Genomic DNA, 55,471 nt, shown 5'->3' on the forward strand with positions numbered 1-55,471 from the left:
CAGCCGCCTTTGCGCCCGACGGCTCCCTCGTGGCACTGCTGGCGGACACGGGCAACTTCGCCAAGCCGGTGCTCGTCTTCGCGCCCGGAACCGGCGGCCAACCCAGCAGCGAGCAGGCCGGTTAGCCTTGGACGCGTATTTCTACATCATCCTGGGCGTCGGCCTCCTGTCCACCGTCATCTGCGTGGTCGCAGGAATCCTGAAGAAGGCACCCAATGACGTCACCATCCTCTCGGTGGCAGCCGTGGAGCTGGCCCTGCTCGTGTACCTTGTCGGCTCGATCGTCCGGGTCGTTGCCGGGGAGCAGATAGCGGGGGAGGCCTGGGAGTTCTGGGGGTACCTCATCACCGCCCTCATGCTGCCTGTCGCCGCGGTGTACTGGTCCATTCTGGAACGGACCCGCTGGAGCAACTTTGTCCTTGCCGCCGTCGGAGTGACCGCCCTGGTCATGGCCGCACGAATGAACCAGATCTGGTACTGAAGTGGAAGAAGAAGCACCCAACGTGACCACAACACCCGCCAAAACCGCACACCAGACCCGGGACACCCGCAACACCGGGCCGGGACGCCTCCTCATCGCCGTCTATGCGGTGTTCGCCATTTCGGCCACCGCACGTGCCGGCTACCAGATCCTCACCAAGTTCTCCGAGGCTCCGCTCGCTTATCTGTTGTCGGCCTTCGCTGCCCTGGTTTACGTTGTGGCCACGGTTTCGCTCGCCAAACCGGGGCGGACCTGGTTCCGGGTATCGGTCGCCGCCGTCCTCGTGGAACTGGTCGGAGTGGTCATCGTGGGCGCGCTGAGCATATTCGACGCCGTCCAGTTCCCGCACGAAACAGTGTGGTCCCTGTTCGGCCGCGGCTATGCCTTCATCCCGCTGATCCTTCCGATTCTGGGTCTCGTCTGGCTCTACCGGAGGCGGCCGGCCGCCTAGCTCTACCGCACCCGGCCGTACCGCAGGGCGGCAGATCACGCCGACCACCGGCGCCGGGGCCGTCCATTACCTGCAACGATTGCAGGTAATCTTAGAGAGTTCCGGCGCCGGGGAGGCGCCCGAACGGGTTCCTGTCAGGCAGTAAAAGGCGAGGTTGATGGTTCACATCTGGAACGATCCGACCGAAGTCCCCCACGACTTTGGTCCTTCCGTTGTCACTATCGGCAACTTCGACGGCGTCCACCGCGGCCACCAGCAGGTGCTGTCCCAGCTGATCCGGACGGCCAGGCTGAACAGGGCAAAGTCCGTGGCAGTGACGTTCGATCCACACCCGGCCCAGGTCCACCGGCCGGAGAGTGCTCCCGAGCTCATCATGGGCTTGCAGGACAAGCTGCAGGCGCTGGGCGAGCTGGGCCTGGACGCTGTGCTCGTCATGAAGTACTCGCTCGAGCTTGCCAGCCTCACGCCGGAGGAATTTGTCGGCTCTGTCCTCGTTGACGGACTCCACGCCAGCCACGTCGTCATCGGCCATGACACCCGCTTCGGCCGGGGAAACTCCGGGGACCTGAACACCATGCGCCAGCTCGGGGAGAAGTTCGGCTTTGAAGTTCTGGTCATCAGCGAATTTGGTTCCGAGGGCTTCCCCATCCACGACGACGACGGCACGGACCGCCGCTGTTCGTCCACCTGGGTGCGTGAGGCGCTGAGGGACGGTGACGTCGCCACGGCTGCAGCCGTGCTCGGACGCCCGCACCAGATGCGCGGGGAAGTTGTCCACGGGGCTGCCCGCGGCCGCGCGCTCGGGTTTCCCACCGCCAATCTCTCCTCCGACGCCAGCGGGCTCATCCCCGCGGACGGCATCTACGCCGGATGGCTCGTTGACCAGGAAGGGACGCGGTGGCCGGCCGCCATATCGGTCGGCTCCAACCCGACCTTCGACGGCGTCAGCCGTCAGGTGGAGGCCCACGTCATCGATCGCCCGGCAGAATCCGCAGACGACTTCAATCTGTACGGCCAGACAGTAGTCGTGGAGTTTGTCGCACGACTTCGGGGCATGGTGGCATACCGTGGGCCTGAAGCACTCGTGGAGCAGATGCGCCAGGACGTCGTGCAGACGCACAACCTCCTTCGCAAGCGTTGATCCGTCAGCCCACACAGTAATTGGCAAGGAAGGCAACGCTGTGACCGTGGAGAAGAACACCAGAAAACTGGACAAGGGGATCGTCCGCGATTTCAGTTCCAGAATGAGTTATGGGGCGTACCTTCAGTTGCCCACGCTGCTCAGCGCCCAGCGGCCCGTCAGCTCGCCGGAGCACCATGACGAGATGCTGTTCATCATCCAGCACCAGACCACGGAACTCTGGCTCAAGCTGGTGCTGCACGAACTCCGCAGCGCTGCCGAACACCTCCGGGCCGACGATCTGGGTACAGCCCTGAAGGGAATCGCCCGCGTCAAGCATATCCAGAAGACCCTCACCGAGCAGTGGTCGGTGCTGGCCACGCTGACGCCCACGGAATACTCGCAATTCCGCGGGTTCCTCGGCAACTCCTCGGGATTCCAGTCCAGCCAGTACCGGGCTGTGGAATTTGTGCTGGGCAACAAGAACCGGAAGATGCTGCCGGTCTTCGAATCGGATCCTGAAGCGCACGCGCTGCTGCAGAACGTCCTTGACGCCCCCAGCATCTACGACGAATTCCTTGCCTACCTGAACCGCCAGGGCTTTGACGTTCCCGCCTCCGTCCTTGACCGCGACGTCACCAAGGCCCACGAGTTCACGCCCGAGCTCGTCCCGTTGTTCAAATACATCTACGAGAATGCGGCCGAAAACTGGGGCGCCTATGAGGCGTGCGAGGAACTTGTGGACCTTGAGGACAACTTCCAGCTGTGGCGGTTCCGCCACCTGCGGACGGTGCAGCGGACCATCGGCATGAAGAGCGGTACCGGCGGCTCCAGCGGCGTCGCCTTTCTACAGAAAGCCCTCGAACTCACGTTCTTCCCCGAGCTGTTCGCCGTACGGACGGAGATCGGCCAGTGACGGCGGTTCGGGAGGCCCAGGACGCGCTTCTTCAACGCCGCGCCCTCCGGCTGGATGCCGAGGATCCTCTGGCGCAGTACCGGGATCATTTCATCGGCACGGACACCGAGCTGTCCTACCTTGACGGCAATTCCCTGGGCCGCCCGCTCAAGAGGACCGCCGATGACATCACCGCCTTTATCCATGCCGGCTGGGGCGGCCGCCTGATCCGCGGCTGGGACGAGGAATGGCTGGACATGCCGCAGGCCATCGGGGACCAGCTGGGACGCGCGGTCCTAGGCGCCGCAGCAGGGCAGACCATCATTGCCGATTCCACCACCGTGGTGCTCTACAAGCTGATCCGGGCAGCGCTTGCCGCGGTCAGGGATCCGGCGAGGACTGAAATTGTCCTGGACACCGACAACTTCCCCACGGACCGGTACCTCGTCGAGGGCATCGCCCGGGAGGAAGGGCTGACCCTGCGCTGGATCGACGCCGACCCTGCCGCCGGCGTGACCCTTGACCAGGTGAGGGAGGCCGCAGGGCCGGCCACCGCCGTCGTACTCCTTAGTCATGTGGCCTACCGCTCAGGGTTCCTCGCTGACCTGCCCGGCATCACGGCGGCAGTCCACGACGCCGGGGCGCTGATGGTGTGGGACCTGTGCCATTCAGCGGGGTCGATGGAGATAGGGCTGGACGCGGCGGGCGTTGATTTCGCCGCCGGCTGCACCTACAAATACCTCAACGGCGGTCCCGGTTCGCCCGCTTTTGCATACGTCAATGCCCGGCATCTTCCCGGACTCGCCCAGCCCATCTGGGGCTGGATGGGCCGGAAGGACGCGTTCGAGATGGGGCCCGGCTACGAGGCCACGTCCGGTATCCGCGGCTTCCTCAGCGGAACCCCGGCCATCTTCGGAATGATCGCCATGCGGGGCACGCTGGACCTGATCGAGGAAGCGGGGATGCCGGCCCTCCGCGAGAAGTCACTGCGGCTTACCGCCTACGCCCTGGAACTGCACGATGCCTGGCTCGCCCCCGGAGGCGTGAAACTGGCAACGCCGCGCGCGCCCGAACTGCGCGGAAGCCACATCACCGTTGACCACCCTTCCTTCCGCGAAGTGACGGCGGCGCTGTGGGAGAAGGACGTCATCCCCGATTTCCGCGCGCCGGCGGGCATCAGGATCGGTCTGTCCCCGCTCAGCACCAGCTTCACGGAGCTCCACCGCGGGATGGCAGCCATCCGCGAGCTGCTGCCGCGCGCCTGACGGAAGGACGCCAGCGGCGTTTCGACAAGATTGCAGCAAGGCCGGTAAACTAAGCGGTGGATCCGGCTGCAGTCCGTGGTTGCTGGATCCTGTTTCGCGCGTACCGGCCCCTGCTTAGACGGGATGGTCCGCGCCGGCACACCCGGCAGTGAGTTACTGATTCGGGCCTCACGGCACATCTCTAGGAGTTATTGTGGCACTTGACGCCGCTGTAAAGCAGTCCATCATCAAGGAATACGCAACGACCGAAGGCGACACCGGTTCACCCGAGGTCCAGGTTGCGGTTCTGACTCAGCGGATCAAGGATCTCACTGAGCACATGAAGGAGCACAAGCACGACTTCCACACCCAGCGCGGTCTGCTGGCCATGGTTGGTCGTCGCAAGCGCATGCTCACCTACCTCAAGAAGACTGACATCGCCCGCTACCGCGCGCTCATTGAGCGCCTCGGCCTGCGCCGCTAGTCTGACTTAGGGGGCGGCCCTTTCCTGCACGGAATGGGTCGCCTTCTTCAGTAGAAAAACTAAACAGGAGGATCAACCGCATCACGCATTCGCGGTCCTCGGTAGTGATCCCCGGGAAGCTTCGTTGACTGAAGCCCGGCCCGTGGGTCTCGATCGATGACCGGGTGCAGTGCAGGCCAGTAGACAGATGCTGGACTGGGTTGATGCGGCTGGACTTCCGTTAACTCAAGAAACGGAGGTGACTCTCTTGGAGGGTCCCGAAATCCAGTTCTCAGAAGCAGTCATTGACAATGGCCGCTTTGGCAAGCGTGTAATCCGCTTTGAAACCGGCCGTCTTGCCAAGCAGGCAGCCGGCGCAGCAATGGTGTACATCGACGAAGACACCGCGCTGCTGTCCGCCACCACCGCAGGCAAGCACCCGCGCGAAGGCTTTGACTTCTTCCCGTTGACGGTCGACGTCGAAGAGCGCATGTACGCCGCCGGCCGCATCCCGGGCTCGTTCTTCCGCCGTGAAGGCCGCCCGTCCACCGAGGCCATCCTGGCCTGCCGCCTGATGGACCGCCCGCTGCGTCCGGCCTTCGTGAAGGGTCTCCGCAACGAGGTCCAGATCGTGGTCACCGTCCTGGCGATCAACCCGGATGAGCTCTATGACGTCGTGGCCATCAACGCCTCCTCGATGTCCACCCAGCTGTCCGGCCTGCCGTTCTCCGGCCCCATCGGCGGCGTCCGCGTTGCCCTCGTGGCCGACGAGCAGGGTTCGCAGTGGGTTGCTTTCCCGAAGCACTCCCAGCTGGAAAACTCCGTGTTCAACATGGTGGTTGCAGGCCGCACGGTGTCCGGAGCCGACGGGGACGACGTCGCCATCATGATGGTCGAAGCCGAAGCCACGGACAACTCCTGGAACCTCATCAAGGAACAGGGCGCCACCGCCCCCACCGAAGAGGTTGTTTCCGAGGGCCTCGAGGCCGCAAAGCCGTTCATCAAGGCCCTCTGCGAAGCGCAGCAGGACCTGGCGGCCCGCGCTGCCAAGCCGACGGTCGAGTTCCCGGTCTTCCTTGACTACCAGGACGACGTGTACGTCGCTGTTGAGGCCGCTGCAGGCGAGAAGCTCGCCGCCGTCTTCCAGATCGCTGACAAGCAGGAGCGCGACAACGCCTCTGACGAGCTCAAGGACGAGGTCCTCGCCTCCCTGGCCGGGCAGTTCGAGGGCCGCGAGAAGGAACTGTCCGCAGCTTTCCGCTCGGTGACCAAGCACGTGGTGCGCCAGCGCATCCTGAAGGACCAGATCCGCATCGACGGCCGTGGCCTGACGGACATCCGCCAGCTGACCGCCGAGGTCGAGGTTCTGCCCCGCGTCCATGGTTCGGCCATCTTCGAGCGCGGCGAAACCCAGATCATGGGCGTCACCACGCTGAACATGCTGAAGATGGAACAGCAGATCGACTCGCTGTCGCCCGTAACGCGCAAGCGCTACATGCACAACTACAACTTCCCGCCGTACTCCACCGGTGAGACGGGCCGCGTCGGTTCGCCGAAGCGCCGCGAAATCGGCCATGGTGCCCTGGCTGAGCGCGCGCTCGTGCCGGTGCTGCCGTCCCGCGAGGAGTTCCCGTACGCCATCCGCCAGGTGTCCGAGGCCCTCGGCTCCAACGGCTCCACCTCCATGGGTTCGGTCTGCGCCTCCACGCTGTCCATGCTCAACGCCGGTGTTCCGCTGAAGGCAGCCGTTGCCGGCATCGCCATGGGCCTGGTCTCCGACCAGGTTGACGGTCAGACCCGCTACGCCGCCCTGACGGACATCCTTGGCGCCGAAGACGCCTTCGGTGACATGGACTTCAAGGTTGCCGGTACCGCCGAGTTCGTCACGGCCATCCAGCTGGACACCAAGCTCGACGGCATCCCCGCTTCTGTGCTGGCAGCAGCGCTGAAGCAGGCACGCGAGGCCCGCCTGCACATCCTCGAGGTCATCAACGCCGCGATCGACACCCCGGACGAGCTCTCCGAGTTCGCGCCGCGCGTCATCGCCGTCAAGATCCCCGTGGACAAGATCGGCGAGGTCATCGGCCCCAAGGGCAAGATGATCAACCAGATCCAGGAGGACACCGGCGCCGACATCTCCATCGAGGACGACGGTACGGTCTACATCGGCGCGACCAACGGTCCGTCCGCTGATGCAGCCCGCTCCGCGATCAACGCCATCGCCAACCCCCAGGTCCCGGAAATCGGCGAGCGCTACCTGGGTACGGTCGTCAAGACCACCACCTTCGGCGCGTTCATTTCCCTGACGCCGGGCAAGGACGGCCTGCTGCACATCTCCGAGCTGCGCAAGCTCGCCAGCGGCAAGCGCGTGGACAACGTCGAAGACGTCGTCTCCGTGGGCCAGAAGATCCAGGTCGAGATCACCAAGATCGATGACCGCGGAAAGCTGTCCCTGTCTCCCGTGGTGGCTGAAGAGGAAGGCGCCGGCGAGTCCGAGCGCGTTCACGCCGCTGCTGAAGGCGCTGAGGACGCTCAGTAGTTCCTGCTGATCAGACGACGGCGGGGCCGGTGGTTAATCCACCGGCCCCGCTGCCGTTAACCCTCGGAGAAAACACTCCGACGCCGGGGCCGCTGGTACGATTGCAGGCAGATTTGGCTCCGCTTCCTGAAAGGCCTTGATGACTGTCGTACCCCTGCCGTTGGCGCAGAACCACCCCGGCGACACCTTGATCCACGGCGCCGACGGCGGCTCTGTCGTGCGCCGCTCCGTCCTCCCCGGCGGGGTTCGCGTTCTGACCGAGGCGATGCCCGGCCAGCGCTCCGCCACCATCGGTTTCTGGGTCGGCGTGGGTTCACGCGACGAGGCACCAGGACAGCACGGCTCGACGCACTTCCTCGAGCACCTGCTGTTCAAGGGGACCAAGCGGCGCACAGCACTCGACATCGCCTCCGCCTTTGATGAAGTCGGCGGGGAATCCAACGCCGCCACCGCGAAGGAAAGCACCTGCTATTTTGCACGGGTGCTGGACACAGACCTGCCCATGGCCATCGATGTCATCGCCGACATGATTACCGGCGCCGTGCTGGACCCGGCCGAAATGGAGCAGGAGCGGGACGTCATTCTCGAGGAAATCGCCATGGACAGCGATGACCCCACGGACGTGGCCCATGAGCACTTCGTCGCCGCTGTGCTGGGAACGCACCCCCTCGGACGGCCCATCGGCGGAACCCCGGACGCCATCAGGGCTGTTGCCCGTGATTCGGTATGGGACCACTACCGCCGCTACTACCGTCCGGATGAGCTGGTCATCACGGCCGCCGGGGGCCTCGAGCACGACGTCGTCTGCCGCCTCGTGGTGGACGCCCTCCACTCCGCCGGCTGGGCACTTGAGCCCGAGGCGGCCCCCGTGGACCGCAGGTCCACGGAACGGGCAGAGATCACCGGAACCGCAGGCCTGCACGTGGTCAAGCGCCCGGTGGAACAGGCCAACATCATCATGGGCTGCCCCACCATCGTGGCAACGGATGACCGGCGCTACGTCATGAGTGTGCTTAACGCCGTGCTGGGCGGCGGTATGTCCTCGCGCCTGTTCCAGGAGATCCGCGAGAAGCGCGGGCTCGTGTACTCCACGTATTCCTTCGCGTCCTCCTATGCAGACGCCGGCTACTTCGGGATGTACGCCGGCTGCACACCCACCAAGGTCCGCCAGGTCCTCGAACTTCTGGGCGCGGAGCTGGACAAGCTCGCAGGCGGCGGAATCTCGGATGACGAACTCCGCAAGGCCGTAGGTCAGCTCTGCGGCGGGATCGTCCTGGCGCTGGAGGACACCGGCTCGCGCATGTCCCGGCTGGGCCGGGCCGAGCTCGTCTCGGGCGAGTACCAGGACATCGACGAGACGCTGCGGCTCATCAAAGCCGTGACAGCGGAGCAGGTCCAGGAGCTGGCCCGCGATCTTGCAGCGGCACCCAGGACCATGACGGTTGTGGGCCCCTTTGAGGAGACCGAAACCTTCGGGCTCTGATCCGGTGCGGCCTTCCCGGCCGGGGCGGATTCTCTGGACATGCCGGAGTGGCAGGGCGATGATGGAGCCAGATCACTCCGGAGGAATCCCACTGGATCAATGCCACTGGAGGAACCGCACTCGGAGGAATAATGGACCGGCTGCATCCGGGGACAGCGCACGAGGCACTTGAGGCATTCATCGGGCACTGGCTCGGCACCACGGACCTGGCCGCTTCACCCTGGGGCCCGGCCCGGACCGCCACCACGGAGGTGACCTTCACGCGGGCCGCGGGCGGCTTCGCCGTGGTGCAGACATACCGCCACACCGAGGCCGACGGTACCCACTTCGAGGGCCACGGCGTCTTCACGGTGGACCCTGACCACCACGACGTGCTGTGGTACTACGTCGACAGCCTGGGCCAGCCGCCGTCGGTGCCGGCCCGCGGTGCCTGGCATGATGCCACTCTGACGGTGGAGCGGCACAGCGACCGCGGAACCGCCCGCCACACGTTCCGGGTGGATAAGGACGTCCTCATCCACACCGCGGAGCTCAGGCTGGGGGATTCGCAGGACTTCAGCCCCTTCATGACGTCAGTCTGCCACCGTGCCTGAGCTCGCCACCAGGACGCCGCAGTACTGCCGTGCCTGCGTATTCCCCTGCCGTGCCTGGGGAGCCTAAGCCACCAGCTCAACGATCCGTGTTTCGGGAGAGCCGGCGAGGACCGGCACCATGTCGGGGGAGCCCCACACGTTCTGGCGCAGCTTAGCCAGGAATCCTTCGGCCTCGTCACGGCTCCCGAAGTCGAGTTCCACCACGACGTACTGGGGGTCGTCCACCGGGCGGCCGATTCGATGTGCCACAACCCCTGAGCCCTTACGGTCAGCGGGGTCGCGGTCAAAGGCCGCCTTCCACATGTCGAAATCCTTGATGCCGTGCTCAATCTGCAACGTGAACATATCCGCTCTCCTTTAGGCTTACCGCTTTCCGTCGCCGGGATCGTGCAACGGCCGCGGTAGTGCAATGGTAGGGTCCGGCCTGAAGCCGGGCCATACCCGTCCTGGATGACCTGTCCTGCCTCAGATGACCTGTGGAGGTCAGCCGCCGGCGAAGGGCGGCAGGACGTCCACGACGTCGCCGTCGGAGAGGACCACCGTGCGGTCGCGGACCGCAACTTCGTTCAGCAGGAAACTGCTGCGGGCGAGGATACGGGCCAGCGCCGGGGTCCCGGCGGGCGGCTCAGCGCGTTCGACGTCGAGGACGGCGGCCAGCAATGATTCCATGGTGGTGCCGGGGGGAAGGTCGTAGCGCTCTTCCTCCACGCCTGCCGCAGCGCGTGCGGCAGCGAAGTAACGGACATTCAAGGGTTCAGCCTCCGATGGCGCTCATGCTGCGGTCCGGCTGGACGAAGTCCGGAGCGTCGAGTCCCACGTGGTCCATGCCGTGGGCTTTGGGCTTGACCCACATGGCATCCTGCCAGCGTTCCGCAAGTTCCTGGTCACTGGCACCTGCGCGAAGGAACCCGAGCAGGTCGAACTCCTCCCGGGAGAAGAGGCAGCTCATGATCTTGCCTTCCGCCGTGATGCGGGTGCGCCGGCAGTCCGAGCAGAACGGCTCGGTGACTGAGGCAATAATTCCCACGGTTCCCAGCACGGGGCCTTCCGGTTCGGCCGACCCGGCCGCCCGCCGTCGTACTTCAAAGCGTTCGGCAGGCGCGCCATCACGGGCCCGCGGGTCCCGGCTCAGCACGTAGTCCGCGGACAGCAGTTCGCGGATTTCCGCCGCGGTGATCATGTTGCGCCGGGTCCAGCCATGGTCTGCATCCAGCGGCATCTGCTCGATGAACCGCAGCTCGTAGCCCCGGTCCAGGGCCCATGCCAGCAGTGACGGCGACTCGGCGTCATTGATGCCGCGCATCAGCACGGCGTTGAGCTTCACAGGGCCGAGTCCTGCTGCCCAGGCGGCATCCACACCCGCGAGGACTCGGTCCAGGAACGGACGCCTGGTCAGTTTGGCGAATGTTTCCTTGTGCAGGGAATCGAGCGAGACGTTGATGCGGGTCAGCCCGGCAGCTTTGAGCGCGGCGGCCTTTTTATCCAAGCCCACGCCGTTGGTGGTCATGGAGATCGGAAGGTCCGGATGCGCCTGCCGCAGCGCGGCAATAATGTCGATCAGGTCGGCCCGTACCAGTGGCTCGCCGCCGGTCAGGCGTAGTTCACGGACACCCAGCAGATCCACGCCCACCCGCACGATCCGAACAATTTCCTCTGCCGACATGACGGCCTGCTTGGCCAGCCATTCCAGGCCTTCGGCAGGCATGCAGTACGTGCAGCGCAGATTGCATTTGTCTGTGAGGGAAAGCCGCATATCCGTGGCGCGGCGCCCATAGCGGTCCAGGAGGCCGGCGGGAGCATCGGCCGGACGGGCAGCGGGAATGCCCTGTACTCCCGGAACCGGGCTGCCTCCTTGACGGGGCTGCGGCATGCCAAGCTGAACACTCATAAATTCAGGCTACGCCACGTTGGGCCAACCATCACGCCTGTGACATTGCGGGGGAGGGGCGAGCTGGCGAATCAGGTCCGTGCGCCCGGAAGAGGTACGCGGACAGCTGAATGAACTGGTGCGGAAACAGGTACGCGAACAGCTGCTGGAACCGGTGCGGAAACAGGTGCTGGAGCAGCTGCGACGGCGCGTCCGGGCGGGGCTGCGGGAAGAACGCCGGAAACTGGCGCCGACGGCGGCCAGCGAACCTATGCTGGAAGGGTGAATGAGTCCCAGCCGGCAGTGCCCGGGGCGGCCGCCGGGCAAGAGGGCTCTGCCGCCGCCCGACCTGCTCAGGCAGCGGCGGGGCACTCCCCTGACGAACAGCTCACCGGACAACAGCCCGAACAGCAGCCAGCCGAACAGCAGCCAGCCGAACAGCAAGCACTCCAACAGCAACCAGGCCTGCAGGGCCGCTGGTGGGCAGCGGCCGCCGGTGTTGTCGCAGCAGGCATGGGCCTGGCGGCCAGCGAACTCATCGCCGGTTTCGTCAGCCCTTCCCTCTCCACGATGACGGCGCTGGGCGGGGCAGTTATCGATGCCGTTCCGCCGGGAGTCAAGGACTGGGCGGTTGCGCTGTTCGGCACCGCAGACAAGCTCGCCCTGCTGGCCGGCATGGCGCTGGTGATCGCGGCCTTCGCCGCGGTGTCCGGAGTGCTGGAACTGCGCAGGCGGTTCGCCGGGGCAGCCGTTTTCGCGGTCTTCGGCCTCGTGGGCGTTGCGGCAGTCCTGACCCGCGCCCAAGTGACGGTCACCGCCGTCGCGCTGCCCGTGATCGCCGCGGGCATCGGAGGAATGCTGCTCCAAAGCCTGATCTGGCGGCTGGCCGCCTGGCAGGGCGCCGAAAGTCAGCAAGGCGCCCGCCCAAAGCAAGGCGCCGACCCACTGCGACAGGCCGCCGAGCGGCGCAGCTTCCTGCAGCTGCTCGGCGGCAGTGCCGCGGCGGTCTTTGTGGCGGGCGCCGTCGCCACCGCCTGGCGGGGAGGAGCCGCGGGGGTTAGCGAGCTCCGCACCGCACTGCGGCTGCCGCCGCCCCGGTCGCCGGCCGCCGCCATTCCGCCCGGGGCCGACACCGGGCTGGCCGGCGTGGATCCGCTCGTCACCCCGAATCCTGATTTTTACCGTATCGATACCGCCCTCTCCGTTCCCGTCCTCGATCCGCGTGAATGGAGGCTCAAAGTCACCGGCCTGGTGGAGCGTGCGGTCGAGCTGGACTTCGACGCACTGCTGGCCAAGCCCATGACGGAGCGGTACGTGACCATCGCCTGTGTGTCCAACGAGGTAGGCGGCGATCTTATCGGCAACGCACGCTGGCTCGGCTGGCCGGTCAGGGAACTGCTGGCGATGGCCGGCCCGCTGCCGGACGCTGACATGGTCCTGTCCAGGAGCTCCGACGGCTGGACCGCCAGCACGCCGCTGGAGGTCCTCACAGACACCAGGGACGCGCTGCTCGCCGTGGGCATGAACGGTGAGCCGCTGCCGCTGGAACACGGGTTCCCGGTGCGGATGATCGTCCCGGGCCTCTACGGCTACGTGTCCGCCACGAAATGGCTCACTGAACTCAAGGTCACCCGGTTCGCCGACGACGTGGCGTACTGGACGCCGCGCGGCTGGTCAGAGCGCGGCCCCATCAAGATCTCCTCGCGGATCGACGTCCCCCGCGATGGCCGGTCGGCCCGTCCTGGCATGATCGTGTTCGGCGGCGTGGCCTGGGCGCAGCACACCGGTATCGCAAAAGTGGAACTGCGTGTGGACCGCGGCGGATGGCAGCAGGCCCGCCTCGCCCCCGGCATCTCCGTGGACACCTGGTACCAGTGGCAGCTCGGCCTCGACCTTCAGCAGGGACAGCATGAGATCCAGGTGCGCGCCACCGATCTCAGAGGTACCGTGCAGACGGAGGATCGCCGGTCCGTCGCCCCGGACGGCGCCACAGGCTTCCACACCATTAGAGTTGACGTGAACCCATAGCCGCCGCTCCCGAAGGCAGGACCATGCACAGCCATACGCAGCCGCACGCCACTGCCACCGGCATCCCCTCTCCGGCCCCGGAAACCGCGCACACGGCCCACGGGCACCGGAGCGTGGCGGAGCACCGCCAGGCCGTCCGGGACCTCCTGAAGCCGCTGCTGTCGGCCGGGCGTACCGAGCGGCTTCCCCTCGGCGATGCCCTGGGACGCGGGCTGGCGGAAGACATCACTGCGCCACTGAGCCTGCCGCCCTTTGCGAACTCGCAGATGGACGGCTTTGCCATCCGCACCGAAGACGTGCCCGACGGCGGCGGGGAGCTGCGCGTCGTCGCTCCCGTTCCCGCTGGCGCCAGTCCCGCCCCCCTGCAACCGGGAACGGCGGCCCCGATCATGACAGGTGCCATGCTCCCCCAGGGGGCTGACGCCGTCGTACCCGTTGAGCGGGCGGTTCCCGCCAGTTTCCCGGTACCAGGCGAAGAGGCCGCCGTGCGGGTCCCTCCGGCCGCAGCTGGCACATACGTCCGGGCGGCCGGAAGCGATATCGAGGCGGGAGACCGCGCCCTGTCCGCAGGAACCTTCCTGGGCCCCGGCCAGCTGGGGCTGATCGCCGCGCTGGGCATGCCGGACGTCCTGGTTCACCGGGCACTCACCGTCCTCCTTGTCACCACGGGGGATGAAGTGGTGGAACCCGGCGGACAGCTTGAAGCCGGCAAGATCTACGATTCCAACGGCACGCTGCTGCAATCCTCGCTGCGGCAGGCCGGGCTCAGCGTCATCAGGGCCGGCATTTCAACGGATGAGCCGGTTGCTCTCCGCCGCCTGCTCAGTCGCCACCTCACCGAGGTGGATCTCATCGTGACCACCGGGGGAGTCAGCAAGGGCGCCTACGAAGTGGTGCGGCAGGCCATGGACGGCCAGGATGTGGCCTTTCAGCATGTGGCGATGCAGCCCGGCGGTCCGCAGGGCATCGGACGCTTCGACGGCGTCCCGCTCCTGGCGTTTCCGGGTAACCCGGTCAGCTGCCTCGTGTCGTTTGAGATGTTCCTGCGGCCCGTCCTCAGCGAATTGTTCGGCTCGCCCGCGGCGAGGACGCTGGTCCGCGCCCGGCTCGGCCAGCCTCTGACATCGCCGGCCGGCAAGCACCAGGTTCGGCGGGGAACCCTGCTGCCGGACGGCACTGTGCGCCTTGAAGGCGGCGAAAGCTCGCATCTGGTCAGGGCGCTCGCACACTCGAATGCCTTGGTCCATGTGCCGGAAGGAACGTCTGCGCTCGCCGAGGGCGCCGAAGTGGAAGTATGGATGTTGTGACTGCAGAAAATGACCAGGCCGGGTTGACGCACTTGCGCAGCGACGGCAGTGCCCAAATGGTGGATGTTTCAGGAAAACCGGAGACCACGCGGGAGGCGACGGCCACCGCGACGGTCCGCAGCACCGCGGAGGTCCTGGCCCTGCTGGGGACGGGCGGTCTGCCCAAAGGTGATGCCCTGGCCGTGGCGCGCGTTGCCGGCATCATGGCGGCAAAGAAGACCCCGGAGCTGATACCGCTGTGCCACCCGCTGCCGATTTCCAAGGTCACTGTCGACTTTGACCTTGGTCCCGAGGCCGTGGAAATTCTGGCCACGGTCAAGACCAGGGGCGTCACCGGCGTCGAGATGGAGGCGCTGACCGCCGCCTCCGTCGCTGCCCTCAGCGTCTACGACATGATCAAGGCCGTGGACAAGCATGCGGTCCTGACCGACATCAGGGTCCTCGCCAAAAGCGGCGGCAAGAGCGGGGACTGGACACTGTGAGCACCTTCGGAGGAACCCCGGAACCGCACGTCCACGGCGAGGTGCAGGGCCGAAAGGCCGGAGTGGTCATTGCCTCAACACGTGCCGCCGCCGGCTTCTATCAGGACGAGACCGGGCCGGTGATCACCGACTGGCTCACTGAGCACGGGTTTGAGACTTTCCCTGCCATGGTGGTTCCCGACGGCGAGCCCGTGGGCGCAGCTATCAGGGCGCTGCTCACCCAGCAGCCCGCCGTCGTCATCACCAGCGGCGGCACGGGGCTCAGCCCCGACGACCGGACGCCGGAGATGACCCTTCCGTTCCTGGACCGGGAAATTCCCGGCATCATGGAAGGGATCCGGCAGGCGGGCATCGGAAAAACTCCCCTTGCAATGCTCAGCCGCGGCCACGCCGGAGCGGCGGGCAGGACATTCATCGTTAATCTTCCCGGATCGCCCAAAGGTGTCATGGACGGCCTGTCCGTGCTGGACCCGGTGATCGGGCATCTCTGCGACCAGTTGGAGGGCGGACATGGGCACTGAACAGTCATTTAGCCAGCAGTCATTCGAAGTGGTGCATGCGGTGCTGAGCGAGGAGCCGATCTCCGTTGACCAGGCCATCGCGGCCGTGGAATCGGAGAGTGCAGGGGCAGTGGTCAGCTTCAGCGGAGTGGTACGGAACCATGACGGCGGCAAGGCCGTTGAGCGGCTGAGCTACACCGCCCACCCCACGGCGCACCAGGTCCTCGCCGACGTCGTGGCGAAGCTTGTGGCCGAACACTCCGGCGACGACGGCGGGGAGCCGGGCACGCCCGTGCGGATCTGGGCAGCGCACCGGACAGGGTCCCTGAAAATCGGCGACCCTGCCTTGGTCTGCGCCGTCGCGGCTGCGCACCGCGGGCAGGCATTCGCCGTGTGCTCCGAACTGGTGGACCGGATCAAAGAACAGGTTCCCATCTGGAAGGAACAGTTCTTCACCGACGGAACCGTCGAGTGGGTCGGGGCCGGAGCCTGAGGACCTTGACCCTTCCGTTACGTCAACCTTTAGAGTCGCCTTAGCGGAACGGAACGACCGGCCGCAGGCGGGCAAGGGAGGACGCGTGGACTGGTCCATCCAGGAAATAGCAAAGATCGCCGGCACAACGAGCCGCACGCTGCGCCACTACGACGACATCGGGCTGCTCAGGCCGAGCCGGACGGGTCACAACGGCTACCGGTACTACGATTCCGGTGCCCTCGTACAGTTGCAGCGCATCCTCCTTCTGCGTCAGCTGGGACTCGGCCTGCCGGTCATTTCTGAGGTGCTCCGGCACGAGACGGATGCCGTCAGGGCTCTCGGCGGACACCTTGAATGGCTGCAGCAGGAGCAGGAACGGCTGGCCAGGCAGGCCGCTTCCGTCCGTCAAACCCTTGAATCATTGAAAGGAGATGGAGAGCTCGTGGCTGAAAAAATGTTCGACGGCTTTGACTACACGCAGTACAAAGACGAGGTCGAGGAACGGTGGGGCAGGGACGCCTACGCGCAGGGGGATGCCTGGTGGCGGGGGCTGAGCAACGAGGAGAAGAAGGCTTGGAAACAGGCCTCAGAACAGCTCGGCAGCGACTGGGCCCGCGCAGCCGGGTCCGGTGCCGCAGCGGACAGCGTTGAGGCACAGGAGCTGGCCAGGCGCCACGTTGAATGGCTGTCGGCGATTCCCGGCACGCCGGCGTCGGCCCCGGGAGGCGACACGAAGGGGTATGTGACGGGCCTGGGCGAGATGTACGTGGCGGATGCGCGTTTCGCGGCCAATTACGGCGGGAAGGCCGGGGCCGGCTTTGTTCGCGAGGCCCTTCGCATCTATGCCCAAAAGCACCTCTAGGACCGGCAGCACCGAGGAGTGTGGCCGGGCCCGGCGCATCAGGAGTAAGTGCGTCCGGACCCGGCCGTCCTGCTGACGAGGTACGCGGCTACCTTGAACTTCAGGACACTCCAAGTCTCGCGGCAGCGACTTGGGGAAAGCCTGCACCGCACCCCGGCCCGTGGTCCGCCAATCGACCCTTCTTGGGGGTACCTCCCGCGCGTAGGGGGCAGGGGGCTCCGCGTGGGGGCTCCCAGGACCGGCTTTCTGTAGCAGAAGTCAGGCACGATGGCGGGGGCCGGGAAAGGAAGCCAGCCATCACGACTGGCAGCCCTTTCCGGCACGCCGGACGCCTTGTCCGGCCGGGTCGCAGGTCAGCAGGCGAAGGGGCTTCCCGGCCGCTGCTGGAGAAAGGAGTGGGCCAATGAAGCCGGGAGAACCCAACACTGAGGTCCAAGGCCTTGCCGCCTCGATTCAGCTGCAAGGGCGTGCCTCCAGAGCGGCGGCTCGGGAGAACGGCCAGAAAAGTAGCATCCCGGGGAACGGCTTCCCGGCGGAGCCGTCCCTGCGCGGACAGGTCCTGGACATCATTGCTGACGTCATCTCCGGGACAGCGACGCCGCCGGAGGTTCGGCGCCGACTGTTGTGGCAGCTGATGAACAACCCGGGACACCCGGAGCGGGCCCTGCTCTCACATATCCTGGATTTCGAGGGTCCCTGAGGCTGCTGGCGACGGTTACGGGGCCTCAAAGGCGTCGGGCCGGATTTCCGCATCCCGAAGATGATCCAAGAGTGCCCGTTCCGGATGTCCCGGGTTCTCAGCCAAGTGCTGAAGCAGGCGGACACGGACCTCGGGCCGTACGGGCTCCGTATCGGAGAGGACATCCAGGATGATATCCACGATCTGCTGGCGAAGTTCCGGGTTGCCCCGCTGGACGCAAGAAACCGCCTGAGGTTCGGCGACTTCCCATTGCTGTGGGGCTAATGGTTCGTGCTGCAGGTAGCTGATACCCATACGCATTTCGGCCTCCTTTTGCTCGTTGAAGTCTCGATCCTGTCATCTGGCTTCTTCCATCATGCGTGGCGAACGTGAGGCACGAATGAGACTCGTCTGAGAGTCTTCTCATATGCCATCCCGTCCGGCCCGCCAGCTGCTTTGCCGGGGCGCCTCCAGTGCAGTGCGTGAGGTAATGCATGGTGCCCTGTTCCGTCCGCCGGCCGGGCGAAAGGTAGGGTTGAATCCATGATCGAACAACTCGCTGTCGCCGTTCTGGGCGCTAATGGGCGCATGGGCGCCGAAGCCGTCAAGGCCGTGGAGTCCGCTCCCGATATGAAGCTCGTGGCCGCCTTGGGGCGGGGCGATTCCCTGGACACGCTGCTGACCTCCGGTGCCCGGTACGTCGTGGATTTGACCGTACCGGAGAGCACCGAGGCGAATGTCCGCTTCGCCGTCGAAAACGGCATGCACGCCATCGTTGGCACCACCGGTTGGGACGCAGGCCGCCTTGAGAACCTTGGTTCACTCCTGGCCGCCCACCAGGGCGTGGGCGTCCTGATTGCCCCGAACTTTGCCCTTGGATCGGTTCTGGCCTCGGCCTTTGCCGCCAAGGCTTCCAAGTACTTTGAGTCAGTGGAAATCATCGAGCTCCACCACCCTGACAAAGTTGATGCGCCCTCCGGCACGGCGGTCCGCACCGCCCAACTGATAGCAGCAGAGCGGGTAGCGGCCGGCCTGGAGCCCAGCCCGGACGCCACCACCAGCGAGCTCGCCGGGGCCCGGGGATGCGACGTTGACGGCGTCCGCGTGCACAGCGTCCGGCTGCGCGGCCTGGTGGCGCACCAGGAGGTCCTGCTTGGCGGACCGGGGGAGCAGCTGACCTTCCGGCATGATTCGTTCGACCGCGCCTCCTTCATGCCGGGCGTTCTCCTGGGCGTGCGGAACGTTGCGCATCACCCGGGCTTGACGGTTGGCCTGGACGGTTACCTGGATCTGGGGCTGTAGAAAATCGTGAAGAGTATCTTCGGCCAGTTGAAGAAGAACCGCACCAAAATCTGGGTGGGCGCGGTGACGCTTCTTCTGGTCTTCTACCTCGTCGTGTCATTCCAGCGTTCCGTGCTGCTGCTGACGGATGCCGAGCCGGTGGCCAAGGCCATCGGCGCAGGCTACCTGGTCCTGCCTGTCATCGGCGCTTGGGCCCTGATCCGCGAGTTGCTGTTTGGTGCCCGCACAGAACAGATGGCGCGGGTTCTCGAGGCCGAAGGCGGCCTGCCCGTTGATGCCCTGCCCCGCACCCCGGCGGGCAGGATCGTCCGTGCCGCCGCCGACCAGGAGTTTGAGAAGTACCGGGCGGAAACGGAAGCGGCTCCGGACGACTGGCGTTCCTGGTTCCGGCTCAGCTGTGCGTACGACGCTGCCGGCGACCGCAAGCGTGCCCGTTCTTCGATGCGCGACGCTGTGCGGCTCTTCCGGGCGTCGAAAGGCGCCCTGGCGCGTTAGGGCTCCCCAGCGGACGTCAGAGCTGCCTAGCGGACCCTGTCCGGCTCGTGCCGGCCCACCTGGTTCGCGGCGTGGCCCAGCCATTCGAGGGGGCCGCGCTTCTTCAGGAAGGCGAAGGCCATCCCGATCAGCACGGCGAGCGCGGCATGGGCAAAGTACATTCCGTCCTCGGTCCAGCCCGGCGGCAGCGGCTTGAGATGGAACGACGCCACCACGCACACGTGGAGCGTGTAGAGAGTCAGCGTCATCGCCCCGGCGCCGCGAAGCGGCAGCAGCAGATCCAGATCCAGCCAGTCCCCGAGCCGGCCCACCAAGAGGCAAAGCCCGACGACGGCCACCGCCACGCCGCTGGTATGCAGCAGGTCGAGCGTGGTCCCCGAATGCGGTGCGCTCGACGCCAGCCACCACCACGACCCTTCCTGCCGGACCCCGGAGAGATTGACCTGCAGGAGGCTGTCCAGCGGATAGCTGGGATCCGAGAGGGTCTCCTGCAAGGCGGCGCGGCCGCCCCATTCCTCCATGGCGGCCGTGCCCAGAATCTTGGCGACGGCAGCCACAACCGTACCGCCGGCCAGCAGCAGCATGGGGAGGAACGCCGTCGTCAGCGCCAGCCGGCCGATGATGAGCCCAACCAGCAGATACGACAGCCACTGGAAGACCGGGTAATAGCCCGTCAGGAACAGGTCGCCGAGCAGTTGGCCGGGCGTGGACAGGTCTTCCCATCCCGGGTTGTGATTCAGCTGCAGGGGCCGATCGGCAGCCATTAGCCACGGCCGCAGCAAGAAGGCCAGTACAGGGGAGCCGAGGATCCAGGCTGCGGCCCAGGCACAGAGGGCCTTTAGCCGCAGTCCGAGGAACGGCAGAACGCACAGGAAGAGCACGGCGTAGTGCACCAGAATCACGGCGACGTTGACTTCAAGGCCGCCCAGGGCCAGGCCGACGACGGCGATCACCAGGGCGCGTAGGGCTATGCCCCGCCGGGCACCTGAAAGGGCGGTGCCTTCCAGGGGGCGCTGCTTGCCGGTGGACAGTGCCAGCCCGATTCCCGCCAGGACGGCGAAGAGGGCCGCTGCGCGGCCGGAAAACGTCAGGCCTATCCAGGTGGGAGTCATGCTGGCGTCTGATTCAAACGTGGCCAGCAGATGTGTGGCCATCATGCCCAGAAGGGCGATGCCGCGGGCCGCATCGATGCCTGCGAGGCGGCTGCCGGTTGCAGGTCCTTTCGCTGTTCTGGACGATGCAGCCGTGCTCCGCGAGGTCATGATGTGATCGTCTCACATTCCGAAGTGAGGCTGCCGCGGGGCCTCGCACCACACGGTATCCGGCAGGGGGAGCGCGGGAGTCGGTGCTGGAAGCGTCTCGAAAGCGGTGCCGGAACCGATCTCCCTGCGCCTTGTATTCGAATATATGTTCGAATACTATTTCAGCATGATCAACTCATCCGGACACCAGCTGGAGCCAGAGGCCGGGCGCACGCAAGCATCCCGGCCGAGGCCGGATGTCGGGCAGCTCAGCCAGGAGCCGCGGCAGTCCAGCAAGGACGCCAGAGGCGGCTCGGAGGCATCCGGCAGGCCGGGTGTTGATGGCACCCGGCCGGTGGGCCATCCCTCCGCGGCGCGCAGTAATGACGGACCACTGAAGGCGATGAGTCCTGGCGTCGTGGACTATCTGTTCAGGCAGCTGGTCACAGGCCAGCCCGCCGAAGATGTCCAGTGGGGCTGCGAGGGAATCCCGCTGTCGGCGCAGCCGCCCGGCCCGGAGCTGGCGCGCCGGCTATCGGAGACTGAGCTTGACGCGCTGACACCCACGGAGCTGTTCCATTACGTCCGGGCTGCGCAGCGGCTGGCCTCATGGGCGGAGTCGCTGCGGGAAGCGGCTGTTGGCCGCTACTGCATGGGGACGGAGCCTGCAGCCGGGGAGCCGTCCTAGCCACGATCCTGACCTAGCGGGGATCCTCCCTCAGTCTGCTCCTGCCTAGGATGGAGGAGTGACCGGAGCCTTGACCGTATCTGCCATTCAATACCAGCCCAGGGAGGGCGGGGTGGCGTCCAATGTGCCGGAGCATGTCCGCCTTATCGAGGACGCCGATTCCCACGGCGCCAGGCTCGTCATCTTCCCCGAACTGTCATTGACCGGCTACGATCTGCCGTTGCTCCAGAACGCCGACGAGTGGATTGTCCCGGGCGATGCCCGTCTCAGCGCTGTCCGGGAGATTTGCCGCCGGACGGGAGTGACCGCCGTCGTGGGCGCAGCCCTGCGGGAAGCAAACGGCACGCCGCGGCTGGCATCTGTGGTTGTCCATCCGGACGGATCGGAGGAAGCGGGCTTGAAAACACACCTCCACGGCGAGGAAGCCGCGATGTTCACTGCCGGTCCTGGTCCGGCAGTCCTGGAGCTGGACGGCTGGAAAGTAGCCCTGGCCATCTGCTTCGACGCCGCCCATCCCGTCCACTCGGATATCGCGGCCGGATCCGGCGCGGACCTCTACGCCGTATCGGCGCTGTACACCCAGGGCGAAGGGACCCGGCTCGGCCTTCATCTGGGAGCCCGTGCCATGGACAACCGCATGTACACGCTCCTTGCCAACCTTGGCGGCCAAACACCCCTGGGGCCGTCCTGCGGCCTGAGTGGATTCTGGGGTCCGGACGGCCTGGTCATGCAGCACGCAGCGGGCACGGGAACGGAAGTGGTCACCGCAGTTCTGCGAAGAGGCGCCCTCCAGCGGTACCGACATCCGGCCATGTGACGGCCTGGCGCCATTATTGTGGCGGCGGCCGGAGTTTGACCAGCATCACGCGCCGGCCATTGTCCTAACGAGCGGGTGACAGGGTAACGTTTTTCCCATGGCTGACAATTCCGCGAACACTCCTGCTCTGGGTACCCTCCTGACCGCCATGGTCACCCCCTTCACCAAAGATGGCACAGTGGATTACGAACAGGCCGCGGAGCTGGCCAGCAAGCTGGTGGACGACGGCTGCGACGGACTCGTGGTCACCGGAACCACAGGGGAAACCTCCACCCTCACCGACGAGGAAAATCTCGGAATGTTCCGCGCCGTGAAGGACGCTGTCGGAGGACGGGCCGCCATCATCGCCGGTACCGGGACCAACGACACAGCGCACTCCGTGCATCTTTCCCAGCGGGCCGCCTCCATCGGCGTCGACGGCCTCCTGCTTGTCACCCCCTACTACAACAAGCCCAGCCAAGCCGGCGTCCGCGCACACTTCGAGACGGTTGCGTCCTCAACCGATGTGCCTGTCATGCTTTACGACATCCCCGGCCGCTCCTCCATCCCGATCGCGCCCGAAACCATGATCCGGCTCGCGCAGCACCCGAACATCGTCGCCGTCAAGGACGCCAAGGCCGATTTTATTGCCGCCACACGGGTCATGGCAGAGACCGACCTGCTCTTCTACTCCGGGGACGATGGACTGACCCTCCCCTGGATGGCCCTTGGCGCCGTGGGACTCGTGGGTGTCACAACACACGTCGCCACCCGCCGCTTCCGGGAACTCATCGACGCCATCAATGCCAACGATCTCGGAACGGCCCGCAAGATAAACTTCGAGCTTCAGCCCGTGGTGCGTGCAACGATGACCCGCGTCCAAGGGGCCGTTGCGGCCAAGCAAATTCTTAAATGGCAGGGAGTCCTGCCCAACTCGATTGTCCGTTTGCCCCTCGTGGAGCCGGACGAAGCCGAGATCGAAACCATCCGCGAGGATTTGGCGGAAGGAGGGCTGGTCTATTCCTGACGGACTAAGACCGGCACTCTTCCGCCTGGAAAGAAGTGCATTATGACCCAAGTTGCCCTACCCGGCCTTGTCACGCCGCCCCGCCTTGCCGAAGGCACCCTTCGGATCGTTCCCCTGGGCGGACTGGGCGAGATCGGCCGAAACATGGCAGTCTTCGAAATCGACGGCAAGCTGCTGATCGTTGACTGCGGTGTCCTTTTTCCGGAGGAGACCCAGCCCGGAGTCGACCTGATCCTGCCCGATTTTTCCTACATAGAGGACCGGCTGGAAGACATCGTTGCTGTGGTGCTGACCCACGGGCACGAAGACCACATCGGCGCTGTGCCGTACCTCCTGCGGCTCCGCAGCGACATTCCGCTAGTGGGTTCGCAGCTGACGCTCGCCCTGGTCGAGGCCAAGCTGCAGGAACACCGCGTCCGGCCCTACACCCTGACGGTGACCGAAGGGCAGGTGGAGCAGTTCGGCCCGTTCCAGTGCGAGTTCGTTGCCGTCAACCACTCGATCCCGGATGCGCTGGCTGTCTTCCTCCGCACCACCGGCGGAACTGTGCTGCACACCGGCGACTTCAAGATGGACCAGCTCCCGCTGGACGGGCGGATCACGGACCTCCGGCACTTTGCCAAGCTCGGCGAAGAAGGCGTGGACCTGTTCATGTCTGACTCCACCAACGCCGATGTCCCCGGCTTCACCACCGCGGAAAAGGAGATCGGCCCCACCCTGGACCGGGTCTTCGGACAGGCCACCAAGCGGATCATCGTGGCGTCCTTCTCCTCGCATGTCCACCGTGTGCAGCAGGTCCTTGACGCCGCGGCCAAACATGGCCGCAGCGTGGCGTTTGTAGGGCGTTCCATGGTCCGGAACATGGCCATCGCTGCAAAGCTCGGGTATCTGGACGTGCCGGACGGCATCGTCGTGGACCTGAAGAACATCGACAGCCTGCCGGACAACAAGGTGGTGCTGATGTCCACCGGCTCGCAGGGCGAGCCCATGGCCGCGCTGTCCCGCATGGCCAACGGTGACCACCGGGTGGTGGTGGGCCACGGTGACACCGTTATCCTCGCTTCGAGCCTCATTCCCGGCAACGAAAACGCGGTGTTCCGCATCATCAACGGGCTGCTGAAACTCGGCGCCGACGTCATCCACAAGGGCAACGCCAAGGTCCACGTGTCCGGCCACGCGGCGGCCGGTGAGCTGCTGTACTGCTACAACATTCTTGAGCCGCTGAACGCCATGCCTGTGCACGGCGAGACCCGGCACCTGATCGCGAACGGCAAGATTGCCGAGGAATCGGGCGTGCCCGAGGCCAGCATCCTCCTTGCGGACAATGGCACCGTGATCGACCTCAAGGACCACCGCGCCGACGTGGTGGGCCAGATCGAGGTCGGCTTCGTCTATGTGGACGGTTCCAGCGTGGGCGAAATCACCGACGCCGACCTCAAGGACCGCCGCGTCCTCGGCGATGAGGGCTTCATCTCCATCATCACCGTCATCAACCGGGCCACGGGCAAGGTCGTCTCGGGTCCCGAGATCCACGCACGGGGCGTCGCGGAGGATGATTCGGTCTTCGACGACATCATTCCCAAGATCAACGCCGCCCTCGAGGAGGCAGTGCTGAACAACGCGGACCACACCACGCACCAGCTTCAGCAGGCTGTCCGCCGGATCGTCGGAACCTGGGTCAACCGCAAACTGCGGCGCCGTCCGATGATTATTCCGGTGGTCCTGGAGGCCTAAAAGGCCCGCGTCCGGGCCCGGGGAGCCGGCGAACACAGCCCCCGAAGGCCCGAAAATCCGCGGAATCCGGCGTTGGTTGGAGTACCGTGGCACATATGGCCACACGTACTTCCCCCGCGCCAAAACGTACCCCCAGAGCAAAAGCAGGCACCTCCGCAGGCCGCGCCGGTTCGGCGGCGTCCAAATCCGGCCGGGCCGGCGCGTCCGGCGGAACCGCCCGCACGCGCCAGCTGGCCGCCGTCCAGCCGCAGCAGCCGTGGCTGTTGCGGATTGCAGGCGGCGCGTGGCAAGGCATCGGGCACCTCGTGGGCGGGGGAGTGCGGCGGATCGGTCATGACGTCAGTGATCTCGCACCGGAAGAGCGCCGGGACGGTGCGGCGTTGTTCAACCTCGCGCTGGCGGTCTTCATCGCCACCTTCGCGTGGTGGGGTTTCCGGGGCTGGTTCCCGGATGCCGTCTACGCGGTCGTCAACGGCACCTTTGGCTGGATGTCCCTGGTGCTCCCGCTCATGCTGTTTGTCTGCTCCTTCCGGCTGTTCCGGCAGCCGGACGACGGCCGCGGCAACAACCGGGTGGGCATAGGCTTCATGATCATGACCTTCGCCGGTTGCGGGCTCGCACACGTGATCGGCGGCCAGCCTACCGTCAGCGATGGCTTCGACGGCCTCCGCCGGGCAGGCGGCATGCTCGGCTTCCTGGCGGCCTCCCCGCTGGCCGCCATTCACGCTGCCGTGCCGCTGGCCCTGTACGGGCTGCTCGCGTTCGTGTCCGTGCTCATTGTCACGGCGACGCCCTTCGGTGCGATCCCGCGGCGCCTGCGGGAAGCCTATGAGCACCTGATGGGCATCGACCTCCAGGACCAGGACAACGACGGCGACCGCCACGACCGCAGCTACCTTTACGAAAACGGCGCCCCGGCAGCACCGAAGAAGAAGCGCAAGCGGCTCTTCGGCAAGGACGAGGACTCCGACCCCCGGCTGGAAGGCTACGTCGGCGACGAAGCCTTCGAGCACGCCGTCATCGACGATGACGCCGGCCCGTCCGGCACCGGCTCCCCAGCCGTGGCGCCCGGTGTCCGCCGTCCCACGCCGGCGGAGATCGCCGTCGAGAAGATCAAGGCCGCCCAGGGCCTGGGGTCCAAATCCAAGGACTCCGCCCAGGGCGCGCAGTCGGCATACGAGGACAATGCCACGGAGGCCATCCCGCTGGTGACGCCGGGCATGGTGGCGGCGGGTTCACTGAACGGTGCCCCGGCTGCGGCGCAGGTTCCCTCCCGGCCGGTGGCTCCCGCGCCGCTGCCCACACCGATCCCGCAGCGTACGGAGCAGCTTTCGCTGGCCGGGGACGTGACGTACACCCTGCCGTCGTCGGACATGCTGACTCCCGGGTCCATTCCGAAGGAGCGCACGGAAGCCAACGACGCCATCGTGGCTTCCCTGACCGAGACGCTGACCCAGTTCAATGTGGACGCCCAGGTCACCGGCTTCAGCCGCGGTCCCACCGTGACCCGCTACGAAATCGAACTGTCGCCAGGCACCAAGGTGGAGCGGGTCACCGCCCTGTCCAAGAACATCTCCTACGCAGTGGCCAGCTCGGACGTCCGCATCCTGAGCCCCATCCCCGGCAAGTCCGCCATCGGCATCGAAATCCCCAACACCGACCGCGAAACCGTCTCGCTGGGAGACGTCCTCCGCAGCCAGAACGCTCGCCGCACCGACCACCCCATGGTGATGGGGGTCGGCAAGGACGTGGAAGGCGGCTACGTCGTGGCGAACCTCGCCAAGATGCCCCACCTCCTCGTGGCCGGCGCCACCGGTGCCGGTAAATCCTCGTTTGTGAACTCGATGATCACGTCGATCCTCATGCGCTCCACGCCGGACGAGGTCCGTATGGTCATGGTCGACCCCAAGCGTGTGGAACTTACGGCCTACGAGGGAGTGCCGCACCTCATCACGCCCATCATCACCAACCCGAAGAAGGCTGCCGAGGCCCTGCAGTGGGTGGTCCGGGAAATGGACGCCCGCTACGACGACCTGGCGAACTACGGCTTCAAGCACATCGACGACTTCAACAAAGCCGTCCGGGCGGGCAAAGTCCATCCGCCGGTGGATTCGAAGCGCGTGATCCGGCCCTACCCGTATCTGCTGGTGATCGTGGACGAACTCGCCGACCTCATGATGGTGGCCCCGCGGGACGTCGAAGACTCCATCGTTCGGATTACGCAGCTGGCGCGCGCCGCCGGCATCCACCTGGTCCTGGCCACCCAGCGGCCTTCCGTGGACGTGGTCACCGGACTGATCAAGGCCAACGTTCCCTCGCGCATGGCCTTCGCGACCTCGTCCGTGACCGACTCGCGCGTGGTCCTGGACCAGCCCGGCGCCGAGAAGCTCATCGGCCAGGGTGACGCCCTCTTCCTGCCCATGGGCGCCTCCAAGGCCATGCGTGTGCAGGGCGCGTGGGTCACCGAGTCCGAGATCCATAAGGTCGTTGAGCACGTCAAGGGCCAGCTCAAGGCGGTATACCGGGACGATGTCGCCGCCGAAGCGCCGAAGAAGCAGATCGACGACGACATCGGCGACGACCTCGAGGTCCTCCTCCAGGCCACCGAGCTGGTGGTTACGACGCAGTTCGGCTCCACGTCGATGCTGCAGCGCAAACTCCGTGTCGGATTCGCCAAGGCCGGCCGCCTGATGGACCTCCTCGAGTCCAGGGGAGTGGTGGGTCCGTCGGAAGGGTCGAAGGCGCGCGACGTGCTGGTCAAGCCGGATGACCTCGCCACGGTGCTGGCCGCCATGAAGGGACAGGAAATGCCGGCGGCGCCTGATTCACAGACCGCAGCCCTGAGCGACAACGCCAATGCCAACGTCGCGCAGGGCGGCTATGCAGAAGACCTTGTTGCCGCCGATCTGGACAACCGCACCCAGAATGTTGAGTACTACGACGGCGCCGACGGCAGTTCCGGCGACGATGAGGACGGATCCGAAGACGCCTGGTCCCTCACCGGACGGTAGCCTAGGAGGGTGACTAGCACCGAAGCGACCGCGGCCGGCTCCAGCAGCTCCGGGATCTGGAATCTTCCCAACATCCTTACGATGCTCCGCATCGTGCTGGTGCCGTTCTTTGTGTGGTTCCTGGTCGCTGACGCCCCGGGACTGCAGAGCGAAGCCGGCCCGTGGCGGTGGGCCGCCGTGGCGGCCTTCGCCGTCGCGATCTACACAGACAAGCTCGACGGCGACATTGCCCGGAGTCGCGGACTGGTCACCGACTTCGGAAAAATCGCCGACCCCATTGCCGACAAACTGCTGATCGGCTCCGCCCTGGTCATGCTGTCCGTCCTGGACGAACTGCCTTGGTGGATCACCGTGGTCATCCTCGTCCGCGAATGGGGCATCACGGCGCTGCGGTTCTTCGTCATCCGCTACGGCGTGATCCCCGCCTCCCGCGGCGGAAAGCTCAAGACCGTGGTGCAGACCGCCGCGATCTTCCTCTATCTCCTCCCGCTGTCCGCCATCGCACCTTGGCTGGGCTGGGCGGCACTCGCCGTCATGCTGGTGGCAGTGCTCATCACAGTCTGGACCGGCGTCGAATACGTCATTGAAGCGATGAAAGTCCGCGCCCAGGGCCTGCGCCGCAGGGTCGGGGAGCAGCCGGGGAACGGACAGCAGACAACGGAGAATCACAAGCCCGAAGCACAGGAGGGATAGCATGTCCAACCTTCACCGAATCGCCGGAGAGGCTGTCGCGGCTGCCGTCGGTCGCGGCGTCACCGTGGCCACCGCCGAATCGCTGACTGCCGGCATGGTCACTGCGATGCTGGCGGACACACCCGGAGCGTCGGCCATGCTGCAGGGCGGAGTGGTTTCCTACAGCAATGCCGTCAAGCGGGATGTCCTCCGGGTTCCCCAGGAACTGCTCGACGCCGTCGGCTCCGTCGACGGGGGCGTGGCCGCAGCCATGGCAGAGGGTGCGCGGACCGCCTGCGGGGCGGACCTCGCGGTCTCCACCACCGGCGTGGCCGGCCCGAACGGGCACGACGGCAAGCCGGTGGGAACTGTCTTTATTGGCATCGCCACAGCGCAGGGCTCCACATCGTATCCCTACAGCTTTGCCGGCACCCGGGCAGAGATCAGGGCACTGGCCTGCGAGGCCGCGCTGGAGCGGCTTCAGGAGGCTCTGGCGTCCCTAAGCTACCGGGAGTAAGGTTGCCGGGAACAAAAAGCATTTCCGAATAGTTGTTACTTTGTGTCGCTTCCGCAATAGAGAGGCGCCTAGGATAAAAAGATCAACAGCGGTTCGCGTCACAGTGAACCGGACTCATGAGGGAGCAAGGCGATACAGATGGTAAAGCAGCCCGTATCCGTAAACGGCGTTGTCCGCTGGAAGGATGTGGGCCTCGCCGATCAGGCCAAGAGCGAACAGAAGGAGCGCAAGATGGTAGTACTTCGTCACGAAATTGGTGATGTCCTGCGCGATGTCCGCCAGCGCCAAGGCCGTACCCTCCGCGAAGTCTCGCACAGCGCCCGAGTTTCCCTGGGCTACCTGAGTGAAGTGGAACGCGGCCAGAAGGAAGCCTCTTCGGAGCTGCTGTCCTCGATCTGCTCGGCCCTTGATGTCCCGTTGTCCAGCATGCTCCGAGAGGTCAGCGACCGCGTGGCCGTGGCCGAAGGTGTTGCCGTGCCGGACACTGTTCCGCAGGAATTTTCCCAGCGCTACGGCCGTGACCTTGAGCGTGATCTCAGCAGTGAGCTGAACAACGAACTGGCCAAGGGCCTCCTGTCCGGTGCACGCTGACCGGACCCACCAAAACTAAGACGAAGGCCTTCGGCAGCAGTTCACAGCCGGAGGCCTTCGCCGTTGCTAACAGATGGGCTTCGCCTAAAAGGCGCCGTCTTTGGGAAAGCCGTCACGTTCATACGTGGCATTGAGCTTCGCCATGTAAGTGGCGAGCGCCTCAAGCTCCTCCACAGGCCATTCCCCCAACCGCTCGCGGAACACCTGCCGCCTGGCGTCCTGCACCTGGTGCATCTTCTCTTCGCCCTTGGGCGTGAGGCGGATCGTCTGGGCACGGCCGTCCAGCGGGTCGGCCTCCTTGAGCACGAGGCCGATATTCTCCAGGAACGCAATCTGCCGGCTCACGGACGGTTTGCCCACGCCGATGCAGGAAGCCAGGTCCGTCAGCCGGATGGGTCCCGTCTTGCGGATCATGGTGAGCAGGCCGTAGGCCGCGGGCTCCATATCCGGGTGTACCTGGCGTGAAAGCTGCTGGGAGACGGAGCGGGCGCGCCGCCAGAAGATGCTGATCTGATGCTCCACTGACTTCAGTGCGGCATCGACGCTGTCCTCGGAAGGTGCGGACCCTTCCGGAACGTCAACGGGGTTGCTCATGGCAACCATTCTAGAGTCCGCAGCCGTGAGAGACTCTATGTCGTGCGGATTAGTGATTTTTGGCGGCTTATGGACGACGAGTTCGGCGCAGGCTACTCCCGTGTGCTCAGCAGTACGCTGGTCCTCGCGGGCGTGGGCGGCCGGACTGCCGACGAGGCCCTGGCCGCCGGCGTCAGTCCCCGCGATGTCTGGCTCGCCGTCTGCGACGTCCAGGATGTTCCAGCGGAGCGGCGCCTCGGCCGGGACATCAAGCCCAGCCGCAAATGATCCTGCAGCCCGCCAGCATACTCCTGACACGCCGGCCTCCTGACACGCCGACTCGATTGTTCGAATATCTGTTCGGGTGGGACTATGCTTTTTTCAGCGGGTTATCCACATACGCACTCCCACCCCGAAGCAATGTCAGAGGGTGGCGTTAGCGTCAGTGATGACAGAGAAAACGGCCGCACAGGCCACCCCACAGCGAGAAAGCATTAGAGGTGTGAACCATGGCGGCAGCCCCGGATCGTGCAAAGGCGCTGGAAGCAGCGCTTGCCCAGATTGACAAGCAGTTCGGCAAAGGCTCGGTCATGCGGCTGGGCGATGAAGTCCGCGCCCCCATCGAAGTCATCCCCACGGGATCGATCGCCTTGGACGTTGCCCTGGGAATTGGCGGACTGCCTCGCGGCCGCGTTGTTGAAATCTACGGTCCGGAATCGTCCGGTAAGACCACCGTTGCCCTGCATGCCGTCGCGAACGCCCAGCGCCAGGGCGGCATCGCGGCGTTCATCGACGCCGAGCATGCCCTGGACCCTGAGTACGCCGCCAAGCTCGGCGTGGACACCGACGCCCTGCTGGTCTCCCAGCCGGATACCGGTGAGCAGGCGCTGGAAATCATGGACATGCTGATCGGCTCCGGCTCCCTTGACGTCATCGTCATCGACTCCGTCGCGGCACTCGTGCCGCGTGCCGAAATTGAGGGTGACATGGGGGACAGCCACGTCGGCCTCCAGGCCCGCCTGATGAGCCAGGCCCTGCGAAAGATCACCGGCCGGCTGAGCCAGACGAAGACCACCGCCATCTTCATCAACCAGCTCCGCGAGAAGATCGGCGTCTTCTTCGGGTCCCCCGAAACAACCACCGGTGGTAAGGCGCTGAAGTTCTACGCATCGGTCCGGATCGACGTGCGCCGGATCCAGACGCTGAAGGAGGGTGCCGATTCGGTCGGTAACCGGACCAAGGCAAAGATTGTCAAGAACAAGATGGCCCCGCCCTTCAAGATCGCTGAATTCGACATCATCTACGGCCAGGGCATCTCCCGCGAGGGCGGCATCATCGACATGGGCGTGGAGCACGGCATCATCAAGAAGTCGGGTTCGTGGTTCACCTATGACGGCGACCAGCTCGGCCAGGGCATGGAGAATTCCCGGCGGTTCCTGCGTGACAACCCTGAGCTGGCCGCGGAACTCGAGCGGCTCATCAAGGAAAAGCTGGGGGTCGGCGTGAAGCCGGCGGCCGCCGATGCTGAGGCGTCACCGAAGCTGAAGGCCGTTGACGGTATCTAGCAGCAGGCGCCGCGGCCGCGTGGCCAGGGGCAGCGGCGCTGGCGATGGCCAGGAGCGGGCGTCCGGACTGCCAGGCCCAGTACTGCAGGCCGGCCTGCAGACCGGGCCGGCGCCCGGGCAGCCGGAGGACAGGGAGCCCGATCCTGCATCGGTGGCACGCGCCATTGTGCTGCGCCAGCTGACCAGCGCCCCCAAGAGCAGGCTCCAGCTTGAGCGCAAGCTGGCCGAGCGCAATGTTCCCGGGGACGTCGCGGCCGCTGTCCTGGACCGCTTTGAAGAGGTCAAGCTCGTCGATGACGCAGAATTCGCTGACATGTGGGTGCGGAGCCGCTCGCAGTCGCGGAAGCTGGCCAAGGGCGCCTTGCGCCGTGAACTCGCGGACAAGGGCATTGATCCCGAGACGGCTGCGGCGGCGCTGGAGCAGCTCAGCGACGAAGACGAGGAAGCGGCGGCCAGGCGGCTGGTGGAGCGCAAGCTCCGTCCCGGCACCGATCTCTCGGACCGGACCGCGCGGGACAAGGCCGCCCGGCGCCTGGCGTCCATGCTCGCCCGCAAGGGCTACCAGCCGTCGCAGGCCTTCCGGATCGTCGGCGAGGTGCTTGACGCCGCATCCAGCAGTTAGGCGTAGCCCCCGTCCCTGCAGCCGGTACGCTTAATGGGTGAGTCTGACCTACCCTTCCCCCGCATCCGGCACCGACACCGCAGCAGAGGCCACCGCCGTCGCGCCCCGTACCTACCAGGTGCGCACTTTCGGCTGCCAGATGAACGTCCACGATTCCGAACGGATGGCCGGGATGCTCGAGGCGGCCGGCTACGTTCCTGCGGACGGCGCCCAGGCCGACGTCGTGGTGTTCAACACCTGCGCCGTTCGGGAAAACGCGGACAACAAGCTGTACGGCAATCTTGGGATGCTGGCGCCGATCAAGAAGGCCAACCCCGGGATGCAGATCGCAGTGGGCGGCTGCCTGGCGCAGAAGGACCGCGAGACGATCCTTAGGAAGGCGCCGTGGGTCGATGCCGTCTTCGGGACACACAACGTGGGCGCCCTGCCGGCCCTGCTGGACCGGGCCCGCCACAACAACGAGGCCCAGCTGGAAATTCTTGAGTCGCTTGACGTCTTCCCGTCCACCCTGCCCACCAAGCGCGACTCCGTGTATTCCGGCTGGGTGTCCATCTCCGTGGGCTGCAACAACACGTGCACCTTCTGCATCGTGCCGGCACTGCGCGGCAAGGAGAAGGACCGCAGGCCCGGGGATATCCTCGCCGAGATCCAGGCGCTCGTGGAGGACGGTGCCATTGAGGTGACCCTGCTGGGCCAGAACGTGAATTCCTACGGCGTGGAATTCGGCGACCGCCAGGCGTTCTCCAAGCTGCTCCGCGCCTGCGGGGAAATCCCGGGCCTGGAACGGGTCCGCTTCACGAGTCCCCACCCGGCCGCGTTCACCGATGACGTCATTGACGCCATGGCCGAAACGCCCAACGTCATGCCCCAGCTGCATATGCCCCTGCAGTCCGGCTCGGACAAGGTCCTCAAGGACATGAGGCGGTCCTACCGCTCCGCCAAGTTCCTCGGAATCCTGGACAAGGTCAGGGAGAAGATCCCGCACGCCGCGATCTCAACGGACATCATCGTCGGGTTCCCGGGGGAGACCGAGGAGGATTTCCAGGCAACCCTGGACGTCGTCGAAAAGTCGCGCTTCGCCACGGCCTTCACCTTCCAGTACTCCAAGCGGCCGGGCACCCCTGCCGCTGATCTTCCCGACCAGCTGCCCAAAGCCGTCGTGCAGGAAAGGTTCGAACGGCTCACGGCGCTTCAGGACCGCATCGCCGCGGAGGAGAATGCCAAGCAGCTCGGACGTCAGGTCGAGGTCATGGTGACTGCCCAGTCGGGGCGCAAGGCGGAAGAAACCCACCGTTTGTCCGGCCGGTCCCAGGACCAGAGGCTTGTCCACTTCTCCGTCCCTGTCGGCGCGCCGGCGCCCCGCCCGGGTGACCTGGTCACGGTCACCATCACGGAGGCCGCAGCCTTCCACCTGGTCGCAGACCCCGCAACGGCGGCGGACTACTCCTTGCGCCGTTCACGCGCCGGCGACGCGTGGGACAGGTCCCAGGCTGACTCCTGCGGCGCCCCTGCACCCTCGGCGTCAGGCGGCAAAGCGGGCGTCTCGCTCGGCATGCCGTCCCTTCCGGTACGCAGCCGCTAGCCCTGTGGCCGCCAGTTCCGGATCCGGATCTGCCGGGGGGCAGCCGCCGGTCATTGCGGTCGTCGGACCCACCGGCTCAGGGAAATCCGACCTCGCGGTCGATTTGGCGTTGGAACTTGACGGGGAGGTCGTCAACGCCGACGCCATGCAGTTCTACCGCGGCATGGACATCGGAACAGCAAAGATCACCGAGGCCGAGCGCAGGGGAGTCCCGCACCATCTGCTGGACATCCTGGACGTCAACGAGGAGGCGTCGGTGTCGGACTTCCAGCGGCGGGCAAGGGCCGCCATCGCGGACATCCACCGGCGAGGCAGGCGCGCGATCCTCGCCGGAGGCTCCGGGCTCTACGTGCGTGCCGCCCTGGACGTTCTGGAATTCCCGGGCACCGATCCGGAGATTCGTGCACGCCTTGAACGGGAAAACGATGCCGCCGGGACTGGCCCGCTCCTCGAACGCCTCCAGGACGTTGACCCGGTTTCTGCAGCCCGGCTGGGGGATGCCCGCCGGATCATCCGGGCGCTGGAGGTTTTCGAACTAACGGGACGCCCGTTCAGCTCGTTCATGCCCAGCCGGGAGTACTTCCAGCCCGCCGTGCAGATCGGCCTTGACGTTGACCGGGACGTGCTGAAGGAGCGCCTGGCTGACCGCGTCCACCGGATGGTTGACCACGGGCTGCTGGCTGAGGTTGAGAGGCTGGATGCGGCCGGGCTGCGTCGCGGGCGGACCGCGCCCCGTGCCCTGGGTTATGCCCAGTTCCTCAAAGTGCTCGACGGCGAAGCCGACGTTGCGCAGGCAGCCGAGGAAACCATTGTGGCCACCAGGCAGTTCGCCCGCCGCCAGCTCACCTGGTTCCGGGCCGACCCGCGGATCACCTGGCTGGGCTGGCGGGACCCTGACCTGGCGGCCAAGGCCGCGGCACTGTGCCGTTGAGAACCACTGTGCCGTTGAACCACGCTGCTGTTGAACCATTGTGCTGTGCCGCTGTGCCGCTGTGCCGCTGTGCCGCTGTGCCGCTGTGCCGCTGTGCCGCTGAACCCGGGACCCATCTCCGCGAAGCGCCGGGGCTGCAACAGCAGGCTGTTTTCCGGCCCCTGTAGCGTGCAGGTAACCTTGAACCATGGATGAAACCCTTGCAGAAGCCGCTGAGCGAACCATCTCACACCTGAGCGGTCTCCGCTTCTCCAAGGGCCACGGCACGGGCAACGACTTCGTCCTGATTGCTGATCCGCAGGGCATGCATTCCATTTCCTCCGAACAGGTGGCTGAATTGTGCGACCGCCACCGGGGCATCGGCGGAGACGGACTTATCCGCGCCGTCCCGTCCCGGCTGCTTGACGAAGGCCGCCAGCTCCTGGCCGAACACCCCGACGCCGAATGGTTCATGGACTACCGCAACGGTGACGGCTCCCTGTCCGAAATGTGCGGCAACGGCGTCCGGGTCTTCGTCCACTTCCTCATCGCCGAGGGCCTGGCGGACATCCCGCCGGGCGGCTCGCTGACCATCGGCACCCGCGGGGGCGTGAAGACCATTGTCCGCACTGCCGATGGCTACGCCGTGGACATGGGGCCCTGGGAGTTCATCTTCCCCGGCGAGGCTGCGGCCCGTGCCATGGATTCCCTCGTCAGCGCCGACGGCTTGGAAGTGCCGCGCCCGGCGCTATCCGTCAGCATGGGAAACCCGCACACCGTCGTCGCCCTGGCCGAACTGTCCGAACTCGAGGGCACGAGGCTCTTCACCGCGCCGCACGTCGATCCCACGCCCCCGAACGGCACCAATGTCGAGTTTGTCGTCCCGGCCGAGCCGCTGGTCCACGAGGGTGTGGGCACGGTGACCATGCGCGTGCACGAGCGCGGGGTCGGTGAAACGCAGTCGTGCGGTACCGGCGCATGCGCCGCCGCCGTGGCGATCCGTCACTGGGCCGGCCAGGGCGCTCCGGACGCCTGGCAGGTGAAGGTGCCCGGCGGCGTTGTCGGGGTTAAGTTCTTCACCGTGGCCGACGGGCACGAGCACGTGGAGCTCAGCGGCCCGGCAACGATCGTTGCTAGCGGGACGCTTTCCTGACCCGCAGGATCCGGAACGATTTCGACGTGCTCTCGCGGGTCACCGAGAAGGAATCGTCGAGCGCCTCCGCCAGCCAACGCTGAAGCGAATCGGAACCAAGGTTCTTCTGCACCACCAGCCATGCCGAGCCTCCCGGCGCGAGGCGCGGCAGCCAGAGCATCAGCAGCGAATGCAGTTCATCCTTGCCGATCCGGATCGGCGGGTTGGACCAGATGGTGTCGAACCGGAGCTCCGGGTCCACCTCCTCGGGCCTGCTCGCGGTGACATTGCCCAGGCCCAGCACGGCCGCGTTCTCGTTGGTGAGGGTGATGCAGCGTTCATTGACGTCCACGGCGTAGACGTGCGCATGCGGGGCCCGGAGCGCCATTGTCAGCGCTATGGCGCCCCAGCCGCAGCCGATGTCCAGCAGGTTTCCCTGCGGCGCCGGAGCCGGAACCTCCGCGAGGAGGACAGCCGTGCCCTTGTCGATCCCGTCCGGGCTGAAGATGCCCGAGGAGGTCTGCAATTTCCGCGTTTCACCCGCCAATTCCACCGTGAGCGGCTTGCGGGTAAACGGCCCTGCGGGCGAGGCGCTGAAATAGTGGGCAGACTCCATAACTGGCCAGATTAGTGGGCCGTCCGCCGGATGGGAAACCGGACGCCGCCCGTCTGCTAATCTGGGAGGCATGTTCTTGATCTTTGAGTAGCGGCCCTTGAACGGTCTGCCCTGAAGCCCGGCTTTTTCATGCTGCCGGCCCGGGGCACGCCACCGTTTCCGGAGCGATGCAGGCTTTTACCTTCCGCCCGGACGCCGCAGTGCACTCACTGCCGAATGCAGCCCTCACTCAGATCAATCCGGCCCACGGCCTGTCCGCCGCGGGCACCCAGGAGCGTCCATGCCCCATCATCGTCAGCCCAGCGCGAATTCCGCGCCCCCGGCAAGCAATCAGCACTATTCTGAAGATGCAGAATCTTTTAAGGAGACCATGACCAGTCAGCAAAATTCCGGATCCGAGCCAGCGGCCCAGGACATGAGTCCTGAGGAAATCCAAGCTGTCATCGACCGGATTCTCTCGAAGGACGTCCCGGCGCGGAATGCCCCGGCTGAGGACGGCTCGGGAGCCGGAAGCAGGGCCGTCTTCGGCAAGGCCCAGGCCATCTCACGGCTTGACGACGAACACAGCATGTTCGACGGCGACCAGCAGGACCTCGAGGAGCGCCGCGCCCTGCGCCGCACGGCAGGGCTGTCCACCGAACTGGAAGACGTCACCGAGGTCGAATACCGGCAGCTGCGTCTCGAGCGCGTGGTCCTGGCTGGACTGTGGACCGAGGGAACCCTGGCCGACGCCGAGAATTCCCTGCGCGAACTTGCGGCGCTGGCCGAAACCGCCGGCTCGGAGGTGCTTGACGGGCTGGTCCAGCGGCGGGCCAAGCCGGATCCCGGAACGTTCCTGGGCTCGGGCAAGGCGCTGGAACTCAAGGATGTGGTGATGTCCACCGGCGCCGACACCGTGGTGGTGGATGCGGAGCTTGCGCCGTCACAGCGCCGCGGGCTTGAGGACATCGTCAAGGTCAAGGTCATCGACCGCACGGCGCTCATCCTCGATATCTTTGCCCAGCACGCCAAGAGCCGGGAGGGCAAGGCGCAGGTGGAGCTGGCTCAGCTCGAATATTTGCTTCCTCGCCTCCGCGGCTGGGGTGAATCCATGTCCCGCCAGGCCGGTGGCCAGGTGGGCGGCGCAGGCGCCGGCATGGGTTCGCGTGGTCCCGGTGAAACCAAGATCGAATTGGACCGGCGCCGGATCCGTACGCGGATGGCCAAGCTGCGGCGTGAAATCGCGGCGATGAAGCCAGCGCGCGAGACCAAGCGGGCCAACCGCCGTCGTAATGCCGTTCCGTCTGTGGCTATTGCCGGATACACGAACGCGGGCAAGTCCTCATTGCTGAACCGGCTCACCGATGCTGGTGTCCTGGTGGAAAACGCTCTGTTCGCCACGCTGGACCCCACGGTCCGCAAGGCCGAGACCGCGGACGGCCTGGGCTACACGCTCGCCGACACCGTGGGGTTCGTCCGTTCGCTTCCCACCCAGCTGGTGGAGGCTTTCCGCTCCACCCTCGAGGAAGTCGCGGACGCGGACCTGATCCTGCACGTGGTGGACGTCTCGCACCCCGATCCGGAGGGGCAGATCGCCGCGGTGCGCTCTGTGTTCGCCGAAGTGGACGCCCGCAAGGTGCCCGAGATCATCGTGCTGAACAAGGCGGACGCCGCCGACCCGTTCGTCGTCGAGCGCCTCAAGCAGCGCGAACCGCGCCACGTCGTGGTGTCGGCACGTACGGGCCAGGGCATCCCCGAGCTGCTAAAGGCCATCAGCGAGGCGATCCCGCGGCCCAACGTCAAGCTGGAGCTGCTGGTTCCGTACCACCGCGGCGACCTGATCAGTAAACTCCACGACTCCGATGCAGAGATCCTCAGCCTGGATCATGAAGAGGGCGGCACCCGCGCTGTGGTCATGGTCCGGGAAGGCCTCGCGGCTGAACTGGAATCCTTCATCAACAATGACTGACCGGGCGGTGGACCACGCCGCGGCCACGGCCGGTGAGGAATTCGTGATCGAACTCCTCGACCGCGCCGTGGCCGGCATGGGCGGACAAAGCCGCAGCGGCCAGCACGAGATGGCGCGGCAGGTGGCCCGGGCGATCGAAACCGGCGACCATCTTCTGGTCCAGGCGGGCACCGGCACGGGCAAGTCCCTGGCCTACCTGATCCCGCTCATCGCGCACGCGCTCGAGAGCGACAAGCCCACCCTGGTATCCACTGCAACCCTTGCGCTGCAGACGCAGATTGTCGGCCGCGACCTTCCCCGGCTGCTGAAGACCATCACTCCAGCGCTGGAGCGGCCCGTCAAAGTGGCACTCGTCAAAGGCCGTTCCAATTACGTCTGCCGGCACAAGCTCGAAGGGGGCTTCCCCTCCGAGGAGCCCTCCGAGGGCCAGCTGTTTTCCCTGGGTGAGGACACCAGCGTTCCGCACTTTGCCGCAGCCATGGGCGGCCCCTCCTCACAGCTGGGCAAGGAAGTGGTCCGGCTCCGTGAATGGGCGGAAAAGACCGCCACGGGCGACCGTGACGAACTGCTCCCCGGCGTGACAGACCGTGCCTGGCGGCAGGTGTCTGTCACCTCCATGGAATGCCTGGGCGCCCAGAAGTGCCCGCTGGCGGCCGAGTGCTTCAGCGAACTTGCACGCCACGACGCCGCCGAGGCCGACGTAGTGGTGACCAACCACGCCATGCTGGCCGTCAGCGCCTTTGAGGGCCTTGCGGTACTGCCTGAATATGACGTGGTGGTGGTGGATGAGGCCCACGAGCTCCAGGACCGCGTCACCGGCGCCGTCTCCGGGCAGCTGTCCGTGGCCATGGTGCATGCCGCGTCGTCGGGAGCCCGTAAACATACGGGCATCACGGTGGACGCACTCAACAACGCTGCCGCCAACCTGGAGCTCGCCCTCGCCGGGGCTCCCAGCGGGCTGCTTCCCAACGGGCTCAACGATGAGCAGCTCGACTGTGTTGACCAGCTCCGCGAGGCCTGCCGGGCGGCGCTCTCCGATTCCAAAGGGGACAGCAATTCCACGCCCGACGGCGGGAGGCAGCTCGCGCGGTCCCGTCTCCTCGTGATCCTGGAACTGTGCGAACGGCTAATTGCGGCGCGGGAAAACCGCGAAGTGGTGTGGCTGTCGCGGAACAGCAGCTTCGACCCGCAGCAGGGCTATTCCGCCCCGGACGAGTCATCGCCCGCGCTGATCAATATCGCCCCGCTGAGTGTTGCCGGACGGCTGCGGGAAGGCCTGTTCGCCGGCCACACGGTGGTGCTGACCTCCGCCACGCTCGCCATTGGTTCAGCGTTCGAACCGGCTGCAGGCGGACTCGGCCTCGTGGGCGAGGGGGCACCCAGCTGGACGGGCGTGGACGTCGGGTCGCCCTTCGACTACCCGAAGCAGGGCATCCTCTACGTGGCCAGCCACCTGCCGAAGCCGGGCCGCGGAACATCGCCTGAAGCGCTGGACGAACTGGAAGGGCTGATCCGCGCCTCCGGCGGCGGAGCGCTCTGCCTCTTCTCATCCCGCCGCGCTGCCGAAGACGCTGCCGAGGCATTGCGGCCCAGGCTGGATGTCAGCGTGCTTTGCCAGGGCGATTCAACGATGACAGCACTTGTCAAACAGTTCGCTGACGAGCCGGACACCTGCCTGTTCGGCACCATGTCCCTCTGGCAGGGCGTGGATGTTCCCGGGGGCTCCTGCCGGCTGGTCGTCATCGACAGGATTCCGTTCCCCCGGCCGGATGATCCGCTCATGACCGCACGCTCCCGGGCCGTTGCCCAGGCCGGCGGCAACGGCTTCATGTCCGTTTCAGCCATGCATGCAGCCATCCGGCTGGCCCAGGGTGCCGGCCGCCTGATCCGGTCCACGGATGACAAGGGGGTGGTGGCCGTACTGGATTCGCGGCTCTCGACTGAACGCTATGGCGGATTCCTCCGTGCTGCACTCCCACCGTTCTGGCCTACGACGGACCGGAAGATTGCCGTGGCGGCGCTGGAACGGCTCGCCCGAGCACGCTCCTAGGCCAGGGTTCTGCAGCGGAGGGGGTCCTGCGCCGGGTTTCTGCCGCGCTCCGGGTTCCGGGAATAGTCCCGGAAACCCGAGCGTGGGGGCCTGGTCGTGGAGGCCTGGTCGTGGAGCCCTGCGTCGTGGAGCCTAGAGCGAACGCAGTACGGACACGACCTTGCCCATGACTACCGCGTGGTCTCCCAGGATGGGCTCGTACTGGGTGTTCTGCGGAAGCAGCCAGGTGTGGCCGTCCCGCTGCCGGAACGTCTTCACGGTTGCTTCGTCGTCGAGCAGCGCTGCCACAATGTCCCCGTTGACGGCGTCGCTTTGCCGCCTCACTACCACCCAGTCACCGTCGCAAATCGCGGCGTCCACCATGGAGTCACCGGCAATCCTCAGCATGAACAGTTCGCCGTGGCCAACAAGCTGGCGGGGCAAGGGCATGAGCTCCTCGACCACCTGGTCCGCAAGGATGGGGCCGCCGGCGGCAATCCGGCCCACGAGCGGCACCATGGCGGTGTCCGTTGCGCTGGGAAGTTCGCCGATGGCCGCACCGCCCACACGGGGGAGCTTGGCCTCCTTTTCCCCGGCGGCGGTCTTTGGCAGGCCCACGTCCAGGGTCAGCGGCATGAGGACTTCCATGGCCCGTGGCCGCTTCGGATCCCGCCGCAGGTAACCGAGCCTCTCGAGCTGCGAGAGCTGGTGGGTGACGCTCGACAGGCTGGCGAGGCCAACGGTGTCGCCGATCTCCCGCATGGAAGGCGGGTAACCGTTCTCGTTGACCGACCGCTGGATGGTTTCCAGGATCTTCTTCTGACGGACGGTCAGGCCCTTGGGTGTCCGCTGAGACCGCTGGCTGCGCTGGGTAGCCTTGCCGTCGGAGGCTTGTGCTGCCATGTTCGCCAACGCCTTTCGTTTCCACCCGGCTTCCGTGGCTGCAGTTGCCGGGAACTTCCGGCCTGAAAATGTCAGGCCCTGCTGATCAACTGCAGAAGTGGTTGTTCTTTGATTCCAAACGTAGGCCAGCCATGCGGCTTTTTCAAACATTTGTTCTAGCGAGTCTCGACTTTGTTCGTTGATAAGTGCTAAAACTGAGGAAATAAAGTTCGAACATGTGTTCTAGTTCAGCTGCGGAGCGTGCCCGGATCTTCGAATACCCGCCCATGCCGGCGGGCCGGACACAACGGGCAGCACAGAGTGGTCCAGGAGGGCTCAGTTCATGTCAGCTTCAACAGCAGTTCACCATTCACGTCCGCAGGGTGCGCAGCAGGGCAGGCCTCCGCGCCTGCGGCTCACCCGCCGCGGCCGGATCGTCCTGATCGGGTTGCCGCTGGTTCTTCTGGCCGCGCTGCTCCTGTCGCTCACCGGACTGCTGAATTCGCCGGCCAAGGCGGCCGATACAGCAAGCGGGTTATCCGTGACGAAGACAGTCTCCGTGACGGTACAGCCGGGGGAATCCCTGTGGGTCATTGCCGGGGCCGTTGACCCCACCCGGGATCCGCGCGATGTCATCGCGGATATCGTCCAGCTGAACGACCTGGAGATGGGCAAGGTTCTGCCCGGGCAGCAACTGTTTGTTCCGTCCAAGTAGGCCGCTTGCCGCTGGAACCGTCACAGTTTCCTGCTCGCCGCCGCGGGCACTTAAACTGTCCAAGTGAGTGACCAGCTTGAGCGACTGAACCGACTGCCCCTTCGGACCAACCTGCGGGGGCTGACCCCTTATGGGGCGCCGCAGCTGGACGTGCCGATCCTGCTCAACGTCAACGAGAACACCCATGGTGTGCCGGCGGACGTCAGGGCCGCCATTTCAGAGGCCGTGACAGAGGCAGCAGCAGGACTCAACCGCTACCCCGACCGCGAATTCACCGAGCTCAGGGAAGCCCTGGCGGAGTACCTGGGACATGACCTCGCCGCCGCCAACATCTGGGCGGCCAACGGCTCCAACGAAGTCCTCCAGCAGATTCTCCAGGCCTTTGGCGGCCCAGGCCGCACGGCTCTGGGCTTCCCGCCCACGTACTCCATGTACCCGCTGCTGGCCAGCGGCACGGACACCGAATACATCGTGGGACAGCGCGCCGACGACTATGGCCTTAGCGCGGAGTCCGCCGCCCGCCAGGTCCGGGACCTGCAGCCGAACGTCGTCTTCCTCTGCTCACCCAACAACCCCACCGGCACAGGCCTGGGCCTGGATGTCGTCGAAGCGGTCTACGAGGCCGGCGAGGCCAGCCAGACCATCGTGATCGTGGATGAGGCGTACCACGAGTTCGCGCACGACGGCACCCCGAGCGCCCTCACCCTGCTGCCGGGACGCGAGCGCCTCATCGTCTCCCGGACCATGAGCAAGGCGTTTGCGCTGGCAGGCGCCCGTCTCGGCTACATGGCCGCGGCCCCCGAAGTCACGGACGCCCTGCGCCTTGTCCGCCTGCCGTACCACCTGTCCGCCATCACCCAGGCCACCGCCCTGGCAGCCCTCCGGCACCGCGAGGCGCTCATGGCCGACGTCGAGGACATCAAGCGGCAGCGGGACCGGATCGTCACAGAACTCACGAGGATGGGTCTGCGCCCTGCGGCCTCGGATTCCAACTATGTGTTCTTCGGGGGTCTCGAAAGCCCGCACGAGGTCTGGCAGGGGCTGCTGGACTCCGGCGTCCTGGTCCGGGACGTCGGCATCCCCGGACACTTGCGGGTCACTGCCGGCACTGAGACGGAAACCACAGCCTTCCTCGAGGCGCTGGAAAGCATCCTGGCCAGGCAGGCTGCTCTTCCGGCCTAAACTTGAGGGTAGAACCCTGCAACGTCTGCGCCCTCCTTCGTCAAAAAGGACACTTATCACTATGAACGACACCGGAATCACGGCTGCCGACCGAACCGCACGCCTCGAGCGTGCCACCAGCGAATCTTCCGTTCTGGTGGAGATCAACCTCGATGGCACCGGGGTGTCGGACATCAGCACCTCGGTCCCGTTCTACGACCACATGCTGACCGCGTTGTGCAAGCACTCACTCATCGACGTGACCGTGAAGGCAACCGGCGACATCCACATCGATGTGCACCACACCGTTGAGGACGTGGCCATCACGTTCGGCGAGGTGCTCCGGACCGCCCTCGGCAACAAGGCCGGCATCCGCCGCTTCGGCGAGGCAACAGTGCCCCTGGACGAAGCACTCGCGCACGCTGTCGTCGATGTCTCAGGTCGGCCCTACCTGGTCCATGGCGGAGAGCCGGCGGGCCAGGAGTATCACCTGATTGGCGGCCACTTCACCGGTTCGCTCACACGGCACGTCTTCGAGGCCATCACGCTGCACGCCGGTATCTGCCTACACATGAATGTGATCGCCGGGCGCGACCCGCATCACATTGTCGAAGCCCAGTTCAAGGCCTTCGCCCGGGCGCTGCGGGCCGCTGTGGAGCCCGATCCCCGCGTTGAGGGCATTCCGTCCACCAAGGGGGCATTGTGACCGGCAAAGTGTTGCGGGAGGGCGCCATCATTGACCCCTCGGCCACCGTGAAGCTCCCTTCCCCGGAAGGGAAACCCACCGTGACGGTCCTGGACTACGGGTCGGGCAACGTGCGGTCGGCGGTCCGCGCCCTGGAACGGGCAGGTGCTGAAGTCATCCTGAGCTCCAAGCCTGAGGACGTCCTGAATGCGGACGGCCTGCTGGTTCCGGGAGTCGGGGCCTTTGAAACCGTGATGCGCGAACTGAAAGCCGTGGACGCCATCAGGATGATCGGACGCCGCGTGGCCGGCGGCCGGCCCGTCCTGGGCATCTGCGTAGGCCTCCAGGTGCTCTTTGAGGCTGGGGTGGAACACGGAACCGAAGCCGAGGGAATGGGGGAGTGGCCAGGCAAGGTTGAGCTCCTTCCGGCGGACGTCGTTCCCCACATGGGATGGAACACCGTAAAGGTTCCGGAAGGCTCCAAGCTCTTTGAGGGCGTGGAGAATGAACGCTTTTACTTCGTGCACTCCTACGGTGTGCAGACCTGGGACTTCGACGTCGTACAGCCGCGTATGGCCGCGCCCCTCGTCACCTGGTCCGAGCACGGCGGCCCCTTCATCGCCGCCGTGGAAAACGGTCCGCTGTGCGCCACACAGTTCCACCCGGAAAAGTCCGGGGATGCCGGCGCGCGGCTTCTCCGGAACTGGGTGAATGGGCTGCGCGCCCACAGCCGGAAGGCAGCACCGGCAGCCAAAGTGCCCGCTGACTCAACGCTCGCGGCTGACACAACGCCCACGGCTGGGACCTAGATGTGGTCCGTAGTCCTGATGGGGCTTGCCGGCCTGCTGGTCGGCGGGGCCGTGTCCTTCAGGCAGCAGAAGAAGCCGCTCTGGATCCAGATCGGGTTTTACGTGCTGGCCGGAATGGCGCTGCTGGCCGCTTACCTGCTGACGTTGCCGGCAGCCTGATTCAGGCCCGGCGCCAATTGAGTGCCGGCATTGAACGCCGCCCTTGAACGCGAACACTGAATGCCCCGGTGCTGAACAAACAGCGCCAACTGAAACAGCGCCACCAGGAACCTGCGCTACACGAGAACTGAGGACCCGAGATGATCAGCCAAACCGATCTGCCGGCACTGGAACTGCTTCCCGCCGTCGACGTCGTTAACGGCCAGGCCGTGCGCCTGGTCCAGGGCGAGGCCGGCAGCGAGACCAGCTACGGCACGCCGCTGGAAGCAGCCCTGAACTGGCAGCAGCAGGGTGCCGAATGGGTGCATCTCGTGGACCTGGACGCAGCCTTCGGCCGAGGGTCCAACGCAGAGCTTCTGCGCGAAGTAGTGGGCCGGCTGGACATCAAAGTGGAGCTCTCCGGGGGCCTGCGCGACGACGAGTCGCTGGAAAAGGCCCTGGACCTCGGCGTGGCCCGGGTCAACCTCGGGACCGCCGCCCTGGAAAACCCCGAATGGACGGCGCGGGCCATCGACCGCTTTGGTGACCGGATCGCCGTCGGGCTCGATGTTCGGGGGACCACGCTGGCCGGCCGCGGCTGGACTAAGGAAGGCGGTGACCTCTGGGACGTACTGGGCCGCCTCGAGGAAGCAGGCTGCGCCCGCTACGTCGTCACGGATGTGACCAAGGACGGCACGCTCCAGGGGCCCAACGTTGAGCTGTTGCGGCAAATGGTGGAAAAAACCGGCAAGCCCGTGGTGGCCTCAGGCGGCATTTCGAGCCTGGACGACCTGAAGGTCCTGCGTTCCCTGGTGCCGCTGGGCGTCGAGGGCGCGATTGTCGGCAAGGCCCTCTACGCAGGCGCCTTCACCCTGCCGGAGGCCCTCGACGTCGCCGGCCGCCGCTAAGCTGCCAGCCATGGCCGAGCATGGGCTGACCCCACGTGCCAATGATGGGGCGGCATCGGACCAGCCGCAGGGGCGCCGGCTCCCGGGGCACATCGAGGCTGCCCTTGCCGGTGCGGGCGGCGCTGCGGACTCGGCCGGCCAGCCCTGGGCCGGGAGAAGTCTCGCCGGCGAGAACGCGAGCAGCCACAACTTTGAGGACGACGACGGCACGGCGGACAATGCCTATCTCGCCGCAGTTGACGCGTTGCTCAGTGGCGAAGGCGATGAAGCTGAGGTTGTCGCGTCGCTGGCTGCAGCACGTGTTTTCGTTCCGGTCGTGGCCCAACTGGCCGAGGAAGCCGAAGGTGTGGGCGGGCTGCACGCCGACAAACAGGCGGACATGGCCCTCGTGACGCTCAAGGCGCCGGACGGGCGGCTGGCGATGCCGGTATTCAGCTCATCGACAGCGTTGGCAGCATGGCATCCGGAGGCGAGGCCCGTGGCGGTTTATGCGCCGAGGGCCGCGCTGTCGGCAGTGGCCGAGGGGGCTGAGCTGCTGGTTGTGGATCCGGGTTCAGAGGTCACCTTCGTGGTGCGCCGCCCTGCGGTCTGGTCGCTTGCCCAACAGCATCAATGGGTTCCCGCCTACCGCGATCCGGAGCTGGTCCGCATGCTGGAGTCGGCAGCGGCTGCGTGGCCGTCTGTCCGCCACCTGGAAGTCCTTCCCGGGGAAGGCGTGGCAGCCTCGACCGCCTCCGGCCGCCGGATCCCGGGCGGGGGTCCCGGACCGGAGCTCCGCGTGGTGCTGTACCTCGAGGACGGGCTGGATGCCGCCGGCGTCCAGTCCCTCGTCGCCGGCCTCCAGAATGAGTGGAGCCGGAATGTATTGTTCGGCGAGCGTGTTGACTCGATCGAAGTGAAGCTGAGGCGCGCCGCGCAGTAACCGCAGGTCATGGATGCGGTCCGTCCTTTGCTTCCCGCCAGCGGAACGAAGTGCCACCCGTGAATTTCACCCTGTACCGGGAGTTGCTGGCCATCAGGCCGATACGCCGGCTCCTGGTGGTCGGCATGATCGCCCGCATCCCCCATTCGGCCGCCGGGGTGCTGCTGACACTGCACATCGTGCTCACCCTGGGGGAGGGCTATGCAGCTGCAGGAACAGCAGCTGCCGTCATGACCCTCGGTATTGCTCTTGGCGCCCCATGGCACGGCCGCCGCGTGGACGCTGTGGGACTCCGCACGGCACTGATCCCGTCTGTGGTATCCGAGACCGTCATCTGGTCCGTGGTGCCACATGTGTCCTATCAGTGGCTGCTGCCGCTAGCGTTCTTGGGAGGGCTGCTGACGCTGCCCATCTTCAGCGTCGTGCGGCAGTCGCTGGGTGTGCTGAGCGACGGTGACCAGCGCAGGACGTCCTTCGCCCTCGATGCCATCAGCACCGAGATGGTCTTCATGATTGGGCCTGCGGCCGGCGCGGTTGTGGCCACGAGCGGGCACTCCGTCCTCGGCCTGACCATCGTCGGCGTCTCCACGTCCCTGGCCGGACTGTTTCTGATGTGGTTCAACCCGCCCACCCGCAGCGCTGACCGCGACGATGCTTGCGGGCCGGAGCAGCAGGAGGCCGCGGAAGTAGCGGTGAACGATGCCGCCCATGCCCACGTCCGGGAGGCGGCCGCCGAACTGGGACGGGAGCCCGCGGGCAACCCGCCGCACAGAAGTCTGCGGAGCAAGGTCGCGCACAATTTCAGATGGTTCACAGCAGCCGTGGCAGCTGTCTTTGCCGTCGCGGCGGGAGCCGGAATGGTGCTCAGCGGCACCGACGTGGGGATCGTGGCGGCATTGGAAACCGGCGGCCACCAGGCGGAAATCGGGATAGTTTTCCTCTTCTGGTGCGCCGCGTCAATGGTTGGCGGCATCATCTATGGCGCGATGCACCGGCCCGTTTCGCCGATCATGCTACTGCTGGGAATGGCAGCCCTGACTATCCCGATGGGATACGCCACCGACACCCTGACCCTGAGCCTGCTGGCACTGCCTCCCGGCCTTCTGTGTGCGCCGGTGCTTTCGGCAGCATCAGAGAAAGTGGCAAACCTTGTGGACGAGGCGCGGCGGGGCGAAGCGATGGGCTGGTATGGATCGGCGCTGACGGCCGGTGTGGCGCTTGGAGCGCCGTTGGCGGGGCTTTTTATCGACGGCGTTGGACCGTCGGCCGGCTTCGTTTCCGTGGGCTTGGCCGGTGTCATGCTCTGCGCCACCGGCATCGTGCTGCAGCGCCGACGGGCGGCGGGGCAGAAGGAAGCTGACGGGCAAAAGGATGCTGCCCGAGCATAGGGAGAAGGCGGAGCCCTCACCGCAGAACGACGGCGGGCCGACCTTGAGAAGGCCGGGCCCGCCGTCGTCGATACTCGTTTCGAGCGGCTGCATCAGGCAGCAGCGGCTATGGCTTTCCGGCGTCAGTTGACCGCGTGTCAGTTCACCGCGTGTCAGTTCACTGCGCCGGTGTACTTCTCGCCCGGACCCTTGCCCGGCGGATCGGGAATGATGGACTCTTCGCGGAACGCCAGCTGCAGGGAGCGCAGTCCGTCACGCAACGGCCCGGCGTGCTGGGAGCCGATCTCCGGAGCGGCTGCGGTTACGAGCCCGGCGAGGGCGATGATGAGCTTCCGGGCCTCATCCAGGTCCTTGAGTTCTTCGGCGTTTTCTTCCGCGGCCAGGCCCAGCTTCACTGCTGCGGCGCTCATGAGGTGGACGGCGGCTGTGGTGATGACCTCGATGGCGGGAACTTCGGAGATGTCCCGGACCTGCTGCGAGACATCTGCCTGCTCGCCGGGCGCCTGGTAAACGTGTGAATTACTGTCTGGAGTGCTCATACTGGTAAGCTTGACACAGACCGACTGGATGTCGTTATTTTGCTGTGTATGAGACCCACTGCCGCAAATGTGCGGTGAGCGGGTATCTTTCTGTAGAATTGACATTCAGTTTGCAAGCGGAGTTCTCTCCCACCCGCGTCAGCCGTTTTTCCTCGCAGTTTCAGAGGGAAGCAAGGTTGCCGGGTAAAGGTCGGGCGCTTCCGGCAGGCACAGACCTGCGGGAGTGCATGCAGCCCTTCGGGGCGTGCACATCCGATCCTCGAGGCCTTCGATTGCTCCGGCAATTGGGGGCCTTCTCTATTTGCCGGTGGAATACTCATCACAAACACAGGAGCTTTAACATTAGCGAGCCAAGAATCAATGAGCGTATCCGCGTCCCTGAGGTGCGGCTGGTCGGCCCTGCCGGCGAACAGGTAGGAATCGTCCGTATCGAGGATGCCCTGCGTCTGGCTGCCGAGTCCGATCTTGATCTCGTTGAAGTTGCACCTCAGGCCAAGCCTCCGGTGTGCAAGCTGATGGACTTCGGCAAGTACAAGTACGAGGCCGCAGTCAAGGCCCGTGAGGCCCGCAAGAACCAGACCAACACGGTTCTGAAGGAAATCCGGTTCCGCCTGAAGATCGACACCCATGACTACGAGACGAAACGCGGCCACGCCCTGCGCTTCCTCGGAGCCGGGGACAAGGTCAAGGCCATGATCCAGTTCCGTGGCCGCGAACAGCAGCGCCCCGAAATGGGCCTGCGCCTGCTCCAGCGCTTCGCTGAAGACGTCGCTGAAGTCGGTGTGGTGGAGTCAAGCCCGCGCATCGACGGCCGCAACATGGTCATGGTGATCGGTCCACTGAAGAACAAGGCAGAGGCCAAGGCCGAAGCCCGCCGCGCCACCCAGCGTGCCGAAGCCAAGGCCCAGAATGAGGCCAAGGCCGCTGGCCGTATCGATGTCTCCGGCGATGACCAGGTACCCCTGACCCAGTCACTTGCGGACCTCCTTCCGGAAGGCTTCCAGGTCAACACCGAAGCAGCCCCGGAAGCACCGGCAGCAGCTGCTCCGGAAGCCGCCGTCGAAGCACCCGCTGCCGAAGCGCCTGCGGAAGCCCCCAAGCAGGAGGCTCCGAAGCAGGAGGCTCCGAAGCAGGAAGCTCCGAAGGCTGCCGAGCCGAAGCGCGAGGCGCCGAAGGCGGCAGCTCCCAAGGCTGCGCCGGCGAAGGCTCCGGCTCCCAAGGCCGCGGCACCTGCCGCGCCCCAGGCTGCCGAAGCGGAAGCTCCTGCCGCGGCAGCACCGAAGCCTGCGGCTGTTCCTGCTCCGCCGAAGCCGGTGGCCAGGCCCGCTGCACCGAAGCCCGGTGCACGTCCTGCAGTTCCCCGGGCACCGAAGCCGGCAGGCAAGAAGACCACCTAGTTCAAAGCTGCGGAAGGTACCGCCTTCAGGCAGTCAGCAACCAGCATGCCGCCCGCAGGGGCGGCTGCACGAAAGACTGCAGACATAGTCTGCGGATACGTTAGGAGATCGGTTCCCATGCCGAAGATGAAGACCCACAGTGGTGCTAAGAAGCGCTTCAAGCTGACCGGCAGCGGCAAGCTGCGCCGCCAGCAGGCCAACCGCCGCCACTACCTCGAGCACAAGTCCTCCAGGCTGACCCGTCGCCTTGCCGGCGACAAGATCGTCTTCAAGGGCGACGCCAAGGTCATCCGGAAGATGCTCGGCATCTAATTTCCAAGCTCTCTGACTGACTGCCACCTGGCACCAGTCAACTACCAATAAGCCTTCTCAGGCCGGCCGGGTTACCGGCAGTAGACGCTTGGGATAAGAATTCTGAAGGAGTACGCACGTGGCACGTGTGAAGCGGGCGGTAAACGCCCACAAGAAGCGCCGGGTTATCCTCGAACGCGCCAAAGGTTACCGTGGACAGCGCTCACGCCTGTACCGCAAGGCCAAAGAGCAGCTGCTGCACTCGTTTGTGTACAGCTACGGCGACCGCAAGAAGAAGAAGGGCGACTTCCGCCGCCTGTGGATCCAGCGCATCAACGCTGCATCCCGCGCCAACGGCCTCACCTACAACCGTCTGATCCAGGGCCTGAAGGCCGCTGAGGTCGAGGTTGACCGCCGCATGCTCGCCGAGCTGGCCGTTTCCGACGCCAACGCCTTCGCTGCGCTGGTCCAGGTCGCCAAGGACTCCCTGCCGGCAGACACCTCCGCTCCGGCCACCACGGCTGACGCTGCTGCGGCTCCGAAGGCCAAGGCCGCCAAGAAGCCTGCTGCCAAGAAGCCGGCCGCTGAGGAAGCCGCCGTCTAGCAGCTCCCCGTTCTGGTAGTTCGAGAACCCGCTGCAACAGCAACTAAGGTTCTTGTATGAACGAAACCGGGCGCCCGCAAGACTTTCCACTCTCCAATCCCCGAGCTGATCGGGTGCGGGATGTGGCAAAGCTTGCCGGGCGCCCGGCGCGTTTAAGGCGGCGGCAGTTTCTCGCGGAAGGTCCCCAGGCCGTCCGCGAAGCGTTGACTCTTCACCGCAAGCGGATGGACGCGGGGGAGCCGGGCGTCGTCCGCGAGGTCTTCGCCAGCGAGGCGTGCCTGGACCGCTACCCGGAGTTCGAGGAGCTGGCGGCAGGGGCCAGCGCCCGACTGGCCACGGAGGAGGTGCTCGCCGCGATGGCGGACACGGTGACGCCGCAGGGCATCATCGCTGTCTGTGACTTCGTCGACGTCGGGCTTGGGGACGTGCTCGACGCCGGACCGAAGCTGATCGCCGTCCTGTGCCAGGTCCGGGACCCCGGAAACGCCGGCACCGTGCTGCGGGCAGCTGATGCTGCCGGTGCGGATGCCGTGGTACTCACCGGCTCCAGCGTGGACATTTACAATCCGAAGGCCGTGCGATCGACGGCTGGCTCACTTTTCCACCTCCCGGTGGTGCTCGGCGCCGACGTCGAAGAATTGGTGGCACAGTGCCGGGCCCGCGGCATTGGCGTTCTGGCTGCTGACGGCTATGGCAAGCTCAACCTGGACCGGCTTCAGGATGAGAGTGCGGCGCGGCGGCTCGGCGCTTCCACCGCCGGCTCCGACTATCCCCTCGAGAAGCCCACTGCCTGGCTGTTCGGCAATGAGGCCCAGGGCCTGTCCGAGAACGAACTTGCGCTTGCTGATCATCGTGTGGCTGTGCCCGTCTACGGGGCTGCGGAGAGCCTGAACCTGGGAACAGCCGCCACTGTGTGTCTCTACGCGAGTGCGCGGTCGCAGCAGCCCGCGTGACGAAGGGCGGACACAGAAGGAGCGGGGGCTCACCTGGTGGTGGGCCCCCGCTGCTGTCTATGTTGCTTTTTCTGTCTGTACTGGCCGTCTGCCACTTTTTGCAGACTGGCCTGCGGTTGACCTGAGCCTGTTATGGGGCCCGGGTGGTCCGGTTGCGTCCGGTGATGGCTCCGTAGATACCTGCGACCACGAGGCCGCCGATAATGGCGAGGATCCACGTTCCGAGGTCGAAGAACGCCAGGTCGCCCTTGCCGAACAGAAGGCTGCCGATCCAGCCACCAACGATGGCGCCAACGACGCCCAGAACCAGGCTGGTGACCCAGCCGCCGCCGACCCTACCGGGCATGACGGCCTTCACAATTGCGCCTACGATCAGGCCGAGAATAATCCAAGCAAGAAAACCCATTGTCTCCTCCTTCATATTCGTCGGGATCGATTCGTATCAGTCCCGATATGGCTTCAAGCTAGCACAGCGCGCGTTTATTTGTCAGTACGCTTAGTTTCAAGGATTTTCGTGGCGCGAAGCCTTGACGGCTGGTGCACGGCTGCGAACCGTACAGGTACGGTATTTACTAGACGGGCGCGGTTCGCGGCCGTATCCATTTCGTTGTCATACCCACGTGAAGAGGTGAAGCTCCCTTGGCTGCAACCGGCGGTACCAAGGCGATTGTCGCGGCTCTGGCTGCAAACCTGACCATCGCTGTCCTGAAGTTCGTCGCTTTTATCCTGACGCTGTCGTCGTCCATGCTGGCGGAGGCCATCCACTCTGTGGCCGACTCCGGAAACCAGATCCTGCTGCTGGTGGGTGGCAAGCGTGCGAAGCGTGCGGCCAGCGAAGAGCACCCCTTCGGTTACGGGCGTGAACGTTACATCTACGCGTTCATCGTTTCCATCGTGCTGTTCAGTGTTGGCGGCCTGTTTGCTCTGTATGAAGCGTGGGACAAGTTCCAGCATCCGCACGCCATCGAGGGCGATTTCTGGTGGGTTCCGCTCGCAGTGCTGATCGGTGCCATCATTGCGGAGTCCTTTTCATTCCGGACGGCCATCATCGAATCCAACCATGTCCGGGGGAAGCAGAACTGGGTCAGCTTTGTGCGGAACGCCAAGCAGCCGGAGCTGCCGGTGATTCTCCTTGAAGACCTCGGCGCCCTGGTTGGCCTGATTTTCGCGCTGTTTGGTGTCAGCCTGACGCTGCTGACGCACGATGGCATCTGGGACGCCGCCGGCACGGCAATGATCGGCCTGCTGCTCGTCGCCATCGCCGTCGTTCTGGCCCTGGAAACGAAGTCACTGCTGCTCGGCGAGTCCGCGAGCCGGGACGACATCGCCAAGATCAGAACTGCCATTGAGTCTGACGGCACCGGCATCATCCACCTCAAGACCATGCACCTGGGGCCCGAAGAACTGCTCGTTGCCGCGAAGATCACCGTGGCCGCTGCGGATTCCGGGTTGGAAATCGCCAGGATGATCGATGCTGCAGAGGGCCGGGTCCGCACCGCGGTTCCGATGGCCCGGGTCATCTATCTGGAACCTGACCTTCACCGCTCGGATGTGGCCAGCGGACAGGCCTTCGTCGGGGACACCGGGGCCTGACGGTCCACGACGGCCTACGGCCGCTGGCCCTGTGACCGGCTGGTTACGGGGCCAGCGGCCGCTTTCGTTCCAGCAGCCCGCTCAGCGCGGCAACTCCCAGGCCCAGAACTGCCAGCACCGCACCCACCAGGGCAGGGGCCACGTAGCCCCATCCCCATGCGATGACCAGCCCGCCGAGGAAGGCCCCCAGGGCATTCGCCACGTTCAACGCTGCGTGATTGAGTGAGGAAGCCAGCGATGGCGCATCGGGGGAGGCGTCCAGCAGACGTGTCTGCAGGGCCGGAACCAGCATGGATCCGGTGGCACCGACGACGAAAACCATGACGAAGGCGGACCAGGGCCAGTGCACGGCGATCGCATACACCACCAGTGCGACGGCGATTCCGGGCAGGACCCGGTAGATGGTTCCCATCACGGACTTGTCGGCGATCCTGCCGCCCACAATGTTGCCGGCAACCATCCCCAGTCCGTAAAGGGCGACCACCAAGGGAAGCCATGCAGCCGGAATGCCGGCCACCGATGTCATCGTGTGGGCAATGTATGTGTACGTCGCGAAGAATCCGCCGAACCCAATGATCCCGATCATGATGGCGAGCCAGACCTGGGCACGCTTCAGTGCCCCGAGTTCCCGGCGGATGCTCGCGTCCGCGTGCGCCTGCTGGAAGGGGACGAACCTCCAGATCAGGGCCAGGGTCACCAGTCCGAGTGCGCCCACCAGGACGAAGAGCAGCCGCCAGCCGAAGGTCTGGCCAAGCCATGTGGCGAAGGGGACCCCGATGACATTAGAAACCGTGAGGCCGGCCATGACCATCGATATGGCCCACCCCCGCTTTGTTGGCGCCACCAGGGAAGCGGCGATCACGGCTGCCACGCCGAAGAAGGCCCCGTGCGGCAGGCCGGCGGCGAACCGCGAAACCAGCATGCTCCCGTAATCAGGGGCGATGAACGAGGTCAGGTTGGCGATGCTGAAGAAGAGCATGAGGCCCAGGGCAAGATACTTGCGCGGAAGCTTCGCTCCGACCGCAGCCAGTACCGGTGCGCCGATAACCACGCCCAGGGCATAGGCCGAAATCAGGTGGCCCGCCTCCGGGGTGCTGATGTTGAGTCCAAGCTCCACTTCCTTGAGCAGCCCCATCATGGCGAATTCGGTGACGCCGATTCCGAATCCTCCCATCGCCAGGGCCAGAATCGCGAGTCCGAGGTGCGAGCCGGGGGCTTTGGGCTTGACGGAAGCTTGAACGGTGGAAGTCATGTGCCTGCTTTTCAAGGGGCTTGGGCATCGGCACCCGGCGGGTGGAAGGACGCGCTGCGGATAAAAATATGATTTATATAACGCCGCGTCATTGAGGAGTATTCCCCGTGCTGGGGCCCTAACTATTCTGCCCCATAGACTGGGAGGGTGACTGAAGTGATCAACGTCGTGGGCGGAGCCGTGCTTGATTCGCTGGCGGAGCCCGCCCTGCTGCTCGTGGCCCGGCGGACGGCGCCCCCACAGTTTGCCGGCATGTGGGAGTTTCCTGGCGGCAAGGTCGAGGCGGGGGAGGCGCCTGAAGCCGCCCTGCACCGGGAGCTTCGCGAGGAACTGGGCATCGGCGTAGTCCTGGGAACCGAGCTGAAGGCGCCGGACGCCTCAGGCTGGGTCCTTAATGAACGCGCCTCGATGCGCGTATGGTTCGCGGAAGTCTCCGACGGCTACGCGCGGCCCCTCGAAGACCACGACGAACTCAAGTGGATCAGCGTCCGGAACCATGACGAAGCTCTCAGCCTGCCCTGGATCCCTGCCGACCTCCCCATTGTCCGGGCCCTACTGACAGAGCTGGGCACCGCAGTGCCCGCCGACTCCCTCCCGGGACATTAAGGGCGCCCGTTCAGAAGAGCGTGGGCTGGGAAGTCTGCGCCGCGCCGGCATGGCCGGCATGCCCGGCGGGCAAGCTCCCTTCCGGGTACGCTGCTTCCTCGCCCCGGG

General features: G+C 65.8%; 62 protein-coding genes (2 of these 62 only partly in view). 50 read left to right on the forward strand and 12 right to left on the reverse strand.

Annotated features, from left to right (window positions below):
- The 10 genes from truB to J7E80_RS06445 all read left to right on the forward strand — a co-directional run.
- Window positions 1–125, forward strand: the 3' portion of a protein-coding gene (gene truB, locus J7E80_RS06400; RefSeq protein ID WP_215050629.1) for a tRNA pseudouridine(55) synthase TruB. Its footprint begins 811 nt before the window's first position; only the last 125 of its 936 coding nucleotides appear in the window; the start codon falls outside the window, past its left edge; the stop codon is at window positions 123–125.
- Window positions 126–127: 2 nt separating this feature from the next.
- Complete coding sequence (locus J7E80_RS06405; protein ID WP_215050630.1) at window positions 128–481, forward strand: hypothetical protein; 354 nt, start codon at window positions 128–130, stop codon at window positions 479–481.
- A gap of 22 nt (window positions 482–503) precedes the next feature.
- Complete coding sequence (locus J7E80_RS06410) at window positions 504–932, forward strand: hypothetical protein (protein ID WP_215050631.1); 429 nt, start codon at window positions 504–506, stop codon at window positions 930–932.
- Window positions 933–1,089: 157 nt separating this feature from the next.
- Window positions 1,090–2,073, forward strand: coding sequence for a bifunctional riboflavin kinase/FAD synthetase (locus J7E80_RS06415; protein ID WP_215050632.1), 984 nt, complete (start codon window positions 1,090–1,092; stop codon window positions 2,071–2,073).
- 40 nt (window positions 2,074–2,113) lie between these two features.
- Complete coding sequence (gene kynA / locus J7E80_RS06420; RefSeq protein ID WP_215050633.1) at window positions 2,114–2,968, forward strand: tryptophan 2,3-dioxygenase; 855 nt, start codon at window positions 2,114–2,116, stop codon at window positions 2,966–2,968.
- Window positions 2,965–4,212, forward strand: coding sequence for an aminotransferase class V-fold PLP-dependent enzyme (locus J7E80_RS06425; protein ID WP_215050634.1), 1,248 nt, complete (start codon window positions 2,965–2,967; stop codon window positions 4,210–4,212). Before kynA ends, J7E80_RS06425 begins: the two co-directional genes overlap by 4 nt.
- A gap of 193 nt (window positions 4,213–4,405) precedes the next feature.
- On the forward strand, window positions 4,406–4,675 hold the full coding sequence (rpsO, locus tag J7E80_RS06430; protein ID WP_215050635.1) for a 30S ribosomal protein S15: 270 nt from the start codon (window positions 4,406–4,408) through the stop codon (window positions 4,673–4,675).
- A gap of 247 nt (window positions 4,676–4,922) precedes the next feature.
- Window positions 4,923–7,193: a polyribonucleotide nucleotidyltransferase gene (locus J7E80_RS06435; RefSeq protein WP_215050726.1), complete on the forward strand. Its 2,271-nt coding sequence runs from the start codon at window positions 4,923–4,925 to the stop codon at window positions 7,191–7,193.
- Window positions 7,194–7,332: 139 nt separating this feature from the next.
- Window positions 7,333–8,676 carry a pitrilysin family protein gene (locus tag J7E80_RS06440; protein WP_215050636.1) on the forward strand — a complete coding sequence of 448 codons (1,344 nt, stop codon included), beginning with the start codon at window positions 7,333–7,335 and terminating at the stop codon, window positions 8,674–8,676.
- A 131-nt stretch (window positions 8,677–8,807) separates the two neighbouring features.
- On the forward strand, window positions 8,808–9,269 hold the full coding sequence (locus J7E80_RS06445) for a DUF1579 family protein (protein WP_215050637.1): 462 nt from the start codon (window positions 8,808–8,810) through the stop codon (window positions 9,267–9,269).
- 63 nt (window positions 9,270–9,332) lie between these two features.
- Here the strand turns inward: J7E80_RS06445 and J7E80_RS06450 are convergent, their stop codons facing one another.
- The 3 genes from J7E80_RS06450 to moaA form a co-directional block, all read right to left on the reverse strand.
- Window positions 9,333–9,614 (reverse strand): hypothetical protein, encoded by a 282-nt coding sequence (locus tag J7E80_RS06450; protein ID WP_215050638.1) that lies wholly within the window; start codon window positions 9,612–9,614, stop codon window positions 9,333–9,335.
- Between the two features lie 138 nt (window positions 9,615–9,752).
- Window positions 9,753–10,019 (reverse strand): MoaD/ThiS family protein, encoded by a 267-nt coding sequence (locus J7E80_RS06455; RefSeq protein WP_215050639.1) that lies wholly within the window; start codon window positions 10,017–10,019, stop codon window positions 9,753–9,755.
- Window positions 10,020–10,023: 4 nt separating this feature from the next.
- A complete protein-coding gene (gene moaA / locus J7E80_RS06460) occupies window positions 10,024–11,157 on the reverse strand; it encodes a GTP 3',8-cyclase MoaA (protein ID WP_215050640.1) in 1,134 nt (377 codons plus the stop codon).
- A 79-nt stretch (window positions 11,158–11,236) separates the two neighbouring features.
- Between moaA and J7E80_RS06465 the strand changes: the two genes are divergently transcribed.
- The 8 genes from J7E80_RS06465 (at window position 11,237) to J7E80_RS06500 (ending at window position 17,490) form a co-directional block, all read left to right on the forward strand.
- Complete coding sequence (locus J7E80_RS06465) at window positions 11,237–11,422, forward strand: hypothetical protein (protein ID WP_215050641.1); 186 nt, start codon at window positions 11,237–11,239, stop codon at window positions 11,420–11,422.
- 227 nt (window positions 11,423–11,649) lie between these two features.
- Window positions 11,650–13,164 (forward strand): molybdopterin-dependent oxidoreductase, encoded by a 1,515-nt coding sequence (locus tag J7E80_RS06470; protein ID WP_215050727.1) that lies wholly within the window; start codon window positions 11,650–11,652, stop codon window positions 13,162–13,164.
- 23 nt (window positions 13,165–13,187) lie between these two features.
- The gene (gene glp, locus J7E80_RS06475; RefSeq protein ID WP_215050642.1) at window positions 13,188–14,471 is read left to right on the forward strand and encodes a gephyrin-like molybdotransferase Glp; all 1,284 of its coding nucleotides are present in this window, start codon (window positions 13,188–13,190) and stop codon (window positions 14,469–14,471) included.
- Window positions 14,459–14,953: a cyclic pyranopterin monophosphate synthase MoaC gene (moaC, locus tag J7E80_RS06480; RefSeq protein WP_215050643.1), complete on the forward strand. Its 495-nt coding sequence runs from the start codon at window positions 14,459–14,461 to the stop codon at window positions 14,951–14,953. The genes glp and moaC overlap by 13 nt, the downstream gene beginning before the upstream one ends.
- A complete protein-coding gene (locus tag J7E80_RS06485; protein WP_215050644.1) occupies window positions 14,950–15,474 on the forward strand; it encodes a MogA/MoaB family molybdenum cofactor biosynthesis protein in 525 nt (174 codons plus the stop codon). Before moaC ends, J7E80_RS06485 begins: the two co-directional genes overlap by 4 nt.
- Window positions 15,464–15,946, forward strand: a complete 483-nt coding sequence (locus J7E80_RS06490; protein ID WP_215050645.1) for a molybdenum cofactor biosynthesis protein MoaE — start codon at window positions 15,464–15,466, stop codon at window positions 15,944–15,946. The genes J7E80_RS06485 and J7E80_RS06490 overlap by 11 nt, the downstream gene beginning before the upstream one ends.
- Before the next feature lie 85 nt (window positions 15,947–16,031).
- Window positions 16,032–16,790 (forward strand): TipAS antibiotic-recognition domain-containing protein, encoded by a 759-nt coding sequence (locus J7E80_RS06495; protein WP_215050646.1) that lies wholly within the window; start codon window positions 16,032–16,034, stop codon window positions 16,788–16,790.
- A 403-nt stretch (window positions 16,791–17,193) separates the two neighbouring features.
- The gene (locus tag J7E80_RS06500) at window positions 17,194–17,490 is read left to right on the forward strand and encodes a hypothetical protein (RefSeq protein ID WP_215050647.1); all 297 of its coding nucleotides are present in this window, start codon (window positions 17,194–17,196) and stop codon (window positions 17,488–17,490) included.
- Window positions 17,491–17,505: 15 nt separating this feature from the next.
- Here the strand turns inward: J7E80_RS06500 and J7E80_RS06505 are convergent, their stop codons facing one another.
- A complete protein-coding gene (locus J7E80_RS06505) occupies window positions 17,506–17,790 on the reverse strand; it encodes a hypothetical protein (protein ID WP_215050733.1) in 285 nt (94 codons plus the stop codon).
- Between the two features lie 222 nt (window positions 17,791–18,012).
- Between J7E80_RS06505 and dapB the strand changes: the two genes are divergently transcribed.
- Window positions 18,013–18,771: a 4-hydroxy-tetrahydrodipicolinate reductase gene (dapB, locus tag J7E80_RS06510; RefSeq protein ID WP_215050648.1), complete on the forward strand. Its 759-nt coding sequence runs from the start codon at window positions 18,013–18,015 to the stop codon at window positions 18,769–18,771.
- A 6-nt stretch (window positions 18,772–18,777) separates the two neighbouring features.
- On the forward strand, window positions 18,778–19,266 hold the full coding sequence (locus J7E80_RS06515) for a hypothetical protein (protein ID WP_215050649.1): 489 nt from the start codon (window positions 18,778–18,780) through the stop codon (window positions 19,264–19,266).
- 26 nt (window positions 19,267–19,292) lie between these two features.
- On the opposite strand, the gene J7E80_RS06520 is transcribed toward J7E80_RS06515, so the two are convergent.
- Window positions 19,293–20,528: a heparan-alpha-glucosaminide N-acetyltransferase domain-containing protein gene (locus J7E80_RS06520; RefSeq protein ID WP_215050650.1), complete on the reverse strand. Its 1,236-nt coding sequence runs from the start codon at window positions 20,526–20,528 to the stop codon at window positions 19,293–19,295.
- 166 nt (window positions 20,529–20,694) lie between these two features.
- Between J7E80_RS06520 and J7E80_RS23695 the strand changes: the two genes are divergently transcribed.
- The 8 genes from J7E80_RS23695 to J7E80_RS06560 all read left to right on the forward strand — a co-directional run bounded on the left by J7E80_RS23695 (window position 20,695) and on the right by J7E80_RS06560 (window position 29,543).
- A complete protein-coding gene (locus J7E80_RS23695) occupies window positions 20,695–21,195 on the forward strand; it encodes a hypothetical protein (protein WP_251036498.1) in 501 nt (166 codons plus the stop codon).
- A gap of 70 nt (window positions 21,196–21,265) precedes the next feature.
- A complete protein-coding gene (locus tag J7E80_RS06530) occupies window positions 21,266–22,012 on the forward strand; it encodes a carbon-nitrogen hydrolase family protein (RefSeq protein ID WP_251036499.1) in 747 nt (248 codons plus the stop codon).
- Window positions 22,013–22,109: 97 nt separating this feature from the next.
- Window positions 22,110–23,018, forward strand: a complete 909-nt coding sequence (gene dapA / locus J7E80_RS06535; RefSeq protein ID WP_215050652.1) for a 4-hydroxy-tetrahydrodipicolinate synthase — start codon at window positions 22,110–22,112, stop codon at window positions 23,016–23,018.
- Between the two features lie 42 nt (window positions 23,019–23,060).
- Complete coding sequence (locus tag J7E80_RS06540) at window positions 23,061–24,752, forward strand: ribonuclease J (RefSeq protein ID WP_215050653.1); 1,692 nt, start codon at window positions 23,061–23,063, stop codon at window positions 24,750–24,752.
- A 95-nt stretch (window positions 24,753–24,847) separates the two neighbouring features.
- Window positions 24,848–27,763 (forward strand): DNA translocase FtsK, encoded by a 2,916-nt coding sequence (locus J7E80_RS06545; protein WP_215050654.1) that lies wholly within the window; start codon window positions 24,848–24,850, stop codon window positions 27,761–27,763.
- A 9-nt stretch (window positions 27,764–27,772) separates the two neighbouring features.
- On the forward strand, window positions 27,773–28,456 hold the full coding sequence (pgsA, locus tag J7E80_RS06550) for a CDP-diacylglycerol--glycerol-3-phosphate 3-phosphatidyltransferase (protein ID WP_311380768.1): 684 nt from the start codon (window positions 27,773–27,775) through the stop codon (window positions 28,454–28,456).
- A gap of 1 nt (window position 28,457) precedes the next feature.
- Window positions 28,458–28,952 carry a CinA family protein gene (locus J7E80_RS06555; protein ID WP_215050655.1) on the forward strand — a complete coding sequence of 165 codons (495 nt, stop codon included), beginning with the start codon at window positions 28,458–28,460 and terminating at the stop codon, window positions 28,950–28,952.
- Between the two features lie 138 nt (window positions 28,953–29,090).
- Window positions 29,091–29,543 (forward strand): helix-turn-helix domain-containing protein, encoded by a 453-nt coding sequence (locus J7E80_RS06560; RefSeq protein WP_215050656.1) that lies wholly within the window; start codon window positions 29,091–29,093, stop codon window positions 29,541–29,543.
- Between the two features lie 84 nt (window positions 29,544–29,627).
- Here the strand turns inward: J7E80_RS06560 and J7E80_RS06565 are convergent, their stop codons facing one another.
- A complete protein-coding gene (locus J7E80_RS06565; RefSeq protein WP_215050657.1) occupies window positions 29,628–30,137 on the reverse strand; it encodes a MarR family winged helix-turn-helix transcriptional regulator in 510 nt (169 codons plus the stop codon).
- 42 nt (window positions 30,138–30,179) lie between these two features.
- On the opposite strand from J7E80_RS06565, the gene J7E80_RS06570 reads away from it, so the two are divergent.
- The 6 genes from J7E80_RS06570 to dapF all read left to right on the forward strand — a co-directional run bounded on the left by J7E80_RS06570 (window position 30,180) and on the right by dapF (window position 35,948).
- Window positions 30,180–30,404 carry a DUF3046 domain-containing protein gene (locus tag J7E80_RS06570; protein WP_215050658.1) on the forward strand — a complete coding sequence of 75 codons (225 nt, stop codon included), beginning with the start codon at window positions 30,180–30,182 and terminating at the stop codon, window positions 30,402–30,404.
- A gap of 221 nt (window positions 30,405–30,625) precedes the next feature.
- Window positions 30,626–31,681, forward strand: a complete 1,056-nt coding sequence (gene recA / locus J7E80_RS06575; RefSeq protein ID WP_215050659.1) for a recombinase RecA — start codon at window positions 30,626–30,628, stop codon at window positions 31,679–31,681.
- A 151-nt stretch (window positions 31,682–31,832) separates the two neighbouring features.
- The gene (locus J7E80_RS06580; protein WP_215050729.1) at window positions 31,833–32,303 is read left to right on the forward strand and encodes a regulatory protein RecX; all 471 of its coding nucleotides are present in this window, start codon (window positions 31,833–31,835) and stop codon (window positions 32,301–32,303) included.
- Window positions 32,304–32,340: 37 nt separating this feature from the next.
- Window positions 32,341–33,885 (forward strand): tRNA (N6-isopentenyl adenosine(37)-C2)-methylthiotransferase MiaB, encoded by a 1,545-nt coding sequence (miaB, locus tag J7E80_RS06585; protein ID WP_215050660.1) that lies wholly within the window; start codon window positions 32,341–32,343, stop codon window positions 33,883–33,885.
- Window positions 33,886–33,889: 4 nt separating this feature from the next.
- Window positions 33,890–34,816, forward strand: coding sequence for a tRNA (adenosine(37)-N6)-dimethylallyltransferase MiaA (gene miaA, locus J7E80_RS06590; protein WP_215050661.1), 927 nt, complete (start codon window positions 33,890–33,892; stop codon window positions 34,814–34,816).
- Window positions 34,817–35,003: 187 nt separating this feature from the next.
- Entirely contained in the window at window positions 35,004–35,948 is a 945-nt protein-coding gene (gene dapF, locus J7E80_RS06595) for a diaminopimelate epimerase (RefSeq protein WP_215050662.1), read from the forward strand.
- Here the strand turns inward: dapF and J7E80_RS06600 are convergent.
- The gene (locus J7E80_RS06600; protein WP_215050663.1) at window positions 35,929–36,543 is read right to left on the reverse strand and encodes a class I SAM-dependent methyltransferase; all 615 of its coding nucleotides are present in this window, start codon (window positions 36,541–36,543) and stop codon (window positions 35,929–35,931) included. The genes dapF and J7E80_RS06600 overlap by 20 nt on opposite strands.
- A gap of 370 nt (window positions 36,544–36,913) precedes the next feature.
- On the opposite strand from J7E80_RS06600, the gene hflX reads away from it, so the two are divergent.
- Window positions 36,914–38,491 (forward strand): GTPase HflX, encoded by a 1,578-nt coding sequence (gene hflX / locus J7E80_RS06605; RefSeq protein WP_215050664.1) that lies wholly within the window; start codon window positions 36,914–36,916, stop codon window positions 38,489–38,491.
- Window positions 38,484–40,541 (forward strand): ATP-dependent DNA helicase, encoded by a 2,058-nt coding sequence (locus J7E80_RS06610; protein ID WP_215050665.1) that lies wholly within the window; start codon window positions 38,484–38,486, stop codon window positions 40,539–40,541. The genes hflX and J7E80_RS06610 overlap by 8 nt, the downstream gene beginning before the upstream one ends.
- Before the next feature lie 132 nt (window positions 40,542–40,673).
- Here J7E80_RS06610 and lexA read toward each other — a convergent pair whose 3' ends face one another.
- Window positions 40,674–41,423 carry a transcriptional repressor LexA gene (gene lexA, locus J7E80_RS06615; RefSeq protein WP_215050666.1) on the reverse strand — a complete coding sequence of 250 codons (750 nt, stop codon included), beginning with the start codon at window positions 41,421–41,423 and terminating at the stop codon, window positions 40,674–40,676.
- A gap of 322 nt (window positions 41,424–41,745) precedes the next feature.
- On the opposite strand from lexA, the gene J7E80_RS06620 reads away from it, so the two are divergent.
- From J7E80_RS06620 to J7E80_RS06655, 8 genes are all read left to right on the forward strand, one after another.
- Entirely contained in the window at window positions 41,746–42,117 is a 372-nt protein-coding gene (locus J7E80_RS06620) for a LysM peptidoglycan-binding domain-containing protein (protein WP_215050667.1), read from the forward strand.
- 63 nt (window positions 42,118–42,180) lie between these two features.
- Window positions 42,181–43,299, forward strand: a complete 1,119-nt coding sequence (locus tag J7E80_RS06625; RefSeq protein ID WP_215050668.1) for a histidinol-phosphate transaminase — start codon at window positions 42,181–42,183, stop codon at window positions 43,297–43,299.
- Between the two features lie 61 nt (window positions 43,300–43,360).
- Entirely contained in the window at window positions 43,361–43,984 is a 624-nt protein-coding gene (hisB, locus tag J7E80_RS06630) for an imidazoleglycerol-phosphate dehydratase HisB (RefSeq protein WP_215050669.1), read from the forward strand.
- Window positions 43,981–44,772 carry an imidazole glycerol phosphate synthase subunit HisH gene (gene hisH, locus J7E80_RS06635; protein ID WP_215050670.1) on the forward strand — a complete coding sequence of 264 codons (792 nt, stop codon included), beginning with the start codon at window positions 43,981–43,983 and terminating at the stop codon, window positions 44,770–44,772. Before hisB ends, hisH begins: the two co-directional genes overlap by 4 nt.
- A complete protein-coding gene (locus J7E80_RS06640; RefSeq protein ID WP_215050671.1) occupies window positions 44,773–44,931 on the forward strand; it encodes a hypothetical protein in 159 nt (52 codons plus the stop codon). It begins immediately after the preceding gene.
- 140 nt (window positions 44,932–45,071) lie between these two features.
- On the forward strand, window positions 45,072–45,818 hold the full coding sequence (gene priA, locus J7E80_RS06645; protein ID WP_215050672.1) for a bifunctional 1-(5-phosphoribosyl)-5-((5-phosphoribosylamino)methylideneamino)imidazole-4-carboxamide isomerase/phosphoribosylanthranilate isomerase PriA: 747 nt from the start codon (window positions 45,072–45,074) through the stop codon (window positions 45,816–45,818).
- A 10-nt stretch (window positions 45,819–45,828) separates the two neighbouring features.
- Complete coding sequence (locus J7E80_RS06650; RefSeq protein WP_215050673.1) at window positions 45,829–46,740, forward strand: SseB family protein; 912 nt, start codon at window positions 45,829–45,831, stop codon at window positions 46,738–46,740.
- Window positions 46,741–46,799: 59 nt separating this feature from the next.
- Window positions 46,800–48,128: an MFS transporter gene (locus J7E80_RS06655; protein ID WP_215050674.1), complete on the forward strand. Its 1,329-nt coding sequence runs from the start codon at window positions 46,800–46,802 to the stop codon at window positions 48,126–48,128.
- Window positions 48,129–48,280: 152 nt separating this feature from the next.
- Here the strand turns inward: J7E80_RS06655 and J7E80_RS06660 are convergent, their stop codons facing one another.
- Window positions 48,281–48,667 (reverse strand): DUF1844 domain-containing protein, encoded by a 387-nt coding sequence (locus J7E80_RS06660; protein ID WP_215050675.1) that lies wholly within the window; start codon window positions 48,665–48,667, stop codon window positions 48,281–48,283.
- Between the two features lie 383 nt (window positions 48,668–49,050).
- Here J7E80_RS06660 and infC point away from each other — a divergent pair, with 383 nt between their 5' ends.
- The 4 genes from infC (at window position 49,051) to J7E80_RS06680 (ending at window position 51,912) form a co-directional block, all read left to right on the forward strand.
- Window positions 49,051–50,064 (forward strand): translation initiation factor IF-3, encoded by a 1,014-nt coding sequence (gene infC / locus J7E80_RS06665; RefSeq protein WP_396020728.1) that lies wholly within the window; start codon window positions 49,051–49,053, stop codon window positions 50,062–50,064.
- Window positions 50,065–50,181: 117 nt separating this feature from the next.
- Complete coding sequence (gene rpmI, locus J7E80_RS06670) at window positions 50,182–50,376, forward strand: 50S ribosomal protein L35 (RefSeq protein WP_009358635.1); 195 nt, start codon at window positions 50,182–50,184, stop codon at window positions 50,374–50,376.
- A gap of 118 nt (window positions 50,377–50,494) precedes the next feature.
- On the forward strand, window positions 50,495–50,959 hold the full coding sequence (gene rplT / locus J7E80_RS06675; protein WP_215050677.1) for a 50S ribosomal protein L20: 465 nt from the start codon (window positions 50,495–50,497) through the stop codon (window positions 50,957–50,959).
- 56 nt (window positions 50,960–51,015) lie between these two features.
- Complete coding sequence (locus J7E80_RS06680; protein ID WP_215050678.1) at window positions 51,016–51,912, forward strand: RNA methyltransferase; 897 nt, start codon at window positions 51,016–51,018, stop codon at window positions 51,910–51,912.
- A 130-nt stretch (window positions 51,913–52,042) separates the two neighbouring features.
- On the opposite strand, the gene J7E80_RS06685 is transcribed toward J7E80_RS06680, so the two are convergent.
- A complete protein-coding gene (locus J7E80_RS06685) occupies window positions 52,043–52,318 on the reverse strand; it encodes a GlsB/YeaQ/YmgE family stress response membrane protein (RefSeq protein ID WP_076798106.1) in 276 nt (91 codons plus the stop codon).
- A gap of 233 nt (window positions 52,319–52,551) precedes the next feature.
- Here J7E80_RS06685 and J7E80_RS06690 point away from each other — a divergent pair, with 233 nt between their 5' ends.
- The gene (locus J7E80_RS06690; protein ID WP_215050679.1) at window positions 52,552–53,505 is read left to right on the forward strand and encodes a cation diffusion facilitator family transporter; all 954 of its coding nucleotides are present in this window, start codon (window positions 52,552–52,554) and stop codon (window positions 53,503–53,505) included.
- Between the two features lie 43 nt (window positions 53,506–53,548).
- Here J7E80_RS06690 and J7E80_RS06695 read toward each other — a convergent pair whose 3' ends face one another.
- The gene (locus tag J7E80_RS06695; RefSeq protein ID WP_215050680.1) at window positions 53,549–54,757 is read right to left on the reverse strand and encodes an MFS transporter; all 1,209 of its coding nucleotides are present in this window, start codon (window positions 54,755–54,757) and stop codon (window positions 53,549–53,551) included.
- A gap of 147 nt (window positions 54,758–54,904) precedes the next feature.
- Between J7E80_RS06695 and J7E80_RS06700 the strand changes: the two genes are divergently transcribed.
- The gene (locus tag J7E80_RS06700) at window positions 54,905–55,363 is read left to right on the forward strand and encodes a (deoxy)nucleoside triphosphate pyrophosphohydrolase (protein ID WP_215050681.1); all 459 of its coding nucleotides are present in this window, start codon (window positions 54,905–54,907) and stop codon (window positions 55,361–55,363) included.
- A gap of 10 nt (window positions 55,364–55,373) precedes the next feature.
- Here J7E80_RS06700 and J7E80_RS06705 read toward each other — a convergent pair whose 3' ends face one another.
- On the reverse strand, window positions 55,374–55,471 hold the 3' end of the coding sequence (locus J7E80_RS06705) for an Rv2578c family radical SAM protein (RefSeq protein WP_215050682.1). Its footprint extends 1,015 nt past the window's final position; only the last 98 of its 1,113 coding nucleotides appear in the window; its start codon lies beyond the right edge, outside the window; the stop codon is at window positions 55,374–55,376.

Source organism: Arthrobacter sp. ISL-28 (genome assembly GCF_018613875.1).
Classification (GTDB): domain Bacteria; phylum Actinomycetota; class Actinomycetes; order Actinomycetales; family Micrococcaceae; genus Arthrobacter.

Coding starts and splice junctions, on each gene's coding strand:
- J7E80_RS06415 (WP_215050632.1), top strand. CDS start 1,090: ATGGTTCACATCTGGAACGATCCGACCGAAGTCCCCCACGACTTTGGT.
- J7E80_RS06440 (WP_215050636.1), top strand. CDS start 7,333: ATGACTGTCGTACCCCTGCCGTTGGCGCAGAACCACCCCGGCGACACC.
- J7E80_RS06445 (WP_215050637.1), top strand. CDS start 8,808: ATGGACCGGCTGCATCCGGGGACAGCGCACGAGGCACTTGAGGCATTC.
- J7E80_RS06450 (WP_215050638.1), bottom strand. CDS start 9,614: ATGTTCACGTTGCAGATTGAGCACGGCATCAAGGATTTCGACATGTGG.
- moaA (WP_215050640.1), bottom strand. CDS start 11,157: ATGAGTGTTCAGCTTGGCATGCCGCAGCCCCGTCAAGGAGGCAGCCCG.
- J7E80_RS06470 (WP_215050727.1), top strand. CDS start 11,650: ATGGGCCTGGCGGCCAGCGAACTCATCGCCGGTTTCGTCAGCCCTTCC.
- glp (WP_215050642.1), top strand. CDS start 13,188: ATGCACAGCCATACGCAGCCGCACGCCACTGCCACCGGCATCCCCTCT.
- moaC (WP_215050643.1), top strand. CDS start 14,459: ATGGATGTTGTGACTGCAGAAAATGACCAGGCCGGGTTGACGCACTTG.
- J7E80_RS06490 (WP_215050645.1), top strand. CDS start 15,464: ATGGGCACTGAACAGTCATTTAGCCAGCAGTCATTCGAAGTGGTGCAT.
- J7E80_RS06500 (WP_215050647.1), top strand. CDS start 17,194: ATGAAGCCGGGAGAACCCAACACTGAGGTCCAAGGCCTTGCCGCCTCG.
- J7E80_RS06505 (WP_215050733.1), bottom strand. CDS start 17,790: ATGCGTATGGGTATCAGCTACCTGCAGCACGAACCATTAGCCCCACAG.
- dapB (WP_215050648.1), top strand. CDS start 18,013: ATGATCGAACAACTCGCTGTCGCCGTTCTGGGCGCTAATGGGCGCATG.
- J7E80_RS06520 (WP_215050650.1), bottom strand. CDS start 20,528: ATGACCTCGCGGAGCACGGCTGCATCGTCCAGAACAGCGAAAGGACCT.
- J7E80_RS23695 (WP_251036498.1), top strand. CDS start 20,695: ATGATCAACTCATCCGGACACCAGCTGGAGCCAGAGGCCGGGCGCACG.
- dapA (WP_215050652.1), top strand. CDS start 22,110: ATGGCTGACAATTCCGCGAACACTCCTGCTCTGGGTACCCTCCTGACC.
- J7E80_RS06540 (WP_215050653.1), top strand. CDS start 23,061: ATGACCCAAGTTGCCCTACCCGGCCTTGTCACGCCGCCCCGCCTTGCC.
- J7E80_RS06545 (WP_215050654.1), top strand. CDS start 24,848: ATGGCCACACGTACTTCCCCCGCGCCAAAACGTACCCCCAGAGCAAAA.
- J7E80_RS06555 (WP_215050655.1), top strand. CDS start 28,458: ATGTCCAACCTTCACCGAATCGCCGGAGAGGCTGTCGCGGCTGCCGTC.
- J7E80_RS06560 (WP_215050656.1), top strand. CDS start 29,091: ATGGTAAAGCAGCCCGTATCCGTAAACGGCGTTGTCCGCTGGAAGGAT.
- J7E80_RS06565 (WP_215050657.1), bottom strand. CDS start 30,137: ATGAGCAACCCCGTTGACGTTCCGGAAGGGTCCGCACCTTCCGAGGAC.
- recA (WP_215050659.1), top strand. CDS start 30,626: ATGGCGGCAGCCCCGGATCGTGCAAAGGCGCTGGAAGCAGCGCTTGCC.
- dapF (WP_215050662.1), top strand. CDS start 35,004: ATGGATGAAACCCTTGCAGAAGCCGCTGAGCGAACCATCTCACACCTG.
- J7E80_RS06600 (WP_215050663.1), bottom strand. CDS start 36,543: ATGGAGTCTGCCCACTATTTCAGCGCCTCGCCCGCAGGGCCGTTTACC.
- hflX (WP_215050664.1), top strand. CDS start 36,914: ATGACCAGTCAGCAAAATTCCGGATCCGAGCCAGCGGCCCAGGACATG.
- J7E80_RS06610 (WP_215050665.1), top strand. CDS start 38,484: ATGACTGACCGGGCGGTGGACCACGCCGCGGCCACGGCCGGTGAGGAA.
- lexA (WP_215050666.1), bottom strand. CDS start 41,423: ATGGCAGCACAAGCCTCCGACGGCAAGGCTACCCAGCGCAGCCAGCGG.
- J7E80_RS06620 (WP_215050667.1), top strand. CDS start 41,746: ATGTCAGCTTCAACAGCAGTTCACCATTCACGTCCGCAGGGTGCGCAG.
- hisB (WP_215050669.1), top strand. CDS start 43,361: ATGAACGACACCGGAATCACGGCTGCCGACCGAACCGCACGCCTCGAG.
- J7E80_RS06640 (WP_215050671.1), top strand. CDS start 44,773: ATGTGGTCCGTAGTCCTGATGGGGCTTGCCGGCCTGCTGGTCGGCGGG.
- priA (WP_215050672.1), top strand. CDS start 45,072: ATGATCAGCCAAACCGATCTGCCGGCACTGGAACTGCTTCCCGCCGTC.
- J7E80_RS06650 (WP_215050673.1), top strand. CDS start 45,829: ATGGCCGAGCATGGGCTGACCCCACGTGCCAATGATGGGGCGGCATCG.
- J7E80_RS06660 (WP_215050675.1), bottom strand. CDS start 48,667: ATGAGCACTCCAGACAGTAATTCACACGTTTACCAGGCGCCCGGCGAG.
- rpmI (WP_009358635.1), top strand. CDS start 50,182: ATGCCGAAGATGAAGACCCACAGTGGTGCTAAGAAGCGCTTCAAGCTG.
- J7E80_RS06680 (WP_215050678.1), top strand. CDS start 51,016: ATGAACGAAACCGGGCGCCCGCAAGACTTTCCACTCTCCAATCCCCGA.
- J7E80_RS06685 (WP_076798106.1), bottom strand. CDS start 52,318: ATGGGTTTTCTTGCTTGGATTATTCTCGGCCTGATCGTAGGCGCAATT.
- J7E80_RS06695 (WP_215050680.1), bottom strand. CDS start 54,757: ATGACTTCCACCGTTCAAGCTTCCGTCAAGCCCAAAGCCCCCGGCTCG.